Source organism: Nocardia sp. N2S4-5 (assembly GCF_044628355.1).
GTDB lineage: Bacteria > Actinomycetota > Actinomycetes > Mycobacteriales > Mycobacteriaceae > Nocardia > Nocardia wallacei_B.
The window spans coordinates 1,489,471-1,547,141 of the sequence record NZ_JBIUPM010000001.1 but is presented as its reverse complement, the minus strand read 5'-3'; the positions used below and the strand labels follow the sequence as shown (position 1 = coordinate 1,547,141).

The following is a 57,671-nucleotide window of genomic DNA, read 5'->3' as shown; positions in this document are numbered from 1 at the left end:
AAGCTGTGGAGCGGAGTACGGAGCCGAATGGTCGGTTCATACGCGAAAGGAATACGCATGATCGCTGTCATCGCCGAGTTGACCGTGCAGGACGGGAAGGGCGCCGAACTGGAATCCGTCGTGGCCGATCTCGTCGTCCAGATCGAGCGGAACGAGCCGGGTAACCGGGCGTACCGGCTGGTGCGGTCCAAGCAGGACCCGAACTCGTATCGGATCTTCGAGCTGTACGACGACGAGGCCGCCCTCGAACAGCACGGCAAGTCCGAGCACTTCCGCGCCGCCGGGCAGCGGCTCGCACCGCTGCTCGCCGGCGCGCCGAAGATCGAGTACTTCGACGCGGTGTGACGGGTTTCCGGGGTAAAGGTCAGTTGGGCAGGTAGCAGCGGTCGGCGGGCAGGGCTTCGGCGGTTCCGGCCGGGACGGAGATCTTGGCGCAGGCCAGGGTGGGGTAGGAACTGGGCGTGTCGGAGCCGGCGGGGAAATCGGCGCAATAGGTGAGGGCGAGGTGGTCGCCCTCGGTCACCTCGCGGTCCAGGGTGAAGTCGGCGGGGGCGGCTTCGCGCGTGGACAGCGAATTCTGTTGCTGGTCACCGTCGACCAGCAGCGTGCACTGCACGGTGCCGCCGGGCAGATCGGTGCTGATCCGGCTCAGGGTCGCGGTGACCGTGGTGCCGGACACGGTCAGCGACGCGCTGCTGGGCGCGACGATGGTCGCCCCGGCCAGACCCGCGACGGCTAGGACGGCGGCGGACGATGATGCGACGACAAACCCTCGAATCGTTCTGCGTGCGATCATGCGCAGAATCTAGCCTGCCGCGGACCCGAACCTTCCCAGCTCTGAACGCTATTCGGCGTGTCGGCTGCGCCACGTCGAGTGGTTGATCTTTCTCCACTCCCCGGGAGACCGGGCACGGGCGTCGCGCCGGACCGGCGCGGGTTGCGGGCCGATGCGGTATACCTCCAAGGGACGGATTTTTCGGATGTCAACGTACTAGGAGGCTTTGCCGTGCCCGACGGTCAGATCGACCTGCGCACCGGCGTGCCGCACTCGGCCCGGATGTACGACTACTTCCTCGGCGGCAAGGACAACTACGAGGCCGATCGGGACGCGGCGGAGCAGGCCTTACAACAGTTTCCGGCGGTCCGGGTGACCGCGCGCACCAATCGCGAGTTCATGCGGCATGTCACGCGCTATCTGACCGGGCAGGGCATCCGCCAGTTCCTCGACATCGGCACCGGTATCCCGACCGCGCCGAACCTCCATCAGGTCGCACAGGAGGTGGCGCCGGAATCCCGCGTCGTCTACGTCGACAACGACCCGATCGTGCTCGCCCACGCGCGGGCGCTGCTGGTGAGTACGCGCGAGGGCCGCACGGCCTACGTGCAGGCCGACGCCGCCGACCCGGCGGCCATTCTCGCCGCGCCGGAACTGGATGCGACACTGGATCTTTCGCGACCGGTGGCGGTGTCGCTGATGGCGCTGCTGCACTTCGTGCCCGGCGATGTGTACGAGATCGTGCGGACGCTGATGGAGCCGCTGGCGCCCGGCTCCTACCTGGCGATGTCGCATGTGACGACCGAATTCGACGACGGCCCCGACGATCCCGACGGCATGGCGCGCCTGTTGCAGGTCTACGTGGACCGCGGGATTCCGGTGCAGCCGCGCACGCGGGCCGAGGTGGCGCGGTTCTTCGACGGGCTGGAACTGGTCGAACCCGGTGTCGAGGTGATCCACCGCTGGCGCAGCGAGGGGATCGAGCATCCACCGAGCCACGACAAGCAGGTGTCGCTCTACGGCGCGGTCGCGCTGAAGCGCTGAGCATGGCACCTCGTCGCCGCTGGACGGTGCTGATCGTCGCCGCGATCGCCGGGATGGTGGTCGTGCTGGGTATCGGTGTGGCCGTGGGCATCCGGATCGGCGGTGATAGCGGGTCCGGCGGCGTGGCGCCGAGTCCGGTCGCCGCGCCCCGCACCTATTCGATGAACAGGGTTACCAACGCATGCGATTCCGTCGATGCCTCGCCGTTGACCAAGTGGTCCGCCGTGCCGAAGGGTGAGCCCGAGCACGCGGAGACCCGGCCGTCGGTGTACGGCGCGGGCGGTCTGCGTTGCATTATCGGCTACACGAGTTCCACCGAGTCGCTGAACAAAGCCGGGATGCGGGTCGAGGCCGAGTTCACCAGCGGCGCCGCGCCGCCCTTCTACGATCACTGGCAGCACAGCGACGTCGTCACCACCGGAGCGAGATCGGCGTCGGGTGAGGTCACCGGGATCGGCGCTCGAGGCTACTGGCACTCCGAAATCGAAGGCGACCTCGTCACCAGAACGACCTACGTCGTCTGTGTGCGGGACGCCAACGTCTCGGTGCGGGTAGCGCTGAATCTGAATCGCGAACAAGGGGCGCTGCCGATGGTCAGCGACGCCGAACTGGATGCGATCGCCCGCGCCCAGGTCCGCCGGACGCTGGACGCGCTGGCGGAATAGCGATCAGGTCCGCTGACCGTCGATCGATTCCGCTCGGCCTGACCGCAACGCTGTTGCCGGACAGGGGGTCCTGCGATCCTGACAGCGGCCGGTGGCGCCCGCGATGAGGGAGGGCGCCACTCCGGCGGGCGCTATTCGCGCGGGTCTCGGGCGGCCGCGACGATATCGGCCAGTTCGCGGTCGGTCGCGCCGAGTTCGCCGTCCGGTTCGTCCGCGCGGCGGCCGCGGAGATACAGCCACTGCAGCAGGCCCGTGCCGATCACTCCCGCGGCCAAGGCCGCGGCGCCGATCTTCCAGCCGGGTGGGCGCCAGGTGAGATTCAGCTCGGCGTCCCGGGTACCGGCGGGGATATCCACGGCGACAAAGGATTTCGCCACCGTGGTGAACGGCAGTGACTTACCGTCGAGAGTGACGCGGTAACCGGGCCAGCCCAGGCGCGCGAAGACCACCCGGCCGCCGGTGTCGGAGGTGACGCGCACGCGACTGGTCGTGTCCGACTCGGAAATCGAAGCGGCGGTGACGTTCCGGGCGTCGGCGACGCGGCCGTTCACCGCGGACACCGGCCCGCCGGACCTTTCCAGCACATCGATGTAGCGTTCGTGGCCCGGATAGTCGACCCACTTCCAGCCCTCGGGTGCGGGCTGGTTCCGGGCGTCGGGAAACAGGGCCCGCTGCAACACGATCCGGTCGACGAGCATCAGATCGACCAGGGGTCGCCCGGTGCTCGGTTCGGGGGCGAACATGCGGCGGTAGGCGTCGGGGCAGACGCTGGAATCCCAGCGCATACACAGCATGTCGCCGAAGTAGTAGTGCCCGGTCGGGGTGTACCCGTTGACGTATTTCAGCTCCATGTCCTCGGCGTAGTTGCCGAAAACCAGTGCGCCGTAGGCGCCTTCGAGATTCTTCTCGCCCGGTTGCAGCAAGCCCCGCTCGCCCAGCTGCAACGTGGTGCCGGTGAAGTCGGGGAACACCGCCCGTGCTTCGGCCCGATTGGCGGGCAGATTCCACGGCATCGGCGTCGGCTGGGCGGCCTGGACCTGGTAGTAGGCGATCGGGAACATCGCGACGATGGTCAGCGCCACGGCCGCGGCGGTGCCCCGGCGCACTCCGAGCCACACCACGGCCGCGCCCACGGCGGCGATCGCCACCGCGGCGGTGATGTGCCGGACCACATTCTGCGGATCCGCGGAGAACGACCGCACCCACAGCGCGAGGATCAGCACCGCGGCGGCGACACCGCGCGAGCGCCGATCCCGGACGGTGCCGAAGCGGCCGAGCAGCACCCCGGCCAGCACCAGCAGTCCGATCGCCAGCATCGGCAGTACCCGCACCGGCCAGCGCAGCGGACCGATGGTGCCCGGCCCCGCCGTCCACATCAGCATGATGACCGAGAACAGCGTGACCGCGGACAGTTCCCGCCACGCCGTACGCGCCCGGCGCCAGTCGATGAAGGCCAGGGCCGGGATCAGGAACCAGGCGATGTAGGTGACCGGCATCGGCTGGATGTAGCCCCACCAGGACGTGAAGGCGGGCAGGGTGCTGGGCAGACTGGCGTTGAGCGACTCCGACCAGGGGATGGTGAGGAACTGGTCGTTGAGTATCTCGGAGGTGCCGCGCCAGGTCACCTTCGCCGCCAGCATGCTCGGCAGGAAGGTGAGCAGCCCGGCGAGTCCGGCACAAGCCGAGACGAGCGCGAGACGCAGCACCGGTTTCCACGCGCGGCGGTACACGATCTCCCCGATGGCGACGGCGACCAGCATCAGCGCCGCTTCGACGGCCGGGAAGATGTACTGCGTGGAGATGGTCAGGTACAGGAACACGAAGACCGGGATCGGGCCCGCGCGGCCGCGGGTGTAGCGCACCGCCGCCGCCCAGGCGTGCACCAGCCATGCCGTGCCGGTGAGCGCGGTCATCCAGCTGGCCTCGTCGAAGAACAGGAAGAAGCCCGAGAGCGGGAACGCGATGCCCGCCGCCGCCGACCACGCCGGCCGGCCGCCGTAGGCCAGGCAGATCCGGTAGACGCCGAGGGCGGCGATGATCGAGAAGACGAGTTTGACGATCGTCGCGTACAGCGCCAGATTGTCCATCGAGGGCGCGAGCAGATCGATCAGCAGCTGTGGCGGATTGAACAGGCCCGCATCGTCGATGGTGTTGTTGCCCGACATCCACCGGTCCGGCCACAGCACCGGGAACTGCCCGTTGCGCATGGCCCGCCCGAGGGCGACCCACAGTCCGGTGTATTGGGATTCGGTGTCGTCGGTGTAGAAGTGGCGGACGTTGGCCAGCAGCACCGCGACGTACCCCGCGACGACACCGACGACCGTGACCGCCGCCCACTGGTAGACCGCCCGCCGCGCGGAACCCCGTGTGGCCCCCGGGGGTTCGGCCGGCGTCACCTCCGACACCGTACTGTCCGTCACGAGTTCCTCACCCTACCGCCGGCGCCGGCGATCGGCAGGACATGCCCGGACGCGGTCATGCCGCGAGGACGAACAGCTTCTCGCGCCCGCCCGCGATCAGCGACCGGCGCAGAATCCGGGACTCGTAGCGGCCGAACAGTTCCTCCAGCGTCTGTTCGGTGAAACGGTGGTCGCGCGCGCCCGCGCCGGCGTCGGTGTAGCGGCGCGCGGCCGCCGCCACGACGCGATTGTTGCTCGACGCCAGATTGCGGATCGGCTCGGACACGATCACCCGCTCGCGCGCGGCGGCCAGCATCCGCTCCAGCACGGGCGCCGGCTCGGGCAGGAACTGGTAGAGACTCGCCTGCATCACCACATGATCCGCGGCCGGAAGCGGGACATCGGCATCGACATCCCACACCGTGCCGCGCCCGCCCGCGTCCTCGAGCCGGGCGATGAACCGGCTGTTGAGATCCAGTCCGGTGTAGCTGCCCGTGCGCCCGCGCAGATAGCGGGTATAGAGCGTGGCCGGACCGCAGCACACGTCCATCACCTCGGCGCCGTCCGGGATCAGGTCCGCTATCGCGCGATAGCGGGACCGGTAGTGCCGTCCGTACAAGCCGCGCATGAGCAGCTCGTAGACGGTGGCGTTGCGGTAGACCGGGCTCGTTCCCACGCATGTCCCCTGCGGCTGTCGGTAATCAGCTACCGCGCCGGATACTACGGCCCGCGCCGGGACCTGTCGACGCAAATGTCCGTTTTCGGCGCGGGAGCGGGGTCGCGTCGCGCTCGGGCCGAGTGTGCTGGTCCGGGCCGCGCGGCGGCATTTTTTGCGTATTCACCGATACGGTCCGTCGAATTACTCATGCCGAACGGTTGCTTCGATATGGAACCGACCCCCCGTTTTTAGGGGCCTAGGTTTTCGGGCTATTGCCAGTGTCCGGATCGATGCCTAATGTCGGAGCGGTTGGAATACGCACGCGGGTGGGGAGGCCCAGCATGACCAATCCTTTCGACGACGACGAAGCCGTCTTCTCGGTTCTGGTGAATGACCAAGGGCAGCACTCGCTCTGGCCGGAATTCGCCGATATCCCCGCGGGATGGACCGCGGTGTTCGGTGTCGCAGCACGTCAGGACTGTATCGACTACATCGAGCGGCACTGGACCGACATGCGTCCGGCGAGCCTGGCCGCCGCGATGGATGCCGACCGGATGCCGGAACTGCTCGACTGACGCATATCGCGGCCGCGGGTCGCGTTCTATTCATTTTGTTGGTCGGACGACCGACACTTTTGTGAGTTCGACAATTCTGGGTCGAACTCTGCGTGCATATCGGCGATAACGCCGGCCTGGCAAGGAGTTCGAGAATGACTGTGGAATTGAGCCGGTTCGATCTTTCCCCGGATCTGATCCCGTTGTCGACCGCGCAATACGGCGTCTGGTTCGCGGACAAGGTGTCCGATGGAATGCCGATAAACATCGCGCAGTACGTGGATATTCGGGGCGAGGTGGACGCCGCGGCCTTCGCCGAGGCGGTGCAGGCCGCGGGCCTGGAGCTGGGCTCGGGCTACCTGCGCATCGTCGAGGTGGACGGCACGCCCTACCAGCGCGTCGACCCCGATCAGGAGTACGACGGACGCGTGGTCGACTTCGGCGACCACGCCGATCCCGAGGCCGCGGCGCTGGAGTGGATGCACGCGGACTGCGCCGCGCCGGTGGACCTGCAGCGTGACACCCTCGCCGAGACCAGGCTGCTGCGGCTGGGCGAGCGCCACTACTACTGGTATTCGCGCATCCACCACGTCGCGATCGACGGCTACGGCGGGCTCACGCTCAGTTCACGCATCGCCGAGCGATACAACGCCCTGCTCGCGGGCCGGGAGCCGGCGCCGCTGCGGGCCGCGACGCTGCGGCAGATCCACGCCGACGAACAGGCCTACCGGTCCTCCGAGCGGTTCGGCAAGGACCGCGACTACTGGGCCGAACGCACGGCCGGACTGCCGGACCCGGTGAGCCTGGCGGGCCGCACCGCCGACCCCGCACCCCACGACCTGGTGTCCACGACCCAGCTGTCGGGCGCGATCGCCGAGCTGCTGCGCGCGGCCGCCGTCGAGTACGGCGCGAGCGCGGCGCAGCTGGTGGTCGCGGCGCTGGGAAGTTACCTGGCGCGCATGACCGATTCCGGTGACATCGCGCTGAGCCTGCCGGTCGCGGCGCGCACCACGGCCAAGCTGAAGAATTCCGCCGGAATGCTGGCCAACCTGCTGCCGATCCGGCTGCGCGTCGACGCGCGGACCTCGGTGGCCGAGGTGGTCGCGGCCGCGAACCGCGAGCTGACGGGGGCGCTGCGGCACCAGCGCTACCGCTACGAGGACATCCGGCGCGACGAGACGCTGAGCGGGAGCGCCGCGCTCGGCCGCGGGTCCACGTTCGGCCCGATCGTCAATATCGTGTTCTTCGACGCCGACATCGAATTGGGCGAGGCCACCGGCACCTATCACATCCTGCGTTCGGGACTGCTGGAGGATTTGCAGGTCAATCTTGTGCAGAGCGGCGCCGACGCGCCGCTGTCGATCGAGTTCCACGGCAATCCGAATCTCTACACGCAGGGCGAACTCGACGCCCACCATCGCCGATTCGTCTCCTACCTCGAACGTTTCGTCGGCGCGGACCCCGCACTGCGACTGCGCGATCTCGATCTGCTGTCGGACGACGAGCGGCGGATCGTGTTCGACGCGCGTCCCGGCCTGGACACCGTCTCGACGCTCGCGGAGGTGTTCGACCGGTGCGTGGCGCGGTCGCCGGAGTCGACCGCGGTCGTCCTGGGCGAGACCGCGCTCACCTATCGCGACCTCGACGCGCGCGCGAATCGACTTGCCCGCCTGCTGATTTCGCGCGGGGTGGGACCGGAGTCGCTGGTGGCGGTGGCGTTGCCCCGTTCGATGGAGTCGGTGGTCGCGGTGTGGGCGGTGGCGCGTACCGGTGCGGCGTTCGTGCCGATGGACCCGGCGCACCCGCGCGAGCGGATCGCCTACATGACCGCGGCGTCGGGCGCGCGGTACGGCCTGACCGTCACCGAACACGCCGCGCGCCTGCCGGATTCGGTGGATTGGCTGTTGCTGGACGAGCCGGTGACCGAGGTCGCCCGGCCGAGTGCCGAGCCGATCACCGATGCCGAGCGGATCGCGCCGGTGCGGGCCGAGCACCCGGCCTATGTCATCTTCACCTCCGGATCGACGGGCCGCCCGAAGGCCGTCGTGCTGAGTCACGCCGGGCTGGCGAACCTGATCGATGAGCAGCGCCGCCGGTTCGGTGTCACCGCGGCCTCGCGCGTATTGCACACGGCGTCAACGAGTTTCGACGCGTCGGTGTTCGAGCTGCTGATGGCGTTCGGGTCCGGCGCGACGCTCGTCGTCGCGCCGGAGGACAGCTACGGCGGCGACGCGCTGGCCGGGCTGCTGCGCGCGCAGCGGGTCACGCACATCGTCGTCACGCCGACGGTCCTGGCGACCATGACGCCCGGCGATCTCGAGGACCTGCGGGTGGTCGCGGTCGCGGGGGAGGCGTGCCCCGAACGGATCGTGCGGATCTGGAGCCCGGGGCGGGAGATGTTCAATCTCTACGGACCCACGGAGGCGACGATCTGGACCACGGCGTCCGCGCCGATGCGGGCGTCGGACCCGATTACGATGGGGCGCGCCATCCCGGGCGTCGGCGTCGTCGTGCTCGACGGCTGGCTGCGCCCGGTGCCGGTGGGCGTCGCGGGTGAACTGTACGTGTCCGGCCCGTCGCTGGCGCGGGGGTACCTGGGCCGTCCGGACCTGACCGCGCAGCGTTTCGTCGCCGACCCGTACGGCGCACCCGGCGCCCGCCTGTACCGGACCGGTGACCTGGTCCGGCGGACGGCCACCGGCGAACTGGAATACCTGGGGCGCACCGACTTCCAGGTGAAGGTGCGCGGCCTGCGCATCGAACTGGGCGAGATCGACGCGACCCTGGAAGCGCAGGGCGGCGTCGCCGCCGCGGTCACGGTCAACCGGCTCACCGCGGCGGGCGCGGAGGCCCTGGTGTCCTATGTGGTCGCCGAACCGGAGCGCGACCTCGACACCATCGTGCTGACCGCTGCCCTGGCGCAGCGGCTGCCGGAGTACATGGTGCCCGCCGCCATCGTCACCGTGGACCGGATGCCGCTCTCGCCCACGGGCAAGCTGGACCGGGCCGCGCTGCCCGATCACACCTTCGGCGGTGACAGTGAGTGGCGTGCACCGGTTTCCGGCGTCGAGGCGACGCTGGCCGAGGTGTTCGCCGAGGTGCTCGGGGTGGCGCAGGTCGGTGTGGACGACAGCTTCTTCGCGCTCGGCGGCGACAGCATCATGTCGATCCAGCTGGTGGCGCGCGCGAAGGCGCGGGGCGTGGTCTTCACCCCGCGCGAGGTCTTCCAGCGGCGTACCGTCGCCGCGCTGGCGGCGATCGCGCGCCGGTCCGGTGACGAGGAGATCGCCGCGCTCGACGAGTTGCCCGGCGGCGGTGTCGGGACGATGCCACCGACGCCGATCGTGCGCTGGATGCTCGCTCGCGGCGGCGGTTTCGACCGGTTCCACCAGTCCCTGGCGCTGCGGCTGCCGGTCGGCATCGACCGGGACGGGCTCGTGAAAACCGTTGCGGCCGTGGTGGACCACCACGACATGTTGCGTTCGCGGCTGATCGACACCGCCGACGGGCCACGGATCCTGGTCGGCGAGCCGGGTTCGGTCGATGTCGCCGCGCTGCTGCATCGGGTGCCCGTGGACGGACCGGACGGGGCTCGCGCGGCGGCCGAACGGGAGCGTGCCGCGGCGGCCGCACGCCTGGACCCGGCGACGGGGCAGGTGCTGCGACTGGTGTGGCTCGACGATGGCCCCGACGCGGCCGGCTGGTTGATCGTGGTGGTACACCACTTGGCCGTCGACGGTGTCTCGTGGCGAATCCTGGTGCCCGACTTGATGTCCGCGTGGGCGCAGGTGTCGGCGGGACAGCGGCCCGTGCTGGCGCCGGTGGGCACCTCGATGCGGCGCTGGGCGCACGCGCTGGCCGAGATCACCCCGGGGCCGGACGAATCCGACTACTGGGCCGGCGTGCTGAGCGGGCCGGATCCGCTGCTGGGCGCGCGCGCCCTCGATCCGGCGGTCGATGTCGCCGCGACGGTCGACCACATCGACCTCACCGTCGGTCCGGAGGTGACCGCGGCGCTGACCACCACCGTGCCCGGGGCGTTCCACGGCGGCGTGCACGACGGCCTGCTGGCGGCGCTCGCGGTGGCGGTCACGGCGTGGCGGGCGCGGCGCGGAGTGCGCGCCGAGGACACGCTCGTCCAGCTGGAGGGCCACGGCCGCGAAGAGACCGCGGTGCCGGGCGCCGATGTGTCCCGCACGGTCGGCTGGTTCACCACCGCCTATCCGGTTCGGTTGCGGCTCGGCGCGATCGATGCCGAGCAGGCGCTGACCGGTGGCGCGGCCGCGGGGGCCGCGATCAAGGCGGTCAAGGAACAGCTGCTCGCCGTGCCCGGCAACGGACTCGGCTACGGACTGCTCCGCTCGGCCGCCGTGGACGTCGGCTCGACCGGTGCGCCGCAGCTCTCGTTCAACTACCTCGGCCGCACGGTACTCGGCGAGAGAGCCGACGCGGCAAACGAACTCGGGTGGCTGCCGACCACGGACCTCGGCACCGCGACGGCCGGGGACAACGACGACGCCCCGGCGACCGGCGTCGTCGACATCACCGCGATCGTCACCGACGGCGACGCGGGCGAGACCCTGCGGGCGTCGTTCGGCTATCCCACCGGCATTCTGTCGGCCGACGACGTGCGGGACCTCGCGCGGCTGTGGGAGCAGGCCTTGTCGGCGCTGGCCGCACACGCGGGCGCGCCGGGCGCGGGCGGGCACACGCCTTCGGACTTCGATCTGATCAGCGTGCGGCAGCACGAGATCGACGAATGGGAGTCGCGGTATCGGCCCGCGGACGTGTGGCCGCTGTCGCCGTTGCAGACCGGTCTGCTGTTCCACGCCATGCTGTCCGGCCGGACGGCCGACGCCTACACCGCGCAACTGTCCCTGACACTGGAAGGCGCGGTCGATCCCGATCGGCTGCGCGCCGCCGCGCAGGCGCTGCTGGACCGGCATCCGAATCTGCGGGTCGCGTTCGCCACCTCGGGGGAGGCGGCGGTGCAGCTCGTCTGTGACCCGGTCGCGGTGCCGTTCACCGTGATCGACGTGCGCGGCGAGACCGCAGAAGCCGACCTCGACCGGCTCGCCGCCGTGCAGCGCGCGACGCCGTTCGACACCGCGGTGCCGCCGCTGCTGCGGTTCACGCTGGTGCGGGTCGCCGACGACCGGTGGCGGCTGCTGCTGACCAACCATCACATCCTGCTGGACGGCTGGTCGATGCCGCTGCTCGTGCGCGACCTGCTGCTGCTCTACGCGGGACGGGTGGACGGCCCGGCCCCGTCGTTCCGCGACTTCCTGGAATGGCTTGCCCGCCAAGACCGTTCCGCCTCCGTGCGAGCCTGGCGGCAGGCGCTGTCGGGCGTGTCCGAACCGACACTGCTGGCGCCGCGCGACAGCGGCGCCGACCCGTCCACCCGGCCGCGCAACCACCTGTTCGAGCGCGACGAGCAGCGCACCGCCCACCTGGTGGAGCTGGCGGCCCGGCACGGTGTGACGCTGAACACGATCCTGCAGGCGGCGTGGGGCATTGTGCTGTCCCGTTCCACCGCGCGCCGCGATGTGGTGTTCGGCGCGACCGTCTCCGGCCGTCCGCCGCAACTGGCGGGCGTCGAGGAAATGGTCGGCCTGCTCATCAACACCGTTCCGGTGCGGGTGCGGACCACTCCGGGGGAGCCGGTGGCCGCGCTGCTGCGCCGCGTACAGGACGAGCAGGCGGCGCTGCTCGAGCACCATCACGCCGGTCTGGCCGAGATCCAGGCGGCGACCGGATTGCCCGCGCTGTTCGACACCCTGCTGGTGTTCGAGTCCTACCCGATGGACACCGCGGCGATCGCTCGCCTCGCGACCGACATCGACGGCATGTCGGTGACCGCGGCCGCGGTGGACGACGCCGCCCACTACCCGCTGACCATTGTGGCGCAACTGGATTCGCGGCTGCGTTTCCGCGTCGGCTATCAGCCGGAGGCATTCGACGCCGACACCGTCGCCGCTCTCGCCGAGCGGTTCGACCGGGTGCTGGACGGGCTCGCCACCGCGGCGAGCCTGGCCGAGGTCGATATCCTGACCGGCCCGGAACGCGCCGATCTGCTGACCCGGCACGGCGGACCCGCCCAACCGGCGCGGCCGCTGGCGGAACTGCTGGACGCGGCGGTCGCGGCGAACCCGGACGGCGTGGCCGTGGTGTGCGAGGGCCGGGAACTCACCTATCGGCAGCTGTCGGAGCGGTCGAACCGCCTGGCGCGCTTGCTGATCCGGCGTGGTCTGGGCCCGGAGGAGCTGGTGGCGGTCGGGCTGCGCCGGTCGATCGACTTGCTGGTCGCGGTGTGGGCGATCGCGCGGTCGGGTGCGGCCTTCGTACCGGTGGATCCGGCCTATCCGCCCGACCGGATCGCGTACCTGCTGGACGACTGCGGCGCGCGCCTCGGGCTGACCGTCACCGGTTCCGCATTGCCCGCCACCGTGGAGTGGCTGGTACTGGACGACCCGGCGGTGGAGTCGGACCTGGACGCACTGCCGTCCGGCCCGATCGACCCGGCCGAACGGGTACGACCGCTGTTTCCGTCGCATCCGGCTTACGTGATCTACACCTCCGGCTCCACCGGCCGCCCGAAGGGTGTCGTCGTCGAGCACGGCGGGCTCGCGAACTTCCTCACCGAGCAGCGGGAACGCTATGCGGTGCGGCCGAATTCGCGGGTGCTGCACTGCGCCTCGCCCAGCTTCGACGCCTCGATACTGGAACTGCTGCTGGCGATCGGCGCGTCCGCTACCCTGGTGATCTCGCCCCCGGCCGTGTACGGCGGCGAAGAATTGCGGCGGCTGCTGCTCGACCAGAGGGTCACCCATGCCTTCCTCACCCCGTCCGTGCTGGCGTCCCTCGATCCGGCCGGGCTGGACGATTTCGGCACGGTGATCGTCGGCGGCGAGGCGTGCTCGTCGGCGCTGGTCGAACGGTGGGCGCCGGGCCGCGGGCTGTACAACGCGTACGGTCCCACCGAAACCACGATCGCGACGAATATCAGTGTGCCGCTGGCTCCGTCGGGCCCGATCACCATCGGCGCGCCGATCCGCGGCACGACGTCGCTGGTGCTCGACGATGCCCTGCGCCCGGTGCCCGAGGGCGTCGGGGGCGAGCTGTATCTGGCGGGCGTGTCGCTGGCCCGCGGCTACCACCGGCGGGCGGGGCTGAGCGCTGCCCGCTTCGTGGCGAATCCGTACGGGCCGCCCGGCAGCCGGATGTACCGCACCGGCGATATCGTCCGCTGGACCGCGGGCCGTGCCCTGGAATACCTGGGCCGCGGCGATTCCCAGGTGAAGGTGCGCGGGCTGCGCATCGAACCGGGTGAGATCGACGCCGTCCTGACCGGCTTCCCGGGCGTCGACACGGCGGTCACCGTGGGCCGCACCGCACCGTCGGGTAACGCGCTGCTCGTCTCCTATGTCGTTGCCGCCGAAGGTACTTCGATAGATACGGCCGCGCTGCGCCGGGACGCGGCCGGGTTGCTGCCGGACTACATGGTGCCCGCGGCGATCGTGGTCGTGCCCGAACTGCCCGTGACCGCCGCAGGCAAACTCGACCGCGACGCGCTGCCACAACCGGCCCTCGAGAGCGGATCGACCCGCGACGCCGTGACCGAGGCGGAACGCACGCTGGCCGAGGTGTTCGCCCAGGTGCTCGGCGTCGATCGGGTGGGGGCCGACGACAGCTTCTTCGCCCTCGGCGGCGACAGCATCATGTCCCTGCAACTGGTCGCTCGCGCCAAGGAACGCGGGCTGGCGTTCTCGACCCGGGATGTGTTCGAGCAGAAGACGGTGGCGGGATTGGCCTCGGTCGCACGCGATGCCGCCGCGGGTGACGCCGCCGCCCTGCCCGAATTTCCCGGCGGCGGAGTGGGATTCGCGCCGCTGCTCCCGATTCACCGGTGGCTGGTCGAGCGCGGCGGCGGATTCGACCGGTTCGAGCAGTCGCTGGTGCTCGCGCTGCCCGCCGGGATCGACCGCGCCGGGCTGGTGGCCACCGTCGGTGCCGTGGTGGACCGGCACGACGCGTTGCGCGGCCGTCTGGTGCACACCACCGAGGGGTGGTCGCTCGATATCGCCACGCCGGGCACCGTCGACGTGGACGCGCTGGTGCACCGGGTCGAGGTCACCGACGACACCGAATCCGAAGTCGCCGCAGCGGAATTCGACGCCGCTGTGGGCCGCCTGGACCCGGCCGCGGGCGTCGTCCTGCAACTGGTCTGGCTCGACCTCGGCCCGAGTCGGCCGGGCCGGTTGATCGTGGTCGCGCACCATCTGGTGATCGACGGCGTGTCGTGGCGCATCGTGATCCCGGACCTCATGGCGGCCTGGGCGCGGGTGCGCGACGGGCAGCAGCCGTCCCCGGCGCCGGTCGGCACCTCGTTGCGGCGCTGGGCGCACGCCCTCGCCGAGGAGGCGGTCGCGCCGGGCCGCGTCGCCGAATTGCCCTATTGGACATCGGTTCTCGACGGGCCGGATCCGCTGCTCGGTGACCGGGAGCTCGACCCTGCTATCGATCTGGCTGCCCGCGTCCGCCGCCACGAGGTGGAACTGCCGACCGACCTGACCGAGGCCGTCCTCGGCACCGCGGCCGCCGCGTTCCACGCGGGCGCGGCCGACGCGCTGATCGCCGCCCTCGCCGTCGCGGTGACGGCCTGGCGTGCGCGTCGCGGCACCGCCGAGCCGTCGCTGCTGCTGCGGCTGGAGGGCCACGGCCGCGAGGAGTCCGTGGCGCCCGGCGCCGACCTGTCGCGGACGGTCGGCTGGTTCACCTCGGCCTATCCGGTGCGCCTGTCCCTCGACGGGCTCGACGTGAGCGCCGCGCTGTCGGGCGGCGTTGCCCTGGACGCCGCGGTGCGGGCGGTCAAGGAGCAGTTGCGGACCGTGCCGGACAACGGCATCGGCTACGGGCTGCTGCGATACCTCAACGCCGACACCGCCGCCCGGCTGCCCGCGGGACTGCCCGGCCAGATCAGCTTCAACTACCTCGGCCGGATGTCGGAGGCCGACATCCCGGCCGCGCTGAGCGGTGCCGGCTGGACCCCTGTCGGCGACCTCGCCGCCCTGCCCCGCCGCGCCGACCAGGACATGCCCGCCGCGGCCGTCCTCGACATCAACGCCGTCGTGGTCGACGGCCGCCTCACCGCGAGCCTGGGCTACCCGGACACGCTGCTCGACGCCGGTACGGTCGCCGAGATCGCGGACCTGTGGGTGCGGGCCCTGACGGCGCTGGCCGACCACGTGCGCGCGGGCGGCGGCGGGCACACGCCGTCGGACTTCCCGCTGGTCACCCTGGCGCAGGCCGATATCGACCGTTGGCAGCGGCGCTACCCGCGCCTCACCGACGTCTGGCCGGCGGCACCGCTGCAGACGGGCCTGCTCTTCCATGCGTTCCTCGCCCAGGCCGCGGTGGACATCTACACGGTGCAACTGGTGCTGGCGCTGTCCGGACGCGTGGACGCGGAGCGGATGCGCCGCGCCGCGCAGGCGGTGCTCGACCGGCATCCCAACCTGCGCGTCGCCTTCGCCACCGGACCCGACGGCGCTGTGGTCCAAGTGGTCGCCGACGGCATCGAAGTCCCTTGGCGCACCGTCGATCTCGGCGGCGGCGTCGATATCGAGGCCGAACTGTCGGCGACGCTGGCCGCCGATCGCGCGGCGGGTCTGGACCCGGCCCAGGCCCCGCTGCTGCGATTCACCCTGATCACGCTGGGCGACAACAACTTCCGTCTGGTGCTCGCGTACCACCACGTGCTGCTCGACGGCTGGTCGCTGCCGCTGCTGCTGCGGGAACTGCTGACCACCTACGCCACCGGCGATCCGGCGGCGCTCGGCCCGGTCCCGCCCTACCGCCGCTACCTCGAGTGGCTCGGCGGCCGCGACACCGCGCGGTCGCTCGCCGTGTGGACCGACGCCCTCGCCGGAGCCGAGCCGACCCTGCTCGCGTCACCGGCGTCCGCCGCGGACGCCGCGCCGCGTATCGACGAGGTCGAGGTCGCGCTCACCGCCGGGCTGACGCGGCGGCTGGTCGAACTGGCCGCCGAACTGGGTGTCACGGTCAATACCCTCGTGCAGGCCGCGTGGGGAATCATGTTGTCCCGCTCGACCGGTCGCGACGATGTGCTGTTCGGTGCGACGGTGTCCGGCCGCCCGCCCCAGGTGCCCGGCGTCGAATCGATGATCGGGCTGTTCATCAACACCGTGCCCGTCCGGGTGCGATTCCGGGCGGGGGAGCCGGTGCGCGCCGTGCTCACGCGGCTGCAGGCCGAGCAGGCGCGGCTGCTGGAGCACCATCACGTGGCGCTGAGCGATATCGCCCGCGGCGTCGGGGCGCAGACGCTGTTCGACACGATGACGGTGTTCGAGTCGTATCCGATCGATCGCGCCGGGCTGTCCGAGCAGGCGCGCGCGCTCGACGGACTGTCCATCGACGACGTCACCTCCAACGACGCCCCGCACTATCCGCTGTCGGTGGTGGTGCTCACCGGTGAGCGGCTGCGCGCGCACTTCCAGTACCAGCCCGCGGTGTTCGAGGAGACCTGGGTGCGCGGATTCGCGGACCGGCTGGTGCGGCTGCTCACCGCGATCGCCGACGATCCCGCGACGCCGATCGGCCGCATCGATGTCCTGGACCCCGTGGAGAAGGCGGCGCTGCTGCGCCGGGCACACGGGACCCCGCGTCCGCGGCCCGCCGGGCAGACCCTGGTGTCGATGGTCCACGAACGGCTGGCGGCGGCGCCGGACACCGTCGCGGTGTGCGGTGCGGGCGGCACACTGACCGCGGCCGAACTGTCCGAGCGATCGAATCGATTGGCGCGCAAGCTGATCGAGGCGGGGATCGGCCCCGAGCAACGAGTGGCTGTGGCGCTGCCGCGCTCGCCGGAACTCGTCGTCGCCGTCCTCGCGGTCCTCACCGCGGGCGCGGCGTACGTGCCGGTCGACCCCGGCTACCCGGCCGAGCGGATCGCGCACCTGCTGAGCGACGCGACGCCCGCCTGTGTGCTTCTCGACCCCGCCGCGCCAGTGCTCGTGCCCGGCGATCTGCCCGTGCTCCACGTGGACGGGACGGAAACCGGTGCGGGCGAACCGATCACCGACGCCGAGCGGACTCGTCCGGTGCGCCCGGCCAACCCGGCGTACGTCGTCTACACCTCCGGCTCCACCGGACGCCCGAAGGGCGTGACGGTCAGCCACGCCGCGGTCGTCAATCAGGTGCACTGGGTGACGGAATGGCTCGGTCTCGGCGACACCGACGTGGTGCTACTGAAGACACCGCTGTCGTTCGACGTCTCGGTCTGGGAACTGTTCGGCGCCTTGACCACCGGCGCCCGCGTCGTCGTCGCCGAACCGGACGGCCACCGGGATCCGGCGTACCTGCGGGCGGTGATCGAGGACCACGGAGTGACCCTGGTGTCATTCGTGCCGTCGATGCTGGAGGCCTTCGCCGACAGTCTGCCGCCCGGAGCCTGCGCCTCGCTGCGGGCAGTGCTGGCCGCAGGCGAGGCATTGCCCCCGCACACCCTCACCCGAACCCAGGCACACCTACCCACCGCACAGATCCACAACCTCTACGGGCCAACCGAATTCACGGTCCACGCGACCGCCGCCATAGTCGCCCCACCCGCCGCCATAGTCGCCCCGCCCGGCGCGATGGTTGCCCCGCCCGGCGCGATGGTTGCCCCGCCCGGCGCGATGGTTGCCCCGCCCGGCGCGATGGTTGCCCCGCCCGGCGCGATGGTTGCCCCGCCCGGCGCGATGGTTGCCCCGCCCGGCGCGATGGTTGCCCCGCCCGCCGCGACGGTCGCCCCGCCCGCCGCCACGGTTACCGCGCCCGACGCGACGGTCATCCCGCCTGCCGCTACGGCAACTCCGTCCGCGGCCACTGTCACCTCGGCCGACGCGACGGTTGTGCCGATCGGCATGCCGGTGGTTAACGGGGCGGCGTATGTGCTTGATGGGCACCTGCATCCTGTGCCCGACGGTACCGTGGGGGAGCTGTATCTGGCGGGGGTGCAAGTGGCGCGCGGTTACCACGGGCGTCCGGGGCAGACTGCGGAGCGGTTTGTCGCGCACCCGTTTGCCACCGACGGGCGACGGCTGTATCGCACCGGGGATCTGGTGCGTCGCCTGGGCGGCGGGGCATTGGAGTATGTGAGCCGCACCGACTTCCAGGTCAAGGTGCGGGGTGTCCGGATCGAACTGGGCGAGATCGACACGGCGCTCACCGCGCTCGACGGCGTGGAGTTCGCGGTCACGGTCGGGCACACCGGCGCCTCCGGCGGTACGTCGCTGGTCTCGTACGTGCTGCCCGCGCCCGGCCGCGTGCTCGACCCCGCTGCCTTGCGGGAGGCCGTGGCGGGCGTGCTGCCCCCGGTCATGGTTCCCGCGTCGGTCACGGTGCTCGACGCGCTGCCGCTCACGCCGGTGGGCAAGCTGGACCGCGCCGCGCTGCCGGAACCGGTGTTCGCCACGCGGGAATTCCGTGCGGCCCAGACGGATCGGGAGCAGCGGCTCGCCGAGGTGTTCGCCGCGGTGCTCGGCGTCGACCGGGTCGGCGTGGACGACAACTTCTTCGCGCTCGGCGGCGACAGCATCATGTCCATCCAGCTGTCGGCCCGCGCGGGGGAACGCGGGATAACGATCACGCCCCGGGATGTGTTCGAGCACAAGACCGTTGCCGCGCTCGCACGGGTGGCCGCGACCGCCGCCGACGAGCCCGCGGCGCTGCCCGAGCTGCCGGGCGGCGGTGTGGGCGAGCTGCCGCTGCTGCCGATCCACCATTGGCTGATCGAGCGCGGCGGCGGGTACGACCGCTTCGCACAGTGGCTGGTACTGCGCCTGCCGCTCGGCATCGATCGGGTCGGGGTGGTCGAAACCCTTGCGGCAGTGGTCGATCGGCATGACGCATTGCGTACGCGGCTGCTGGACTCCGGGCCGGGCGAGGCGGTGCGCCCCGCGATGCTCACCGTGGCCGCGCCCGGTGCGATCGATGTGGACAGCCTCCTGCATCATGTCGAATTGCCTGCCGAATCCGGCGAGAACATCGACGAAACCCTCACTCGCGAACTGGATTCTGCGCTCGGACGGCTGGCGCCCCGCCGCGGCGGCATGCTGCGCTTGGTGTGGCTCGATCTCGGCGCGGACCGTGCCGGACGGCTACTGGTCGTCGTGCACCATCTGGCGATGGACGGGGTGTCCTGGCGCATTCTGGTGCCGGATCTGATCACGGCGTGGGCCGCGATCGCCGACGGGCGGCAACCGGCGCTGCCGCCGATCGGCACCTCGCTGCGCCGCTGGGCGCACGCCCTCGCCGACGACGCGACGCGACCCGGGCGAATGCGTGAATTGCCGTACTGGCGTACGGTTCTCGATGGCCCCGACCCGGAGATCGGTGCGCGTCCGCTGGACCCGGCCGTCGATGTGGCCGCCACCCTCGAACAGGTAGAGGTGGACGTGCCGCCGGAGGTCACGGAGGCAGTGCTCACCACCGTGCCGCAGGCGTTCCACGGCGGCGTGAACGACGCGCTGCTGGCGGCGCTGGCCGTCGCGGTCCGGGTGTGGCGTGCCCGGCGCGGCGGCGGCGACTCCGCGGTGCTGGTTCGGCTCGAGGGCCACGGACGGGAGGAGACCGTCGTGCCCGGCGCCGCCCTCTCACGTACGGTGGGCTGGCTGACCAGCGCGTACCCGGTCCGGCTGGAACTCGGGGACCTCGACGTCGAGGCCGCGCTCGCCGGGCGGGACGCGATCGGGCAGGCCGTCAAGGCGGTGAAGGAACATCTGCGCGCGGTGCCGGACAACGGCCTCGGATACGGCGTGCTGCGCTATCTCAACGACGAGACCGGCCCCGTCCTGGCCGCCCACGACCGCGCGGGCGGGATCGGGTTCAACTACCTCGGCCGCACGAACACCGGTGAGCTGCCGCAGGATTCGGCCTGGCTGCCGATCGGCGCACCCGGCGCACTGCGCGCCGCGCCTAATGCCGATATGGCCGTGGACCGCGCTGTCGACATCAATGTCATGGCCGTCGATGTCGACGGCGCGACACACCTACGCGGCACCCTCGCCTACCCGGCGGGCGTGCTGTCCGCACCGGAGGTCACCGAGCTGGCTCGGCTGTGGGTACAGGCGTTGTCCGCCTTGGCCGCTCACGCGGCCGAGCCGTCGGCGGGCGGTCACACGCCGTCCGATTTCGCCGTCGCGGTGGCCCAATCCGACCTCGACGCCTGGGCGGCCGACTATCCCGGCCTGGACGTGTGGGCGCTGACGCCCTTGCAGACCGGTCTGCTGTTCCATGCCCTGCTGGCCGGGTCGGCGATGGACGCCTACACGGCGCAGGCCCGCGTCGAACTGACCGGCGACGTAGACCCGCAACGGCTGCGCGCGGCGACCGCCGCACTACTGGACCGGCACGCGAACCTGCGGGCGGCGTTCGTCACCGGCTCGGCGGGCACCCCGGTGCAGGTGATCCCGGACGCGGTGGAACTGCCGTGGACCGAGATCGACGCCACCGGGCCCGGCGGCGACGAACGCGCGGTGGCCGCACGCGCCCACGATCGGCGGCAGCCGTTCGACATGGCCGCGCCGCCCCTGTTGCGGGCCACCCTGATCCGGCTCGACGGGCAGCGCTGGCAGTTGCTGCTGACCAACCACCACATCCTGCTCGACGGCTGGTCGATGCCGCTGCTCGTGCGCGACCTGCTGGTGCTGTACGCCACCGGCGGTGACACCGCGGCGCTGCCGCCGGTGCGGCCGTACCGCGCCTTCGTCGACTGGGTCGGCCGTCAGGATCGCGCGGCCGCCACCGAGGCCTGGCGCGCGGCGCTGGCCGGTGTCGAGGAGCCGACGATACTGGTGCCCGCGGCCGTCGACGCCCGGCCTGTCGCGGTGCCCCGCAAATACCGTCGGGCAGTGGACGAATCGCGCACGGCTCGCCTGAGCGAACTCGCCGCGCGGCACGGTGTCACCGTCAACACCGTCCTGCAGGCGGCCTGGGCGATCGTGCTGTCGCGCCTGACCGACCGCGCGGAAGTCGTGTTCGGCGCCACGGTGTCCGGTCGCCCGCCCGCACTGCCCGGCGTGGAATCCATGGTCGGACTGTTCATCAACACCGTCCCGGTCCGGGTGCGGGTGGACGAACAGGAGAGCGTCGCGGCGCTGCTGCGGCGCGTCCAGGCCGAACAGGCCGCGCTGCTCGAGCATCAGCATCTGGGGCTGGCCGACATCCACAGCGCGGCCGGCGTCGGTGAGCTGTTCGACACGTTGCTGGTCTTCGAGTCCTATCCCGTCGACACCGCCGCGCTGGCCGGGCTCGCCGACGGCCTGGACGGCGCGAAGGCCACCGCGACCGACGCCGACGATTCCACGCATTACCCGCTGAGCATTGTCGCGCAACAGGATTCGCGCCTGCACCTGGTTGCCGGGTATCAGCCCGAACTGCTCGACGAGGGCGCGGTGGCGGCGATCGTGTCGCGCCTGGAACGGGTGCTGGACGCCGTCCTGGCCGACGCGGCGCGGGCGGTTCGCGATATTGATGTGCTCGATCCCGCCGAACGCGGCGCGGTGCTGCACGGCTGGCACGAACCCGCGCACCCGGTCGACGCCGGTGCCACCTTGACGTCGCTGTTCGAGACGCAGGCCGCCGCGAGGCCGGACGCGGTCGCCGTGCGGTGCGGTGACACCACGCTCACCTACGGCGATCTCGCCGCGCGGGTCAACGGGCTGGCGCGCACCCTGGTGCGGGCGGGTGTGGGACCCGAGGCGCTGGTGGCCGTGCTGCTGCCGCGATCGGAGGATCTGGTGATCGCGATCCTGGCGGTGCTCGCCGCCGGTGGCGCGTACGCGCCGGTGGACCCGGCGTATCCGGCCGAGCGCATCGCCTACACGCTGGCCGACGCCGCGCCCGTCTGCGTCCTCACCACCTCCGACATCGCGCCCGAGGTGACGTCGGACTTCCGCCGCCTCGACCTCGACACGCTCGAAATACCTTCGGCCGCAGCGCTTCTCACGGACGACGAGCGGCGGGCTCCGCTGCGCGCGACGCATCCCGCGTACGTCATCTACACCTCCGGCTCGACCGGGCGTCCCAAGGGGGTGGTCGTCACCCACCGCAATGTCGTGGAACTGCTGGGTAATGCGCAGCCGCACTTCGGGTTCGACCACACCGACGTCTGGACGCTGTTCCACAGCGCCGCGTTCGACTTCTCGGTGTGGGAGCTGTGGGGGCCGCTGGCTTACGGCGGCACTCTCGTGGTGGTCGACTATTACACGTCCCGCACCCCGGACCGGTTCCGTGAACTCGTGCGGCGCGAACGGGTCACCGTGCTCAATCAGACGCCGTCGGCGTTCTATCAGTTCATCGAGGCCGATCGGGCGGCGGCCGAGTCCGGCGCCGGGGACCTGGCGCTGCGGCACGTCGTCTTCGGCGGCGAGGCACTGCAATTCACGCAGCTGGCGCGCTGGTACGACCACCACGGCGACACCGCGCCGCGGCTGGTGAACATGTACGGCATCACCGAGACCACGGTGCACGTGTCCTTCCAGGCGCTCGACGCCGCGCTGGTCCGCGGCCACGCCACCGGTGTGATCGGCCGCGGCCTGCCGGGTCTGGCGGTGCGGGTGCTGGACCGGCGCCTGCGTCCGGCGCCCATCGGCGCCGCCGGGGATCTGTATGTGGCCGGCGCGCAGCTGGCCCGCGGTTATCTGGGCCGTCCCGGACTGACCGCGCAGCGGTTCGTCGCCGACCCGTACGGCGCGCCGGGCGACCGGCTGTACCGCACCGGCGATGTGGCCCGCTGGACTCCCGCCGGTCAGCTGGAATACCTGGGGCGCAGTGACTTCCAGGTCAAGGTGCGCGGTTTCCGCATCGAACTGGGTGAGATCGAGGCGGCGTTGCTCGCCGTGCCGGGCGTCGCCCGGGCGGCGGTGGCGGTCCGCGGCAATACGCTCGGAGACCAGCTGGTGGGCTACGCCGTCGCGGCCGAGGACGCCGCCCTGGACGGTGCGACCCTCCGCGCGGCGCTCGCCGAGCGGCTGCCCGCCCACCTGGTGCCCGCGACGATCATGGTGCTCGCCGCACTGCCGCTGACACCGTCGGGCAAGCTGGACCGGAAAGCCTTGCCGGAGCCGGTATTCGACGCCGGTGACATCACCAGGAGTTCGCGCACCCCCGCCGAGCACACCCTGGCCGAGGTGTTCGCCGAGGTGCTCGGGCGCGACCGGGTCGGGGTAGACGACGGCTTCTTCGCTCTCGGCGGCGACAGCATCATGTCCATCCAGCTGGTGGCGCGGGCCAAGGCGCGCGGCCTGGTCTTCTCCCCGCGAGATGTGTTCGAGCACAAGACCGTAGCCGCGCTCGCGGCCGTCGCCACCGACGGCGCGACGGCCCCCGACCGGCTGGCCGAACTGCCCGGCGGTGGAGTCGGCGAACTGCCACTCCTGCCCATCCACCGCTGGATGGTCGGGCGCGGCGGCGAATTCCGCCGCTTCCACCAATCCCTGGCCCTCGACCTCCCGGCGGGCATCGACCGCACCGCACTAGCGACCACCCTCGCAGCGGTAATCAACCAGCACGACATGCTACGCGCCCGCCTTCTCCCCGCCACCGAAGACCGTCCCGCCGCCACGACCGCCTCGCAGTCGGTCGATACCGCCGCGGGGACAGCGGGTGTCGTGAAAGCCCGGCCCGCTGATGTGGCGGTACGGGACTCGGTCGATTCCACCGCGGAATCCGTCGATGCTGCCGCGGCGGTAGCGGGTGTCACGGAAGATCGGCACGCCTATGTGGTGGCGGAGTCGGGCGATGCGGAGACGCTGACAGTGCGTGGCGTCGAGGATCCGCAAGGCGAGGTGGTCGCACGAGAGTCGGCTGACGCTGCGGCGGAGCTTGTTACGGGAGACTGGCGGCTCGAGGTGGTGGCACCGGGAGCCGTCGATGTGGAGGCGCTGATCGAACGGGTCGCGGTGGATGATTTCGGTGATGCGGCGGTGATGGCCGCGGCGGACGCGGCGGTGGGTTGGCTGGATCCAGGTGCGGGCCGGGTGGTTCGGTTCGTGTGGGTCGATCGTGGTGTGGCGCGGGCGGGGCGGTTGCTGGTGGTGGCGCACCATCTCGTTGTGGACGGCGTGTCGTGGCGAATTCTGGTGCCCGACTTGATGTCCGCGTGGGCACGGGTGTCGGCGGGGCAGCCGCCCGTGCTCCCCGCGGTGGGTACCTCGATGCGGCGCTGGGCGCATGCGCTGCGGGACGAGGCGCATCGGCCCGGCCGGACGGCCGAAGCGGCGTGGTGGGAGCGGGTGCTGGACGGCCCGGATCCTCTGCTGGGTGCGCGGCCCCTCGACCCGGCCGTCGACGTGGCGGCAACGGTCGAGCAGGTCCGGGTGACCGTGCCCGCCGAGGTAACCGACGCCCTGCTCACCGAGATTCCGGGCGCCTTCCACGGCGGCGTCAACGACGGCCTGCTGGCGGCGCTGGCGCTGGCGGTCACCGTCTGGCGCACCCGCCGCGGCGTGACCGAAACCGACACCCTGGTGCAACTGGAAGGCCACGGCCGCGAGGAGTCGATCGCCGACGGCGCCGACCTGTCCCGCACCGTCGGCTGGTTCACCAGCGCCTACCCGGTTCGGTTGCGGCTCAACGGAATCGACGCCGACGCGGCGGTGGCCGGTGGCGCGGAACTCACCGCGGCGATCAAGGCGGTCAAGGAGCAACTGCTGGCCGTGCCGGACAAGGGCATCGGCTTCGGACTGCTGCGCTACCTCAACGAAGCGACCGCACCGGCGCTGGCCGATCTCGACCGCGCCCAGATCAGCTTCAACTACCTCGGCCGCACCGGCGGCGAGATCGCGCCGGGCACCGCGGACGGCTGGCTGCCGTCCGCCGAGACCGACCTCTCCGCGGTCGCCGTCGACGCCGACACGCCGGCCAACCGGGTGCTCGACATCAACGCGCTCGTCGCCGACGGCCCGGACGGCGCCGTCCTGCGGGGCAGCTTCGCCTTCCCCGCCGGTCTCCTGTCCCGCGACGACGTGGCCGAACTCGCCGACCTGTGGACGACGGCGCTGTCGGCGTTGGCCGCGCACGTACGGGCGGGCGCGGGCGGCCACACCCCGTCGGACTTCGCGCTGGTGCGGGCCGAACAGCGCGACGTGGACCGGTGGGAGCGCCGCTATCCGGCGATCGCCGACGCCTGGCCGCTCGCGCCGCTGCAGCAGGGACTGCTGTATCACGCTCTGCTGGCCCAGGATTCGGTCGACGTGTACGCGGTGCAGCTGGTGCTGACCCTGTCCGGCCGGGTCGACGCCGACCGGCTGCGGCGGTGCGCCCAGGCGGTCCTCGACCGCTACCCGAACCTGCGGGTGGCGTTCGTCTCCACCGCGGGCGGCGACGCTGTACAGGTCGTGGTCGACGACGTCACGGTGCCGTGGCGGGAGGTCGATCTGCGCGGCGCGGCCCGCGACGAGGCCCTGACCGACTGGCTCGCACAGGATCAGGCCGAGACCTTCGATCTCGCCGCGCCACCGCTGCTGCGGTTCACCCTCGTCACCGTCGCCGACGGCGAATTCGCGCTCGTGGTGTCGTATCACCATGTGCTGCTGGACGGTTGGTCGATGCCGCTGGTGCTGCGCGACCTGCTGATCGCCTATGCCGGCGGCGGTGACGCGGCGCTGCTCGGCCCCGTCGCCTCCTACCGCACCTACCTGGCGTGGCTGGGACGCCAGGACCCTGACACGTCCCGGCGGGCCTGGGCCGCGGCGCTGGACGGCGCCGAGCCGACCCTGCTGGCGCCTCGCGAGAACCACCGCGAACTGGCGGCCCGCGTCGCCGAGCTCGAGGTCGATCTCACCGCCGAAGCCACCGCCGGGCTCTCGGAACTCGCGGCGCGGCTGGGCATTACGGTCAACACCGTGATCCAGGTGGCGTGGGCGCTGCTGCTGTCGCGGCTCACGGGCCGCCATGACGTGGTGTTCGGCGCGACGGTGTCGGGCCGGCCACCGCAGGTGCGCGATATCGAGACGATGGTCGGGTTGTTCATCAACACCGTCCCGGTCCGGGTCCGCCTGGAGCCGGGGGAGACCGCCGCCGACCTCCTCGACCGCGTGCAGGCCGAACAGGCGGCGCTGCTCGAACATCATCAGCTGGGGCTCACCGACATCGCGCGGGCTGCGGGAACGGCGACCCTGTTCGACACCCTCACCGTGTTCGAGTCCTACCCCGTCGACCAGGACGGCCTGGCCGCGCACGCGGCGGCGATCGACGGACTACGCCTGGACGGCGTGCGGTCCAACGACTCGCCGCACTACCCGCTGTCGCTGATCGTGCACACCGGAGCGCGGCTGCGGGCCCGATTCCAGTACCTCCCAGCGGCTTTCACCGCGGACCGGGTGGAAGAACTGGCCCGGCGACTGCTGCTGGTGCTGGAAGAACTGGTCGCCGATCCAGGCGTCCGGACCGGCGACATCACCGCGATCGACGCCGACGAGCGGGCCGTCGTGCTGGAACGGTTCAACGACACCGCGGCGCCGGTGGATCCCGACGCCACCCTGGTGTCGCTGTTCGAGGCCCAGGCGTCGCGCACACCGGCGGCCGTCGCGCTCACCGACGGTAGCGAGACACTGACCTACGCCGAACTGGCACGGCGGGTGAATCGCCTGGCGCGCATGCTGATCCGGCGCGGCGCCGGACCGGAAACCCTCGTCGCCGTCGCCGTACCGCGCTCGGTGGACCTCGTGGTATCGGTGCTCGCGGTGCTGACCTCGGGGGCCGGGTACGTCCCGATCGACCCGGACCATCCCGCCGAGCGCATTGCCCGCGTCCTGTCGGCGGCCGTCCCCGTGTGTGTGCTCGGCCGCCGCGATCTGCCCGTCCCGGCCGATCGCGCCGTGTTCGATCCGGCCGACGCCACCGGGTCCGGCGCCGAGGTGACCGACGCCGACCGGAGCGCCCCGCTGCGCCCGGGCAATACCGCCGACGTCGTCTATACCTCCGGCTCGACCGGAGAACCCAAGGGCGTCACCGTCACCCACGCGTCGATGGTCAACCAGGTGCTGTGGCTCGCCGATCGGTTCGGGCTGTCGGCCGCCGACACCGTGCTGCTGAAGACGCCGCTGACCTTCGACGTGTCGGTGTGGGAACTGGTGTGCCCGTTGATCAGTGGCGCCCGCCTGGTCGTGGCCGCGCCGGACGGCCATCGCGACCCCGGCTACCTGATCCGGACGATCGACGCGCACGCGGTGACGATGGTGTCGTTCGTCCCCTCGATGCTGACGGTGTTCACCGAGCACCTCGACGCGGGCCGGTGCGGGTCGCTGCGGGCGATCCTGGCCGCCGGGGAGCAGTTGCCGCCGCGCACCCTCGATCGGGTGCGGGCCGCACTGCCGAACGCGCAGGTGCACAACCTGTACGGGCCGACCGAGTACACCGTGCACGCCACCGCGTCGGCGCTGACCGGCGGGACAGGGCACGTCGTGCCGATCGGGTCGCCGGTGTGGAACACCGCGGCCTATGTGCTGGACGCGCGCCTGCGCCCGGTGCCGATCGGTGTCGACGGAGAGCTGTATCTGGCTGGGGCGCAGACCGCCCGCGGCTATCACGGGCGTCCCGATCTCACCGCGCAGCGCTTCGTCGCCGACCCGTTCACCCCGGGCCGCCGCATGTATCGCACCGGCGACATCGTCCGTTGGCACGCGCACGGCGAGCTGGAATACCTGGGGCGCAGCGACTTCCAGGTCAAGGTCCGCGGGTTCCGCGTCGAGACCGGCGAGATCGATGCCGCGCTGACCGCCCACGAAGAGGTCGAATTCGCCGTCACCACAAAGCATGTCACCCCCGGTGGCGACGAATCCGTGGTGTCCTACGTGCTGCCCGCGGCGGGCCGCACGATCGACGCGGGCGCGCTGCGGCGCGCGGTGGCCGAGCAACTGCCCGCGTTCATGGTGCCCGCCGCGGTGACCGTCCTCGACGAGGTACCGGTCACTCCGGTCGGCAAACTCGACCGCGCCGCGCTGCCCGCGCCGGTCTTCGACACCGGGCACCGGCGCGCTCCGGAAACCCCGCTGGAACAGGCGCTGGCGCGGATCTTTGCCGACATCCTGGACGTGCCGGAGGTCGGCGCGGACACCAGCTTCTTCGACCTGGGCGGGCACTCGCTGCTGGCGACCAAGCTGCTCAGCCGGATCCGCACCGAACTGGGTGTGGAGGTCGAGATCCGGCAGGTCTTCGCCCACCCGACCGTGGCCGGGCTGGCGCCGATCGTGGCGCGCGCCGACGCGGTGCGGGTGCCGCTGACCGCCCAGCCGCGGCCGGAGCGAATCCCGTTGTCCTACGCGCAGTCCCGGTTGTGGTTCATCCACCGTTTCGAGGGACCGTCCGCGACCTACAACATGCCGGTCGCGGTCCGCATCACCGGCGCGCTCGACACCGCCGCGATCGCGGCCGCCTGCGCCGACGTGGTGGGGCGGCACGAGAGCCTGCGGACGATCTTCGGCACCGACAACGGTGTGGCGTATCAGCGGATCCTGCCAATGGACGGACTCGCGCTGGAGGTGCCGGTGGTGGACGTCGCCCCGGCCGAGGTGGCAGGCGCGGTGGCCGCGGCCGCCGGATACCGGTTCGACCTCGCCCGCGAGATTCCCGTGCGGGCCGGACTGTTCCGCTGCGCGCCGGACGAGCACGTCCTGGTGCTGGTGGTCCATCACATCGCCGGTGACGGCTGGTCGTCGGCGCCGCTGGTGCGCGACATCACGACCGCCTACGCCGCGCGGAGTGCGGGCCTGGCCCCGCGGTGGACGCCGCTGCCCGTGCAGTACGCCGACTACACCCTGTGGCAGCATCGGGCACTCGGCGCGGAGACCGACCCCGACAGCCTGCTGTCCACCCAGTTCGCCTACTGGCGGCACCGGCTGGCTGGACTGCCGGAATGCGTTGCGCTGCCGACGGATCGGCCGCGGCCCGCGGTCGCGAGCCACCGCGGCGACCGGGTGCCCGTGACGATCGGGCCCGACACCTACGCGGCGGTGGCCGCCCTCGCGCGCCGCCGGCACGCGACGGTGTCGATGGTGTTGCAGGCCACGCTCGCGGTGCTGCTGCGCGGCCTCGGCGCCGGGGACGACGTCGCGATCGGCAACCCGATCGCCGGCCGCACCGACGAGGCGCTCACCGACCTGGTCGGCTTCTTCGTCAACACCTGGGTGCTGCGCGTGGACCTCTCGGCCGCACCGGCATTCGACGAGGTGCTGGACCGGACTCGCGACCACGCGCTGGCCGCCTACGAGAACCAGGACGCGCCGTTCGAGCGCCTCGTGGAACTGCTGAACCCGAACCGCTCCACCGCCTACCACCCGATCTTCCAGGTGTGCTTCGCCTGGCAGAACAACACCGTTCCCGAGGTCGAGTTCCCGGATCTGCGGCTGACCCCGCTGCCCGCGCCGACCGGGACCGCCAAGTTCGACCTGTTCTTCGAACTCGGCGAGCAATCCGGCGACGACGCCCCCGCGATCGCCGGGGCCATCGAGTACGCGACCGATCTGTACGACCGCGCCACCGTCGAGACGATCGCGCGGCGGTTCGCGCGGCTGCTCGACCTGGTCACCGCCGACCCCGCGCGGCCGATCGACCGCTACGAGCTGCTGGAGCCCGGCGAACGGGATCGGGTGCTGCACGCGTGGAACGACACCACGCTGCCGCTGCCGGAAGCCTCGGTGCCGCACCAGTTCTCGCGGCAGGCCGCGGCGACGCCGGACGCGGTCGCGGTGACCGCCGCCGACGCCCGGCTCACCTACCGGCAGCTCGACGCGCGCGCCAACCGGCTGGCCCGGGTCCTGTCGCGCGCCGGTGTGGGACCGGAGTCGCGGGTCGTGGTGGCGCTGCCGCGCTCGGCGCGGCTGATCGTCGCCGAACTGGCGGTGCTGAAGGCCGGTGGGGCGTACGTGCCCATCGACCCGAGCTATCCGAGCGAGCGCACCGGATATCTACTCGCCGACGCCGGGCCGCGGGTGATCGTGACCGACACCGCGACCGCGGACGTGGTGGGCGACAGCGACATCGACCGCATCCTGCTCGACACCGTGGATCTCGACAGCGGCCCGGACGCCGATCCGGGCGGCACGATCCACCCCGACGGGCTGGCGTACCTGATGTACACGTCCGGGTCGACGGGCCGCCCGAAGGGCGTCATGACCACCCATCGCGACATCACCGCGCTCGCCGCGGACCGGCGCTGGCGCGGCGGCGCGCACCGGCGGGTGCTGCTGCACTCGGCGACCGCGTTCGACGCCACCACCTACGAAACCTGGGTGCCGTTGCTGTCCGGCGGCGAGATCGTGGTGGCGCCACCGGGACAGCTCGACCCCGGCACCCTCGCCGAGACCCTCACCACGACCGGTGTGACCGCGCTGTTCCTGACCACCGCGCTGTTCAACCTGCTGGCCGACACGGCGCCCGAGGCGCTCGCCGGCACCCGCGAGGTGTGGACCGGCGGCGAGGAGGTGCGCGCCGGCGCGTTCACCGCGGTCCGCGCGGCCTGCCCGGACACCACCCTCGTGCACGTCTACGGACCCACGGAGACAACGACGTTCGCGACCGGCCACCCGTATCGCGAGGGCGACAACCCGGTCCCGATCGGCACGCCGCTGGACAATGTGCGGCTGCGGGTCCTCGACGCGCGGCTGCGGCCCGTGCCGATCGGCGTGGTGGGTGAGCTGTACATCGCGGGAGAACACCTGGCGCGCGGCTACTTCCGGCACCCGGCGCGCACCGCGGAACGCTTCACCGCCGACCCGTACGGCGAGCCGGGGGAGCGCATGTACCGATCGGGCGATCTGGTGCGCTGGAACCGTTCCGGCGCACTGGAATACGTCGGGCGCGCCGACCAGCAGGTCAAGGTCCGCGGCTTCCGGATCGAGCCGGGCGAGGTGGAGGCCGCGCTCACCGCGCACCCGAGCGTCGCGCACGCCGCGGTCCTGGCCCGCGAAACCGACGGCGGGGCAAAGCAACTCGTCGGTTACGTCGTCGTCGACCCCGAGGTGTCGATGCGGCGCGACCACGCCCGCGAGGACGAACTGGTCGGCCAGTGGCGGCAGATCTACGACGACCTGACCTCCGGCGAACAGCTCTACACCCGCGAACAGGTCACCGCCGAACTCGGCGCCGACTTCTCCGGCTGGAATTCCAGCTACACCGGCGAGCCGATCGACCTCGACGACATGCGCGCGTGGCAGGCCGCCACCGTGGCGCGGCTGCGCGCCCTGCGCCCGGCACGGGTGCTCGAGATAGGCGCCGGGTCCGGTCTGCTGCTCTCGCAGCTGGCGCCGGAGTGCGAAGAGTATTGGGCCACCGACTTCTCCGCGACCTCCATCGACGTGCTCGCCGCGCGGCTGCGGGCCGACGGCCGGGACTGGGTGCGCCGGGTGCAGTTGCGCGTGCAGCCCGCCGACGTGGTGGACGGGCTGCCGGAGCACACCTTCGACACGATCGTGCTGAATTCGGTGGTGCAGTACTTCCCGAACGCCGGCTACCTGCTCGACGTCATCGAGAAGGCCGTCGGGCTGCTGGCGCCGGGCGGGGCGCTGTTCGTCGGCGACGTGCGCAACCACACGCTGCTCGACGCCTTCGCCACCGGTGTGGAACTGGCGAAGGTTCCCGGCACGTCGAGCGTCGCCGTCGTGCGCGACCGGATCCGCCGCGAGATCGCCGCCGACCAGGAACTGCTGCTGGCGCCGGAATTCTTCGCCGGTGTCGCGGCCCGCGTCGGGGCCATCGGCGGCGTCGACATCCAACTCAAGCGGGGCCGGTTCGACAACGAACTGAGCCGGTATCGCTACGAGGTCGTCCTGTACAAGGCGCCCGCCGCGCCGCGCTCGCTGGCCGACGTGCCGACCGTGCCGTGGAGTGACCTGCTCACCGTGCGGGAATCGCTGCTCACGCCCGGCCGCGACGGGCTGCGCGTGGCCGAGGTGCCGCACGCGGGCATGGCCGCGGATATCGCCGCGGCGCAAGCGCTCCGGGCGGCCGACGACCGGAAGCCCCTGGACGCGGTGCTGGACGCGCTGCCCCGCGCGGGCGGCGTCTGGCCGGAGGATCTGCACCTGCTCGGCGAGCGACTGGGCTACCGCGCCGCGGTGACGCTGTCGCCGACGCCCGGCCTGATGGATGTCGTATTCACCGCCGCGGAGCCGGGCGCGCTCACCGGCGTGTACCGGCCCGCCGGACCGGTGGGCGCGCTGTCCGGCTACGCCAACGACCCCGGCGCCAGCGGGCGGGCCGCGGAGGTGCGTTCCTTTGCGGCACAGCATCTTCCGGAGTACATGGTCCCGGCCGCGATCGTGGTCCTGGATCGGCTGCCGCTGACCGCGAACGGCAAACTGGACCGCCGGGCGCTACCGGCCCCGGAGTTCGTCGGCGGCACCTACCGCGCACCGCGCACGAAGACCGAGCAGGCGCTCGCCGACCTGTACGCCGAGGTCCTGGGCACCGGATCGGTCGGGATCGACGACAACTTCTTCGACCTGGGTGGGCACTCGCTGCTGGCGACGCGGCTGGTGAGCAGGATCCGCGCCGACCTGGGCGCGGAGGTGCCGATCCGCACCCTCTTCGAGTCACCGACCATCGCCGAACTCGCGCCGCGGCTGTCGGAGGAGGTCTCCGACGGGGACCCGTTCGCGCCGATGCTGCTGCTGCGCAACGGTTCCGGGGCCCCGCTGTGGTGCGTCCATCCCGGCGGCGGACTCGGCTGGCCGTATCAGGCGCTGGCGGCGTACGTCGGCGACCGCCCGGTGTACGCGCTGCAGGCGCGCGGTCTCGACGGCGTGACACCGGTGGCGGAGTCCATGAGCGAACTCGTCACCGATTACGCCGACCGGATCGTGCGGGCGCAGCCGGACGGCCCCTATCAGTTGGCGGGGTGGTCGTTCGGCGGTACCGCGGCCCACGCGATCGCCGCCGAATTGCGCGGGCGCGGACACGAAGTCGCGCTGCTCGCCCTCATCGACAGCCTCCCCGCCACCGCGGACGGCACCGGCGGTCCGGCCGAGCCCGCGGAGGAGGAGTTGAGTGCCGCGATGCGCGCCTGGGCGAGCGCCCGCTACGGCGACATGGTGGATTCGGACGAGTATCGGCGGATCGCCACGGCGGTCCTCACGGTCATGCGCAACAACCGGAAGATGTTGCGGGAGTACCGCTCACCGGACTTCCACGGTGATGTGCTCGTGTTCCGCGCCGGTCTCACCCCCGACGGGGCGCCGGTCACCGAGTCGCTGGCGGAACGCTGGTCCGAGGTCGTGCACGGCGAGATCATCGAGCACGTCGTGGACAGCGCCCACGATGATCTCGACCTGCCCGCCCCGAGCGCGGCCGTCGGCGCGGTCCTGGCGGAGCGCCTGGCGGCCCGAGAGGACGGGTGAGCTCGGGCCATCCATCGTCAGTCCCCGGTCGTGGTGGGGCCGAGCGCTTTTCGACCGGCGTCGTAGCTGCGGAGGGCCGCGCCCACGGCCGCGGCGACGGTGACCTCGAAGATCTGTTCCTCGGTGTGGCCCGCGGCTGTGAGCCGGGCGATATCGGCGTCGGTGAGGCGGTAGGAGGCGTCGCGGACGGTGGCCGCGTAGGACTGCCACGGCTCGGGCAGCGGGGTACCGGCCGCGGCGGCGGCGCGCAGGGCGGGGTTGGTCCGCGCCGGTGCGTCGAGCACGGTGTGACGCAGGTCGGCGACGGCGTCCCCGTGGTCGGTGACTGTGCCGTCGGCGAGCAGGAAGGACGGGAAGCGGTAGCCGAACCGGTGCAGCGCACGAGTTCCGCTGTGCAACTGGCCCTCTCGGAGGACGAAGCCGAACGCGTTGGCGAGGCGGTTGACGATATTCCACACGAGGTTGACCCGCAGCGCTTCCTGTATCGCGTGCTCGGGCAGATCGGGGAGCGCGGCGGCGATGTCCGGTGTCGCGCTGATCAGGTCGAGGAATTCCCGGATGGCACGCACCTGCGGCCGGGCCGAGGCGGGATCGTCCGGGTCGATCTCGCCGTGACCGGCGATGCGGGTCAGTTCGGTGTGGGAGTCGATGCAGAACGGGCAGCGGTGCAGCCGCGCGGTGCTCGCCGCGAGGTATTCGCGTTCCGCGGCGGTCCAGTAGGAGGGCCCGCGCATGGCGTCGGCGGCGAGGTCGAGCAGCGGCCGGGTGAGAAAGCCGGGCCGGTACAGCAGCATCTTCACCATATCGGGGCTGTCCACCCGCGAGACCGCGGAGGTGAACCCCATGAAGAGCTTGGCGCGGCGGCGGTGGCCGTGGTCGAGGAGGGACAGTCTCATCGGGACTCCGTGCTGTCGAGTTCGTGGATCCGGCCGGACAGGAAGCGCCGGTCGGCGGGGGTAGCGGCGAGTTCGAGCGCACGCCGGTACGCCGCGACCGCGTCGGCGGTGCGGCCGAGGCGTCGCAGCAGGTCGGCGCGGGTGGCGTGAAACAGGTGGTAGCGGTCGAGTCCGTCGATCCGGTCGACCAGTGTCAGCCCGTCCGCAGGGGTGGTGGTCATCGCCACGGCGACGGCGTGATTGAGCGCCACCACCGGCGAGGGGGCCACCGCGAGCAACTGCTCGTAGAGCGCGGCGATGCCCGGCCAGTCGGTCTCGTCGGCGGAGACCGCCTGGGCGTGCAGGGCGGCGATCGCCGCTTGCAACTGGTACGGGCCCGGCCTGCCCAGCCGCAGCGCCCGGTCCAGCAGCCCGACGGCCTGGGCGATCTCGGCGCGATCCCAGCGGGACCGGTCCTGGTCGGCCAGCAGCACCACGTCGCCGGACGAGTCGTGGCGGGCGGCGCGGCGCGAATCATGCAGCAGCAGTAGCGCGGTCAGGCCGAGTGCTTCCGGTTCGTCGGGCATGAGGGCGGCGACGAGTTCGGCGAGTCGGATGGCCTCCTTCGGCAGTGTCCGGTGTTCGGGGCGGTCGGGGTCGGCGGTGTAGCCCTGGGTGAAGATCAGGTAGATCACCGCGAGCACCCCCGAGAGCCGCTCGGGGAGTGCGGCGTCCGCGGGGACCGTGAGACCGATACCGGCGTCGCGGATCTTCCGTTTCGCCCGCACCAGGCGTTGCGCCAGAGCCGATTCGCCGATGAAGAACATCCGGGCGATCTGCTGCGCGGTCAGCCCGGCCACGGCCTGCAGGGTGAGCGCGATCCGCGCCTCCTCGGCGAGGGCGGGATGACAGCAGGTGAAGATCAGGCTCAGCCGCTCGTCTCCCACCCGGAGCAGGCCGTCCTCGCCGACGTTTGTCATGGTCACCGCCTCGGGCGCGCCGAGCCGCGCCAGTTTCTCCCGGCCGACCCGCGCCCGCCGCAGCCGGTCGGTCGCGCTGTTGCGGGCCGTGGTCAGCAGCCACGCCACGGGGTCGTCCGGACCCGATGCGTCCCAGCTGCGCAGCGCGTGCGCGCACGCGTCCTGCAGCGCGTCCTCGGCGAGTTCGAAGTCGCCGAGGACGCGGATCAGCGCGGCGAGCAGCAGGGTCCGGTGCTCGCGGTAGACCCGCTGCAGGACGGGTGCGCTCATTCGGCCGTGGCCGGTCGGTGGTCCAACCCCGGCACGGTGACGATCGGCCGGACCTCGATGCCGCCCGGTTCGGCCAGCGGGCACAATGCGGCCAGTTCGAGGGCCTCGTCGAGGTCGCGGCAGTCGAGCACGTAGACGCCGCCGAGATGCTCGTGGGTTTCGGCGTACGGGCCGTCGGTGATCAGTGTCCGCCCGTCGCGCACGCTGACGGTGGTGGCGGTGCGCTCGTCGCGCAGCGGGTGCCCGGAGACGAACACCCCGCGCCGGCGGCACTCGTCGGCGAACGCGTTCACCCTGGCCAGGGCCTCGGCGAAACCCGGATCGTCCGGCTCGGGCCGCACGCAATCGTAGATCAGCAGCAGGTACTGCATCGGTTCCTCCACTCACCGGAACAGGGGTCGGTAGAACAGTCGGTCGCAGAGAATGACGAACAGGTCGACCGTATCTCGACACCCGCGCCCGATTTCTTTGTTCGCTCCGATCGCACGCATTCGCTCCGGACGGTCGCCGGAGCCGCCGCGCTCGGTGTGCTCGCGGTCGGTCAGGCGAGGGGACCGGCCGTGCAGGAGACGGTGGCGAAGGCCGCCCAGAGTAGCGGCGAGTGCTCGATGGCGCCGGTCTCCCGCCAGGCCGTCAGGCGTTCGCGCTGCCAGGCGGACAGGGCGGCGATCGGGTCGGGTCGTTCGTGGGCGGCGTCGACCGCGCACACGACATCCTGGAGCGGGGTCGCGGCGGCGGCGCCGGCGAGGCGCTGGAAGGCCAGGTCCGTGGGGAGCGCCCAGCGGGTCGCCGTGACCAGTTCCGCGCCGCCGTTGATCATCGCGGCGACCAGGCCCAGGGCCTCGGTGAAGCGCAGGTCGCCGCCGCTCTCACAGGCGATGAGCGCGACTCGGCTGGGGATGGGCCACAGATCCTGTCCCGCAACGGGTTCGGCCGCCAGCGTGTGGGTGCCCAGCAGCAGATCCTTCGCCGACAGCGGCCGGTGGCCGCGCAGCGGACGGGCGAAGCCGGTGGTGTCGGCGGTGCAGGCGAGATGGAGTTCGGCGTTCTCGCTGCGGCCGGATTCCGGCGCTTCGGCGGTGACATGACCGACGTAGAGCAGCCGGGCGGCGCCGTCGCGCAGCAGCGCGCTGAGCCGGTCACGATCGAGGTCGGTGCGGCGGAAGGCTTCCGGCGCTGTCTCGGCCGCGGGCCGTAGCCGTTGGCGCGCAAGGTATTCGGCCACACGCCCGGCCAATGGCGTGGCGGGATCGGGCCGCCCGAGTACCGAGCCCAGTTCCGAATCGGCCCGGAAGCCCGGCATGCGCGGGTCGAGCACCGCCACCACGGGCAGGTCACGATCGGCGGCCCAGGAACGGGCGATGCGGTCCGGGGCGTGCACGATGCTCGCGGGGGCGAGCATGCTGACGTCGGCGATGTCGACCAGCCGCAGGCTGGGATCGGGCGCGATCAGCTCCCACGGCACCTGCGCCACCCGCGGTGACGGCTGCCACCGGATGTGCGGGCGGATGCCGCGCATCAGGAAGCTCGTGCAACTGAATCGCCAGCCCCTGCGGGAGCAGCGCGCGGCTGAGTGCCTGTGCCAGAGCGTATTCCGTTTCCCGGTCGGCGAAATCGCCCGTGGTGAGGGCGTGTTCGAGACCGCCCGGGCGCGCGGGGTCCGGCAGTGCCGCCGCGAGCCGGTGCACGGCCGCGTCGACGTCGGCGCCGGGCAGCATGCTCGCGCCCGGGCTCGAGGTACCGCCGAGCCAGCGCCAGGACATGTACAGGTCGTCGGCGTCGGCCATCCGCACGAGCACCGTCGGCTGCGCGCCGGTCATGCCGGTATCACCCGGTCGTCCCGCACCGCCCGGCCATAGCGCTGTTCGGCGGCGGTGATGTAGGCGTCCAGCGCGATGTGGCCGTCCGGGGCGACCGCGAGTCGCGGCGGCGGGCCGACCGGCAGCCCGGCGGCGGCCGCTACCTGCGCCAGCGCCGAGCCCAGCCGCAGTGAGCCCGCGCCGGGGTCGGCGGGAGGTTCGGGCGGCGGTGGGGGCGGATCGAACGGCAACCGCGCCGGTGCGGTGTCCGTGATCGCTGCCCGGTCCAGAGCGGTTCCGGCACATTGGGTTTCGATCAGATCGGCGATGAGTTGCCCGTCACCGCACCGGTAGGCGAAGCGGAACGCCAGCCGCAGCGCGGGGGCGGCCATCTCGCGGTTCCACTGCTCGCGCTGGCCGCCGTCGCGGAAGCTGTAGCGCACGGCGTCGATGGCGAGGGCGGAGGTGACGGCCAGATCGCGGGCCAGCGCGAGCGCCTCGGGCGGCGGCGGGGTGACCAGGTCCGGGATGATCATGTCCCAGAGCGACGCGTGCCAGAAATCGACTCGCGCACACTGCAAGCCGAGACCGCGCGCCGCGTACGCGGCGTAGGCCGCCGCGAGCAGCGCCTGACCGTCTCCGACTCGCCCATGCGCGAAATCGAGTGTGGCCAGGCGGATCCGGACTCCGGAAGCCTCGAGCACCGCGCCGGAGCCCTCGAAGTAGGCGAGGGCGCGCCGATAAACCTGCTCGACGTGCTCGAGGTCGCCGTGCCGCTCGGCCAGGAACGCCGACAGTTGTAGCCCGAGCCCGGCGCGATAGCCGAGACCGGCCGCCTCGAAATGGCGCTGAGCGGTCCGCAGATGCGGTTCGGCCTCGTCGTGGCGGCCCAGCCGGGCGTACATCATCGCGAGCGTCTGCCGCATCTCGGCGGTTCCGTTCACATCGTCTGCGACCTCGAACGCGGCCAGTGCCTGATGCGCGAAGTCGAGGCCGAGTTCGCCGCGCCCGGACTCGAAGTGGGCCGCCGCGAGATTCCCCAGCGGGTGGCCGCGCAACTGGGGCGCCGAGCGCGTGGTGACTTCCAGCGAGTCGGTGGCCAGTGTGATCGCCTGCGCCCATCGACTGCGGTGCATCGCGACGGCGGTGAGCGAGATCAGGCAGGAGACGCGCAATGTGGCGAGGTCGCTGTGCCCCTCGAGCAGGTCACGCGCCTGCTCCAGCGCGGCCTCGGCGGCGTCCAGGTCGCCGACGTGCTGCAGGGCCTGCGAATAGTTGATCAGGGTGGAGGCGCGCTTCTCGGTCGCGTCGTCCGGGATCTCGGCGAGTGCGGCCCGGAAACCGGTGATCGCGCCGGTGTGATCGCCGAGCTCGTCCCGCATGCTTGCCGCGTTGATCAGGGCGCTGACCCGCACGCCGCCGGTGGTGGTGCGGGCGGCGTCCGCGAAGATGCGCAGGGCCTCGGCGACCTCGCCACGAGCGTGGGCCGCGGCGCCCTCGTGGAGCAGTTCGACGCCGGGAGGCACGCTGTCCTCGGTGTCCATCAGAAGTCCTGATCCGTTGTGGCGGCGTCGATTTCGGCCAGCAGTGGCGCGTCTCCCGACTCCGGTGGGTGCAGGGCGGCGCGGAGCCGATTCGCGGCGAAGTCCCGGATGCGGCGGCGGGCGGCCGGTCCGTGCGGGTCGTCCGCCGCTGGGGGGTTCCGTATCGGCGACGGACCGACGCCCGGGACGTAAATATCCACGCCGACAACATCTTCCGCCTCGGTGACGGCTGTGCCCGTCCAGGTGTCACCGTCCGGGTGCAGGGTGAGGTCCAGTGTGGCGGTGGGGGTGGTCGCGACGCGGGCGCGGGGCCACAGATGAGCGGGTACGCCGGGATCGAATCGCGGGGCGGCGACCGCCGCGACGCCGAGGGTTGTCACACCGGAATCCCTGGTGAGACGCCAGGATACGGCGGATTCCGACGCATCCAGGATGCCGGGCGGGCAGCGTAGCCAGTCCCATCCGGTGGTGCCCGTGGCGAGAATCAGTCCGGCGGGTCCCGCTGCTGTCGAGGGTCCCGCTGCCAGGGCGTAGTCCCGCCGCGCGGCGGCTACGGGCGAAACATTCTGGGCGAGTAGGGCATCCGCACCCTCCACGATCATCTCGCAGGCCTCGCTGAGTTGCGCGAGGTCCTGATCGAGCACGCGCGCGTCGAGGACCGGGATGCCGTCGATGGTCGACGCGGGCCACCAGTGGGCCGCCCAGAGCGCGTAACCGAGACGCCGTGCGCTGTCGGCCAGCTCGGGAAGGGCTGGGGCCGAGGGTATTTCGCCCACGTGCCCGTCGGCGACGGCCACCGCGACCGGTTCGCCGTAGACGGCCCACAGCCAGTCCTGGGCGGCCGCGGGATCGTGCAGCACGGCCGCCGGAGTGCGCTGACCGGAGAGCAGGCCCCACGACAGATGGCCGCCCACGACCTCCAGCACGAGTGTGTCCAGGCTCGGTTCCGGGTCGCGGACGGTCGGTGCGTCGGCGGGGGAGAGGGTGACGACACCGTCGTCGTGGCGGAGGAATACGGGTCCGGGCATCAGCTCGCCCTCGATTCCGCCGAATCGGGCGCCGTGTCAGCGTGATTCGCGCTCAAAGCCTTCTTGACTCGCGCCCGGTGATCGAGGATGACCGACCGGGCCACCCCGTCGAGCAGATCCCACAGCTCGCCGGCCTCGAGCACCGGCGCCTCCCGGACATCGCGTCCGTGCAGGCGGACCCACAAACGCCGCAGATACGGCCGCCACGGCCGCCGGAGTTCGGCCGCGATCACGGCGAGCGGGTCCGCGGCGGTACCGGTCTCGTGCACGGCGAGGCGACGCGCCTGCAACACGTACGCCTCCCGCCGCCAGCGCCCGTTGACCGCGCGATGCGCCGCGGTGCCCCGTGACGACGAATTCGGTTGCGGCTGTTCATATGCCGTCACGGAGGCGACGCCGACCGCCGCCACCGGACCGGGCTCGAGTGCGGCACGTGCCGCGAGCGGGGCGAGGCCCAGCGCCAGTTCCACTCCCGCGGCGGCGGCGACCCGCAGCGACTCGTCCAGCAACGCCCACGGCGCACAGCTGCGGGCGATCTCCGCGGTGACCAGCTCCGGAATCGCGGGCAGGTCGGCGCGCTCGGTGGAGGCCTGCAACACCGTGAAGACACGTTCGCAGACCGTGCGATCGAACGGCCGTCCCATGGTCGCGGTCGAGGCCGTCGCGCCCAGTGCGGGCGCGGCGGGCAGCGGGTGCGCGGTCAGGCCGAGTTCCTGCGCCGAATGGCCGGAGTCGTTGTACCACAGGGTGATTCCGGACCGGGCGCCCGCGTGCGCGGCCACCAGGTCGTCCCATTCGCGTTCCCCGGACCCGCTCGGCGAATCCTGCTCCGCACAGGCGTCGAGCAGCGCGGCCAGCGCGGCGGCGTGGCCGGACGACGCGGCGGCGGGCCGCGGACGCCGTCGCCACGCCGTCTCGATCAGGGCCGAAAGTTCGGCGCGACGAGACGGGTCGGCGAGATGCTCCCGCAGCGCCTGCGTGGTCCGGCCCGCCGCGACATGGTGGATCTCGCGCAGCGCGGCCGCGGCGGCGGGCTCGTCACGCACCGGATCCGGATGCCCAGAGACCGTGGCGAGTTCGAAACACCGCTGGAAATACAGGTCCTGGGGATGGCCCTCGGTGATGCGCGCGGCGCGGCGGACCCGCTTGAGCAGAACGAACCAGGCCGCGGTGGCGCGCAAGACGTCGGCCGCGGCGTGGACGCGGGCCGCGAGCAGGGTCGCGCCGTCCGCCGTCAGCATCGGCCCGGCGCAGGCGGGATGCTGGACGGGCCGGATCACCAGCGGGTCGAGGATCAGCTTGACGGTGCGGCGCAATGGCCCGCCCTGGGGGCCGCTGAGCGCCTCGACGCCTCGCATCTCGCGCCACACCTCGTCGAGCACCATGGCGCGCGGTCGTCGCATTCGGCCAGGTTAACCCACTACCGCCGGTTCGGTGCAGCCCGAAACCTGGGATCGGTAGGCGGCCAATCCTTCCTACCTTTCTGGCACGGCCCGATCGCAGGGCCGGACCGACAACGAAGGAACGACAAACCATGAACGCCAAGCAGATCCGGATCACCGCCGCCGCCCTCGCCGCCGCCGGGCTCACCCTGTTCGTCAGCGCCTGCGGCGACGATTCCGCCGACTCCGCCCAGCCGACCTCGGCGCGGACCTCCGCCGCGGCTCCCGCGAGCCCCGCTCCGGGCGGCAAGTCGGCCGCCCTGGTCGGCGGCAAGGCCCTCGACGGGAAATTCGAGACCACCTGTGTCTCGCAGGGCGGTGTGCTCGCCCTCGCGCTGACCGACACCGACAACCCCACCTACGGGCAGCTCAGCGTCAGCGCCACCGTCACCGGCGACGGCACCGTGCAGGCCGTCGGCATCGCGGGCAGCAAGGGCGGCTCGTCGGGCATGCCCTACGCCGTCGGCTACGGCAACGGGCAGCCCGGCGGCTCGGCCAAGTCCGTCAAGGACGGCAACACCTACAAGGTCACCGGCGAGGGCGTCGCGGCCCCCGACATGACCAACCCGATGGCCGGCCCGGCCACCGCCACCTTCGACATCACCTTCGCCTGCGCGTCCATCGTCAACGGCTGACCCGGTAAGGAATCCATCATGCGTACGACAGTGCGGGCCGTTGCTCTCGGCTTCGCCGTTCTCGCGACCGGCGTCTACCTGTGGCACGGCCTGACCTACGAGACCGGCAGTCCGTGGGAGCCCGGCTTCGTCGCTTGGCTGAACGGCCTGCTGGCGCTGCCGATCATCGCCGGCACGGGCGTGGTGCTGGCCTTCGCGTTCACCGGCGACGGCGTGCTGTCGGCGCTCACCGGCCGCAACAGCGCCGAGTTCCGCGACGGGCTGGTCGGCATCGGCACCGTCAAGTCCTTCCGCCAGACCGGGCTCACCGTCAACGACCAGCCCCAGATCCGCATCGAGTTCGGCGTCGAGGGCGCCGGCGGCGAGGTCTTCGACTCGGTCGCGAAGGCGATCGTGCCGGTGACCGAGCTGGCGTTGCTGCGGCCCGGCGTCGTGCTCCCGGTGCGCTATCGGCCCGGCCGCACCGACAAGGTGGAACTGGACCTGTCCGGGGACGCCGTGCAGGCGCAGCGGGCGATGAACGAGGCCATGCTGCGCAAGGGCTTCACCACGAAGGCCAAGCTCGACATCGCCGCCCGCGGCGTCGCCGCCCAAGCCGTGGTGCAGTCGCTGTCGGTGCCCGGCGAGATCCGCGACGGCCACTCGAAGGTCGAACTCGGGCTCGCCGTCACCCGGCCCGACGGCAGCACCTTCACCACCCGCGCCGAGAAGTTCCTGCCGCCGACGAGTGTGACCAACGTTCAGGTCGGCCGGATCGTGCAGGTGCACTATCTCCCGGAGAACGAGCAGGAGGTGGTGCTCGCCATCCCGCTCAACGCCTGACCAGTAGCCGAATATCCCGGAGTCCTTGCGACACCGGGATATTCGCGTGCCGGTGACCGGTCAGCGGCGGCGGGACGGACGGGTGGGGGCCGGGTGGGCCAAGCGGCCGTCGTCGGCTTGCGCGCCGGCCTGTTTCAGCCGCCGCAGTACCGGCGACAGTTCGAAACTGTGCACGCCGTCGAGGGCCGCCATGCGGGTGGTGACGTAGCGGTACAGGTCGTCGGCGTTGCGGCAGGAGAGCACGGCGCACAGGTTGAAGGGGCCGGTGATGGCGGCGGCGTAACCGGTCTCGGGCTGGGCCGCGACGGCCTCCCCGACGCTGTCCAGACGCGCGGGCGTGACACCGAGCCACAGGAAGGCGATCAGCGCGGCGCCCGGCGCGGCGGGGGCGATGTCCAGGTCGAAATACAGGATGCCGGCCGCCTCCAGCGCCGCGATGCGCCGGGTGACGCGGCCGATCGACATACCGGTCGCGCGGGCCAGCGTCGAATAGCCGGCGCGGCCGTCGCGCGCCAGCAGGTCCAGCAGGACGAAGTCCGCCTCGCGCAGGCGGGGATCGTCGTCGGAGCCGTCCGCCGCCGCGGGCGCCGGTGCGGCCGTCGCGTGGCGTCGCCCCCGCCAGTCCTTGACGTCGCGGCCGACGAACCGGTGCAGGATCATCGAGGCGGCGATGTCGTGCACCGGGGCGCTGCGCTGCAAACGCTGCACCAGCAGATCGTCCCGATCCCGGCCGCTGCGCGGATGCAGCGAGAAGATCACCTCCGCGCCCGCGGCGGCAATGCTGACCCAGGCGGCGTCGTGGCGTTTCGCCAGCGCCTCGGCGACCTGCTGGGCACCGTCCGGGCGGCATCGCACCCGCACGATCCAGTCGTTCTCGCCGAGCGCGGGCGAGTCCACCGCGCCGATCACGCGCACCACCCCGTCGCGGCGCAACCGCCGGTACCGGCGCGCCACCGTCTGCTCGGCGACACCGAGATCGGCCGCGACCCCGCTGAACGGGCGACGCGGATCCAGTTGCAACGCGTGCACGATTTGCCTGTCCAGCGCGTCCAGGGTGGACAAGTTGTGCATCGGATCGTCCCGCATGGGAGGAAATGTACGCCGAATGGCCGCGAAAGCGAGGGAAACAGGTCCGGCTCCGGATACTCGACGTCCCATCGAAGACATCGAAATATCCGGAAGGACAACGGCTTTGCGAAAATGGCTACCACTCACGACGGTGTGCCTGGGCACCTTCGTGCTCCTCATCGACGTCACCATCGTGAACGTCGCGCTCCCCGACATGCAGCGCGACCTGGGCGCGTCGTTCGCCGCACTGCAGTGGGTCGTGGACGGCTACGCGCTGGCCATGGCCGCGCTGATGCTCGGCGCCGGAACCGTCGCCGACCTGATCGGGCACCGCCGCACCTACCTCGCCGGACTGGCCCTGTTCTCGGCCGCCTCGCTGGTGTGCGGGATCGCGGCGAATCCGGCGCTGCTCATCGCCGCCCGAGTGGTACAGGGCATCGGGGCGGCCGCCATGTCCTGCACCACTTTCGCGCTGCTCAACGGTTCCTACTCGGGCCGCGACCGGGCCGCCGCGTACGGGTTGTGGGGCGCGGTCGCGGGCGCGTCGTCGGCGGTGGGACCGATCGTGGGCGGCGTCCTCACCGACCTCGCGTCGTGGCGGTGGATCTTCTTCGTGAATCTGCCGGTCGGCGCGGTCGCGATCGCGTTGTGCGCGTGGGTGTTCGACAACGATCGGGCACCGCGGCGCGGGCGGATCGATGCGGCGGGCATCGCGACCTTCACCGGCGCGGTCGCCGCACTCACCTACGCACTCGTCCGCGCCGGTGAGCACGGGTGGTCGGACGCGGGCACGCGCGGGATGCTGGTGGCCGCGGTGGTCGGCCTGGCCGCCTTCGTCGCCGTCGAACGGCGTGCGCCCCACGCGATGTTCGACCTCGGGCTGCTGCGCGATCGCTCGTTCACCGGCGTGCTGCTCGCCGGGGGCGCGCTGTTCTTCGCCGCATTCGGCGCCCTGATGTACACCCAGATCTGGATGCAGTCGGTACTCGGGATGAGCGCGATCCAGGCCGGGCTGGTCGGACTTCCCTTGTCCGCCATGGCATTCGTGGTCTCCGGCGCGATCGGCCGGTTCCTGCACGGCCCGAACGCCGGGCGCGTCATCGGCGGCGGATTGCTCGTCATCGGCGTCGGGGGACTGGCCGGGGCGCTGCTGATGCACGACGATTCCGGTTGGCCCGCACTGGTTCCCGGCTTCCTGGCGATCGGTCTGGGTGTGGGGCTGGCGACCGCGACGCTGGGATCGGCCGCGACCGCGGCGGTGTCGTGGGAGCGTGCCGGAATGGCAACGGGCGCCTTGAATACCGCGCAGCAGCTCGGCTTCACCATCGCCGTCGCCACGCTCGGCAGCGCCTTCACCGGACGAGCCGCGGCGGTGCTGGCCGAACACCGGGTCCCGGACCCGGACGCCACGGCACGGGCCGTCGCGGGCGGGCAGGCGCCCGTCCTGCTGGCGCACGCGCCGGGGCTGCAGGAGGCCGTGCGAGCCGGTGCGGCGGCAGGGGTACAGGGCGTGCTCGCGGTCGGCGGGCTGGTCGGTGTGCTCGGTGCGGCTGCGGCGTTCGTACTGATGCGGTCGCGGGGCGGCGAACGGTCAGAACCGGACGCGCTCGCGCCAGGCGGTGAGTACCGCGAGGTCGCCGAAGGTGTCCAGACTCGCAGTGTCGGCGGGGATTCGGCGCAGGAGTAGGAGGAAGAGGTCCGTGGCGGTGCCCCGGAGGGTGAGTGTGGCCGGGGCACCGCTGTCGGTGAATGTGATGCGGTCCCCGGATCGGTGGATCGTCCAGGTGTCGTCGGTATCGCGAGTGTCCAGCCGCAGACTCGTGCCCTCGTCGAGGGCGGTCCCGAGATGCGGGACCCACGCGACGACGCCGAGAAATTCGGAGAGACCGTCGGCGGCCAGCGCCGGGGCGAGGACGAATTCGCGGCCGAGGGCGAGCGTGGCGTCCGCGCGGTGCACGGTCGCCTCGTGCAGGAGTCGGCGCACCCACCACACCGCCGGGCGCACGGTGCCGGTCGTGGTCCAGACCGGGGTGTCGTCCCCCGCGGTCGCGAGGTTGTCGAGCATCGCGCGAGGGCCGCCGCGCAGCCAGCGGGCGGCCTCGTCCGGGTCGTGCGGGCGGCGGATGCCGGGCACCTCGCGGATGTCGATCGGCGCGGTGGTCCGGGCGGCGATGATCGCCGCGGCCCACCGGGTAGCGCGGCCCACGTGGGCGACGAGGTTCGCCAGGGTCCAGTCCGGGCAGGTCGGAACGGGCGTCGCCGGGTCGGCGGACAGGTACAGGTCGGCGAGGAGATCGGTCTCGCTCAGCAGCGCGTCGCGACGAGCCGCCGTATCCAGGACAGTCACGGATTCGACGCTAGCTCAACATGTTTCGTGCGTGGCGGTAATTCACTGTCCGGTGGTGCGCAGGAATTCGAGTAGTTCATCGAGGGCGCGGCGGGCTTCCGGGATGTCCTTCATGATCCAGTTGTGGAACATGCCGGGGTATTCGCGCAGGTCGACCGGGACGCCCGCCGCCTGGCCGAGGTCCGCGACGCGTCGCGCGTCGGGGAGCAGGATGTCGCGGTGTCCGATGAAGACCATGATCGGGGCGAGGCCGCTGAGGTCGGCGAACGCGGGGCTGATGTGCGGATCGTCCAGCGCCAGCCCGGCCGCGTACCAGCGGCCCGCCTGCTGCAGCCCCGTGACCCCGAGTTCGGGATCGCGGTCGTCCAGCGCCAGCAAGAGCGGATCGTCCGTGGCGAGATCGATCCACGGTGAGAACAATGCCAGGGCGCGCGGTTGCGGCTGCCCGCGTTCGCGGAGATGGCGGGCCAGCGTGAGCGCGAGAGTGCCACCGGCCGAATCGCCGAAGACGATCCGGTCGCCGGGCGCGACCTCGCCGACGGCCCGGGCGTAGGCCTGCTCGACCATGGGCACGATCGCGCGATGGTCGTGTTCGGGCGCCAGAGGATACATCGGCAAGGTGTAGGTGCAGCCGAGCCGGTCGACCATCCTGGCCGCGAAACGCCAGTGATGTGCCTCGGGCGCCTCGACGAATCCGCCGCCGTGCATGTGGAAGATGTGCCACGGCGACCGCGGCCCGCCGCGCGGCGTGATCGTGAACACGTCACGGCCGTCGACCACGGTACGGCTCACCTCGTGGCTGTCGGCCAGCCGCCGCGGCGGCCGGGACCGCTCCGGCGCCTGATGGTGCGCCAGGTTCGCGCGCATGACGGCGGGGTCGGCGTAGAACCGCTTGTTCCGCTGCCACCGCATCCGCGCGATGGTCGCCCGCGCCCGCCATGACGTCATAGCCCCGCCTCTCCGACCGCGACACCCCGGTGAACAGGGGCAAGGTTAGTCGAGTTCGTAACGATCACCGCCGTTCCGGCCCCGCCGCGACGAGTTTCGGCCGCCGCGCCGGTCTTACCTGTCGAAGGCGTTCTCTGCGAGCGCACCGGTCCGATCGAGGAGTCACCGCGGATGAACCCGACTACCGTTCTCGTCCCGCCGTCGCTGGAGCGGGACCTGGCCGCCCTGCGGCAACCGCTGTTCGCCTACTGCTACCGGATGCTCGGGTCCGTGCTCGAGGCGGAGGACGCCGTACAGGACACGATGATGCGGGCGTGGCGATCCGCGGGCGGCCTGGCCGACCCGGCCGGACTGCGGCCCTGGGTGTATCGCATCGCGACCAACGTGTGCATCGACGCGGCCGGGGAACGGCGACGGCGCGCGCTGCCGATGGATCTGGTCGCGGCAGCGGACCCGCATGGCGGCCTGGGCCCGGCGCTGCCGGAATCGACCTGGCTGCAACCGTTTCCGACCGCCCCGGCCGACGATCCCTCGGAGCGGGCGATCTCGCGGGAGTCGGTGCGGCTGGCCTTCGTCGCCGCCCTCCAGCATCTGCTGCCGCGCCAGCGCGCCGTGCTCATCCTGCGTGACGTGCTGTGCTGGCGGGCGGCCGAGGTCGCCGATCTACTCGACACCAGCGTGGACGCGGTCAACAGCATGTTGCGCCGCGCCCGCTCGGCCCTCGCGGCGGCGCCGGCGGACCCCGGTGCGACCGAACCGGTCGACACCGGGCTGCTCGAACGCTACGTCACGGCCTTCGAGCGCTTCGACATCGACGGCATCGTCTCGCTGCTGCGGCACGACGCCGTGATCGACATGCCGCCGGTGGCGTTCTGGCTGTCCGGCCGGGAAGCGTTCCGGCGCTGGCTGATCGAATCCGACCTCGGTTGCCGGGGCAAGCGGCTGGTGCCGATCGAGGCCAACGGCTGCCCGGCGGTGGCCGTGTACCGGGACCACGGCGGCCGCTTCGAGGCCGTGGGCATCCAGGTGCTGGAATGCGCGGGCGGCGAGATCGTGGCGCTGCACGCCTTCCTGCAGCCGGAGCTGTTCCCGGTGTTCGGACTGCCCGCCACGCTCGGCTGACGACGACCGCGACGAGTTTCCGGCACGCGGCCGGTTGTGGAAGGTATGGTCGACGAAATTCTCCTACCGCCTCCGGTCTCCGAGCGGCGGACGCTACACCCCGGGGCGATTCTCGCGCTGATGTGCGGCGCCCAGTTCATCATCACCCTCGACATCGCCATCGTGAACGTGGCCCTGCCCGCCATCCAGATCGATCTCGGGCTGGCGCCCGGCGACCTGCAATGGGTGGTGATCACCTACGTCCTGCTGCTGGGCGGTCTGCTGTTGCTCGGCGGGCGCGCGGGTGATCTGCTCGGCCGCCGCCGGATGCTGCTGGCGGGCTTGTCGCTGTTCGCGGTCGCCTCGCTCACCGCCGGCATCTCGGCGTCGTTCGCGCAGCTGGTGGCGTCGCGGGCGATGCAGGGCGTCGGCGCGGCACTGGCCGCTCCGGCCGCGCTCGCGGTGCTCGTCGCGACGTTCTCGGAGGGCACCGCGCGCACCAAGGCGCTCGGCGTGTTCGGCGCGGCGGGCGGCAGCGCGGCCTCCGTCGGCGTCGTGGTCAGTGGCGCGCTGACCGCCGGGCCCGGCTGGCAGTGGGTCTTCTTCATCAACGTGCCCATCGTCGCGGCGATGGTGGCGCTGATCGCGAAATATGTTCCCACCGACCGCGGTATCCATCGCGGGCCGTTCGACGCCGCCGGTGCGGTGACGGTGACCGCCGGGCTCGCCGCGGTGGTCTACGCCATCAACAAGAGCGTCGAGCACGGGTGGACGTCGGCGGTGACGCTCGGCTTCCTCGCGGCCGGCGTCGTTCTCCTGGCGGCGTTCGTCGTCGTGGAGCACCGGACGGCGGAGCCGCTGGTGCCGCTGTCGATGTTCCGGCGGCCGACCCTGAACGCCGCGAATCTCGTTGCCGCGCTGGTGTATGCGGCGTTCTTCGCGACGATCTTCCAGGCCTCGCTGCTCATGCAGCAGGTGCTCGGCTACTCGGCGCTGCGCACCGGCGTGGCATATCTCGCGATCGCGGCGACCGCGGTGGTGGTGGCGGCCGGGATCGCGCCGATCATCCTGTCGCGGCTCGGCGCCGGTTGGTCATTGGTTGTCGCGCAAGCGAGTTCGGCGGCCGGGCTGCTGTGGCTCGCCCGCGTGCCGGTGCACGCCGCCTACTGGCCGGACCTGTTCCCCGGATTCCTCGCCGTCGGCGCGGGCGTGGGCCTGTCACTGGTGTCGATCCAGGTCGCCGCGTTCGTCGGCATACCCGAAGAGGTCAGCGGATTGGCCGGCGGCATGGTGGAGACCGCCCGGGAGATCGGCGGCGCGCTGGGAACGGCCGTCGTCGCGGCGGTGGCGATCGCCGTGGCGCGCGGCGTGTCCGGCGGCGGGGCGGTGGCCCTGACCGAGGGCTTCCGGCGCGGCTCCCTGGTCGCCGCGGGCTTCAGCCTGGCGGCGGTCCTCGCCGCGGTCACCGTGGTCCGGCGGGCGGAACGTTCGACCCGCCGCGCGGCCGCCCTCGCCGCGGAGGTACGGGCATGAGCGGCCTGCGCGACGCGGTGTCGCCGACCGGATCGCCGCGGTGCGCGCCGCGGCGACGGGCGTGGGCGTCGACCTCGTGATCAACGCACGTATCGACGCCTACCTGCACAACGGCCCGGGCGCCACACCGGAGGTGATACGCCGAGCCCGGCAGTATCTGTCCGCCGGAGCGGATTGCGTGTACCCCCTCCGCCTGACCGCCCCCGAGACGATCCGAGAACTGGCCACCACCCTCGCCGCCCCCGTCAACGCCAACCTGGCCCCACCCTTCGACGGCACCGCGGCGGCCGCCGCGGCCGGAGCCGCCCGGATCTCCCTGGGCCCCAACGGTTTCCACCGCGCCATGGCCACCTTCACCGACCTGGCCACCACTCTCTTGGGCGCACCTTGACCGGGCCGCCTGACGGGGGATTTATCGGTCGGAGGTTTGCAGGCGGACGAGGGCGTCGGTGACGGTGACTCGGAAGGGGCGGAGGAGGTCGGGGGCGGCGGCGGGGAAGGCGTTGGGATGCGAGCCGTAAAGGGTGATCACGCCGACTACTTCCGATTCGGCGGTGACCGGCTGGCAGAACAGGGAGCGGGCGCCCAGGATCTGGACCTCGCGGCGGAAATCGTTGTCCCACTGGGTTTCCAGGGCCATGTCCGCGACCAGGATCGGCCGTCCGCCCGCGGCCGCGTCCCGGACCGGGCCGCCGAGATGAATGAGCTGAGTGTCCTCCAGCAGGTTCGCGCGGGAATTCGAGGCCGCGCCACCGGATTCCAGCTTGCCGGCCCCGACCGCCGCGATGCCGACCGCCGGGCGGCCCGGCAGGGCGGCGGAGATGGCCGCGGCGATCCGTCGGCAATCGGGTTCGCCGGTCGTCGCGATCGGGCGGGGAGCCCCGGATGCGGGCAGGAACATGGCAGGAGCGCTCCGTTCGTCTGGTGTGTCCGTGCTGGCCCGGCCCCGCGTCGATCGCGCCCCGCCCCATGACGACGCCGCGAAACCGGCTCTGATGAAGCATTGCCGTGCGCCTGTGAAACGAAACAACAGACCGTCCAACATGTTGCGGGACGACCCGCTGGACGCTATACCCGCCGCGTAGCCGACGTGGCGGCGTCCCGTGGCCGCGTGGGGAGACGGTCGAGCACGGTCGTCCGTGCGCTCCCGGCCGCGTCGGTCCGTTCGAGATGCTCCGCCAAGAGCGGGCCGATGACCGCGACGACCTCGGAATTGGTCAGCTGGGCATGCGTGGCGGCCACGGGATGTTCGACCAGTTCCCCGGTGACGTAGGGCCGCCAGACATACGCGCCCAGCAGCTCCGTGATGCCCCGGGTCGCCGAAAAGTACAGCAGGTCACCGTCGTATACGCCGGGCCGGTAGCCGTGCGAGAGCGCGACTCCGGCAGCGTATCCGCGATGGAGTCGCTCGAGCTGGTCCGCGGACAGTCCCGTGCCGAAGGAGGCGCCCGCGCGGGCCAGTTCGGCGGCCGCCTCCGCCGCGGTGACGTCCGGGGCGGCGTCGGCGTTCTCGGGCTCGTCGCCGAGCAGGTGGGTCAGCAGATCGCGCATGCGCGGCACCGGCGGCGGTTCCGCGGTCGCGGGCACGACCACGCTGTCCAGCATCGCCAGCACGGCGACCGTCGCGCCGCGGGCCCGCAGCCGCACCGCGACGGCGTGCGCGATCTGCCCGCCGAGGGACCAGCCGAGCAGGTGGTAGGGGCCCTCGGGCTGCACGCGGAGCATGGCGTCGATGTAGCTGTCGGCGAGGTCATCGATCCCGGCGGGGAAGCTCGGACGCGGCCGTCAGCACGGGCGCCTGCAGTCCGTAGACCGGTCGGTCGGTCACGTAACGTGCCAGCCCGGCGTAACACCAGGCGAGCGGCACGGCGGAATGCACGCAGAACAGCGGTGGCCGAGTGCCGTTGCGGCGCAACGGGAGCAGGACACCGAGCGCGTCGTCACCGGCGGTGTCGTGGCCGGCCAGCCGTGCGGCGAGCAGTTCGACGGTCGGCGCGGTGTAGAGCCAGTGCAGGGCCATGGGCAGGCCCGTCGCCGCGGCCAGCTCGGCCGAAACCGTCACGCCCAGTACGGAATTCCCGCCGAGTTCGAAGAAGTCGTCGTCCCGGCCGACCTCGGACCGGTCCAGGGCGGCGGCGAAGCGGTCGGCGACCAGCTGTTCGAGCCGGGTCCGCGGCGGCCGAGAGGCGCGGGTGCGGGGGACGGGAGCGGGGAGTGCCGCGCGATCGACCTTCCCGTTGCCCGCCATGGGCAGTGCGTCGAGCGCGACCAGTGCCGAGGGAACCAAAGCGAAGGGCAGTTCGGCCCGCAGCCTTCGCAGCGTCGCCGCCGTGTCGATCCGCGCGCCGTCGGCGGGGACGACGTATCCCACCAGGCGCGCCCCGGGCCGCCCCGCGTCGATGAGCGTCACCACCGCGTACGCGATCTCGGGCGCGGCGAGCAGCGCGGCCTCGATCTCGGCCGGTTCGACACGGCGACCGTGCAATTGGATCTGGCCGTCCATGCGGCCGAAGATCTCGAAGTCGCCGTCGGGTCCGGCGCACACCACGTCGCCGGTGCGGTAGAGCCGCCGACCGGCAGTAAATGGATCGGCGACGAATCGGGCGGCGGTTCCGGCTGGATTGCCGAGATAGCCGTGGGCGACGGCGGGGCCGCCCAGATACAGTTCGCCCCGGCCGCCCTCGGGGACGAGCCGCAGCCGGGAGTCGAGCACCACGGCGAAGGCACCGGGCAGCGGCCGCCCGATGGATACCGGCGCGTCGGCGGTCATGGCGGCGGTCTCGGTCGCCATGATGGTCGCCTCGGTCGGCCCGTAGCCGTTGTGCAGCCGCACACGAGAGGCCCACTGCCGCACCAGTTTCGCCGGACAGGCCTCCCCGCCGATCGCGACGACCGCGAGCCCCGGAACCTGCTCGGGCGACAGCGTGGCGAGCACGGCGGGCGCGGTCTGCAGAACCGTGCAGCCGCTGTCGCGGATCAGCTGGGCCAGCGCGTCTCCCGCGACCACCTCCGGGGGAGCGACGACCAGCCGTGCACCCGCGGCGAACGCGGCCAGCAATTCGAGCAGATGCGCGTCGAACGTAGCGGTATGCGAGTGCAGCAGTACCGAATCCGGCCCCAGCCCGTAGTGCTCGACGAGATAATCCGTCAGCGGCCCGAGACCACGATGGGCAACCACCACCCCTTTCGGACTCCCGGTCGTACCGGAGGTATAGATCACGTACGCCGGATGCCCCACCCGCACCGCCCCCGGCAGTTCCGCTGCGGCAATCGGATTCGAGGCATACCGCCCGACAGCCGTCACAGTCACGGGATCATCGAGCACGAGCCAGTCGACGTCGCCCAGCCCGGCATCTCGGCCAGCGTGAGCGGGGTCCCTGTTGGTGGGGGAAGCGTCCGGCGTGGCAACCGCGCTGGTGTCGGGCTGGAGCGTGGGCCGCGCCGAGGCGACCGTAATGCCCAGGCGGGCACCGCAATCGGCGAGTACCGCCGCGATTCGGGGCTGCGGGTCGGCCGGGTCGAGGGGGACGTAGCAGGCGCCGGTCTTGGCGACCGCCCACAGGGCGAGCACCGATTCGAGTGAGCGCGGGACGGCGACGGCGACGTACCGGTCGGGTCCCGCGCCGCGGGCGAGCAGGGCGCGCGCCAAGCGTGTGGACGCCTCGTCGATCTCCCGGTAGGTCATGGCGCGGTCGCCGTCGCGCACCGCCACCGCGTCCGGCGCCAGGTCCGCGCGCAGCAACTCGCGCAGCAGGCGTTCCGGGCCAGGCGGGGATACCCGCGGCGGCACGGTCGGCGGGCCGGTTTCCGTTGCCGGGCACTCGGTTCCGGCGGCGAGGAAACGACGGAAGAAGTCCAGGAACAGGCGGTGGTGCCGGACCACGTCCGCGCGGCGGTAGCGTGCCGCATTCGCCTGGAAGTCGATGCTCACCGACCGTTCGTCCGGCCCGGCCTGGTAACCGTTGATCTGCAGGTCGGGTACCGGGCCCAGCGCCAGCAGCCGCGCCTGTCCGGCGACCGGGCCCAGCCGCAGCGGTTCCACGAAGCCGAGGACGTTGAGAACGGGCCCGAACCCGCCGAGCACCGCCTCGTGCCCGTCCTGCATGTCCTCGTGCCGGTACCGCTGATGCCGCAGCGCCCCGATCACCTTCGCCCGCACCTGCGCGATCACCTCGCCGACGGTGGCCACCTCGAGACCGGTCAACCGCAGCGGGACCACATTCGACATGGTGCCCGCCGACCGCCGCAACGCCACCGTCGCCCGCGCGGGCACGGGCATCGTGAGCGTGACCTCGGATCGCCCCGTCATGCGCGCGAGATGCCCGGCGAAGGCCGCGATGACCAGTTCCGGAAAGGTCGCCCCATGCCGCGCCTGGGCGTCGGCGAGCAATCCGGCCGCCGCCTCGTCGAGCGTTCCGGCCACATGGTGCGGCGTCCCCGACGGCGGGGCCGGACGCCCGGCCAGACAGGTGGGTCCGTCGAATCCGGCCAGCTGAGCCCGCCAGTATTCGCCGTCGGCTCGCGCCCGCGGTGAATCCCGGTATGCCCGTTCGTCTTCCAGGATCTCCGCCACCGACAGCGCCCCGGCCTCCGGCGTCTCGGCGCCGGATTCGACCTGCGCGCGGTAGAGCTGCGCGGTCCGGCGCAGCACGGCGGCCGCGCCGACACCGTCGAGCACGATGTGATGGCTGCGCAGATACAGCAGATGCCGCGTCGGCGTCACCGCGAAGACGATCGCCACGGTCAGGATGTCGGTGAGCGGGTCGAGGGGCGTGCCGTGGTCGCGTGCCATGCGGTCCAGCGCCGCGGTGAGGGGATCCTCCTCGTCGGTGAGATCGACCGTCTCCAGCGGCAGCGGCGTGGCGGCATCGACGTACTGGCGCGGATAACCGTCGACCAGGCAGAACCGCAGATGCGGCGACTCGAGTTCGCGCGCGGCCCGGCGCGCGCACCCGGCCAGCGACCCGAGCTCCAGCGGACCCTCGAGATCCAGATACAGCGCCACGGTGACCGGCACGTCCGGATACAGCTGCTGTGCCAGCCACCACGACCACTGCGCCCGCGACAGCGGATACGCCGATTCGGCGCCGGGCTCCGGCCGTACCGTCAACACGCCTCCCTCGGGACCAGATCACCGTTGGCGAACGTTCCCGAGCAAACTTACGGCATACGCTGTGAACCTTCGGTGATCTGCGACCCCGCGGGGGCATCGGGTCGGGCCGGGTGACCGCCATGGTCACCCGGCCCGCGGGTCTCAGCCCGCCAGTCGCGCCTCGATGGCCGCGATGATCTGCGGCCGCAGCTCGGCCGCCGGAATGACCGCGTCCACCGAACCGACGTCGACGGCGCGCTGGATGTTGTGCACGCGGTCGAACTCGGCCGCGACATCGCCCAGCTTCTCCGCGCGCACCGAGGAGCGGACCTCGTCCAGTTCCGCGGCGAGGGCCGCCCGCTCGGTGCCGGTGGCGTTGGCCGCCCGCGTCTGCAAATCCTGCACCCGCGCGTCGGCCGCCGTGCGCGTGTTGACCTCACCGGAGAACACCGCCGCCGCGGCCGGAGCGCCGCCGAGCACCGACGCGAACGAGCCTTCCAGCGCGAGAACGGTCATATTCGGGTTCAGCGCCTTCGAGAACACCACGAATGCGCCACCGTGGTACCGCGAGATCACGCAGAACACGATGGGGCCCTCGAAATTCACGATGGCGCGGCCGATCTCGGCGCCGTACTCCAGCTGCAGCTTGCGCATCGACTCCGGCGACCCGTCGAAGCCCGACAGGTTCGCCAGCACCACCAGCGGCCGGTTGCCGCTGGCCGCGTTGATCGCCCGCGCCGCCTTCTTCGACGACCGCGGGAACAGGGTGCCCGCGGTGTAGGTGTCCGGGCCGTCGGTGGACGGGAAGCCGCGCCGCGGGATGCTCTGCGACTCGATGCCCAGCAAGCACACCGGGATACCGCCCAGATGCGCGTCCTGCACCACCGCGGTCTCCGCGTCGGCCATGCCCGCCCAGCGCTCCAGCACCGGGTGGTCCTGGTCGGACAGCGCCCGCATCACCGTGCGAATGTCGAAGGGCTTCTTGCGATCCGGGTTGGCCGCGGAGAAGATCTCGCCGACGGTGGCGAAATCGCTGCCGGCCAGCACGTGCGGGAAATCGGAGACGTCGCGGTCGACCGGGTCGGCCGTCCGCGAACGCCGCGGCGCCTGCTCGCCGGGGGCGATGTAGGTGTGGTCGTAGTGCGACATCAGGATGTCCCGCGCCGCGGTCAGGTTCGGCGCCCAGTACTGCGCCTGCCCGTTCGGGCCCATCACGCGGTCGTAGCCGCCGATACCGAAGTTGTCCTCGGCCGAGACACCACCGGAGAAGTCCAGCGCCTGCTTGCCGGTGAGCACCATGGCCGAGTCGGGCGTCATGACCAGGATGCCCTTGGTGTGCATGAGCATGGTGGCCTCGGCGTTCCAGTACGGCTGCGCCCCGACGTTGATGCCCGCGACGACGATGTTGATCTCGCCGCCGTCCTGGGTGAACTCGACGATCCGCTTGAGCGCGGCGGCCACCCAGTCCATGTTCTCGGTGCCGGACTTCATCGAGATCCGGGCGCCGGAGGACAGCGCGTACCACTCCAGCGGAACCTGTTCGCGCTCGGCCAGATCCAGCGCGGCGATCACCCGGCGGCACTCGGGTTCGGACAGTGCGCCCAGCGACTTGGTCGGGTCGCCGAGCAGCACCACGCGGGTGACGCCCTCGGGATACTGTGCGGTCGCCGTGGTCACCATGCCCGCGACGATCGCCGCGGTGTTGTGGCCCTTGGGCCGGTCCACCGGCACCAGGGCGTGGTCGGCGTCGAGGTCGTACTCGGTGAACTCGCCGAGCAGGCCGGTCAGCTCGTAGGGGTACACGGTGTTGCGGCTGCCCGCGCGCAGCACCTTCTGCCGGTACTCGTCGAGCGGCTCGACCGGCTCGTCGGTGCGCTTGCCGATGGTCACCGAGGTGCCGCCGGTGGCGTCGAAGGCGATGCGCACGGCGACCTTCACCAGCTCACCCGTCTTCGGGTCGCGCTGCCGGGCGATGAGCAGGATCTCCTCCAGCCCGGCGCCCGCCGTCGTCGGCACCACGCGGTCCACGATCGTCTCGAACTCGGCGGGGATGAGGTCGATCGGCGGCCAGATGTACATCACGATGCGGTTGGTCTGGAACCGCTTGGCCGACGGCCGCAGCGACTGCGCCCGGCGGATCGAGTCGATGCAGGCGGCGACGGTGCTCTCCGCGGTCGGCAGCGCGAGCAGCCGGCCGTCGTGCTCGCGCAGCGCGGTCAGGTCCCGCACCTGGGCGAACGCGACGAGCCGCTCGTCGGCCGGATTCTCCTTGGCGATGCACCGGAACAGGTACACCTCCTCGTCCGAGGACGGCAGCCGGGTGACGTCGAACTTGCGCAGCCGCTCCATCTGCATCCGTTGCGCGATGTACGGGTGCAGGCCGCGGATCAGCCGCTCCTCGGCCATGCCGGTGGCGGACGGGCGGAAGGTGAAGTGGTGGTGCATCACCGCGCCGCCGCTGCCCGCGACGGTGGCGGTGATCCGGTGCACCTGGTTCGGCAGCGTCTGCGTGCCGAGGACCTCGTGCAGCTCCGACGCCATGGCGTCGAAGTCCTCCGGCTGCTTCTCCCAGGCCAGGTAGATGTCGGCCTCGATGGAGGCGGCGCCGCCGGCCAGCTCGGCCAGCCCGCGCAGCGCGGTGCCGAGCGCGTCGAAGCGCACGGCCGCCGAGACCAGGCTCACGCCACGGCG

At 71.8% G+C, this 57,671-nt stretch carries 27 protein-coding genes and 1 pseudogene (1 of these 28 running past the window's edge); 11 read left to right on the top strand and 17 right to left on the bottom strand.

Annotated features, from left to right (window positions below; all coding sequences use genetic code 11):
• Positions 1–57 precede the first annotated feature (57 nt).
• Entirely contained in the window at positions 58–345 is a 288-nt protein-coding gene (locus ACFMRZ_RS06775; RefSeq protein WP_400178356.1) for a putative quinol monooxygenase, read from the top strand.
• 19 nt (positions 346–364) lie between these two features.
• Here the strand turns inward: ACFMRZ_RS06775 and ACFMRZ_RS06770 are convergent, their stop codons facing one another.
• On the bottom strand, positions 365–796 hold the full coding sequence (locus ACFMRZ_RS06770; protein WP_400178355.1) for a hypothetical protein: 432 nt from the start codon (positions 794–796) through the stop codon (positions 365–367).
• Positions 797–1,006: 210 nt separating this feature from the next.
• Here ACFMRZ_RS06770 and ACFMRZ_RS06765 point away from each other — a divergent pair, with 210 nt between their 5' ends.
• Both ACFMRZ_RS06765 and ACFMRZ_RS06760 read left to right on the top strand, forming a co-directional pair.
• On the top strand, positions 1,007–1,819 hold the full coding sequence (locus ACFMRZ_RS06765) for an SAM-dependent methyltransferase (RefSeq protein WP_400178354.1): 813 nt from the start codon (positions 1,007–1,009) through the stop codon (positions 1,817–1,819).
• A 2-nt stretch (positions 1,820–1,821) separates the two neighbouring features.
• Positions 1,822–2,484 carry a hypothetical protein gene (locus tag ACFMRZ_RS06760; RefSeq protein WP_400178353.1) on the top strand — a complete coding sequence of 221 codons (663 nt, stop codon included), beginning with the start codon at positions 1,822–1,824 and terminating at the stop codon, positions 2,482–2,484.
• 131 nt (positions 2,485–2,615) lie between these two features.
• On the opposite strand, the gene ACFMRZ_RS06755 is transcribed toward ACFMRZ_RS06760, so the two are convergent.
• On the bottom strand, positions 2,616–4,904 hold the full coding sequence (locus ACFMRZ_RS06755) for a hypothetical protein (RefSeq protein ID WP_400178352.1): 2,289 nt from the start codon (positions 4,902–4,904) through the stop codon (positions 2,616–2,618).
• Positions 4,905–4,959: 55 nt separating this feature from the next.
• A complete protein-coding gene (locus ACFMRZ_RS06750; RefSeq protein ID WP_400178351.1) occupies positions 4,960–5,559 on the bottom strand; it encodes a class I SAM-dependent methyltransferase in 600 nt (199 codons plus the stop codon).
• 323 nt (positions 5,560–5,882) lie between these two features.
• Between ACFMRZ_RS06750 and ACFMRZ_RS06745 the strand changes: the two genes are divergently transcribed.
• Together ACFMRZ_RS06745 and ACFMRZ_RS06740 are read left to right on the top strand one after the other, a co-directional pair.
• A complete protein-coding gene (locus tag ACFMRZ_RS06745; protein WP_280273279.1) occupies positions 5,883–6,116 on the top strand; it encodes an MbtH family protein in 234 nt (77 codons plus the stop codon).
• 134 nt (positions 6,117–6,250) lie between these two features.
• Positions 6,251–33,496: a non-ribosomal peptide synthase/polyketide synthase gene (locus ACFMRZ_RS06740; RefSeq protein ID WP_400178350.1), complete on the top strand. Its 27,246-nt coding sequence runs from the start codon at positions 6,251–6,253 to the stop codon at positions 33,494–33,496.
• 17 nt (positions 33,497–33,513) lie between these two features.
• Here the strand turns inward: ACFMRZ_RS06740 and ACFMRZ_RS06735 are convergent, their stop codons facing one another.
• The 7 genes and pseudogenes from ACFMRZ_RS06735 to ACFMRZ_RS06705 form a co-directional block, all read right to left on the bottom strand.
• Positions 33,514–34,392 (bottom strand): hypothetical protein, encoded by an 879-nt coding sequence (locus tag ACFMRZ_RS06735; RefSeq protein ID WP_400178349.1) that lies wholly within the window; start codon positions 34,390–34,392, stop codon positions 33,514–33,516.
• The gene (locus tag ACFMRZ_RS06730; RefSeq protein ID WP_400178348.1) at positions 34,389–35,621 is read right to left on the bottom strand and encodes an RNA polymerase sigma factor; all 1,233 of its coding nucleotides are present in this window, start codon (positions 35,619–35,621) and stop codon (positions 34,389–34,391) included. The genes ACFMRZ_RS06735 and ACFMRZ_RS06730 overlap by 4 nt, the downstream gene beginning before the upstream one ends.
• A complete protein-coding gene (locus tag ACFMRZ_RS06725) occupies positions 35,618–35,992 on the bottom strand; it encodes a YciI family protein (protein ID WP_280362867.1) in 375 nt (124 codons plus the stop codon). Before ACFMRZ_RS06725 ends, ACFMRZ_RS06730 begins: the two co-directional genes overlap by 4 nt.
• A gap of 170 nt (positions 35,993–36,162) precedes the next feature.
• Positions 36,163–37,441: pseudogene (locus ACFMRZ_RS06720) on the bottom strand (hypothetical protein).
• Positions 37,438–38,964, bottom strand: a complete 1,527-nt coding sequence (locus ACFMRZ_RS06715) for a tetratricopeptide repeat protein (RefSeq protein WP_400178347.1) — start codon at positions 38,962–38,964, stop codon at positions 37,438–37,440. The pseudogene ACFMRZ_RS06720 and the gene ACFMRZ_RS06715 overlap by 4 nt, the downstream one beginning before the upstream one ends.
• Entirely contained in the window at positions 38,964–39,992 is a 1,029-nt protein-coding gene (locus ACFMRZ_RS06710) for a hypothetical protein (protein WP_400178346.1), read from the bottom strand. The genes ACFMRZ_RS06715 and ACFMRZ_RS06710 overlap by 1 nt, the downstream gene beginning before the upstream one ends.
• Positions 39,992–41,377: a hypothetical protein gene (locus ACFMRZ_RS06705; protein WP_400182790.1), complete on the bottom strand. Its 1,386-nt coding sequence runs from the start codon at positions 41,375–41,377 to the stop codon at positions 39,992–39,994. The genes ACFMRZ_RS06710 and ACFMRZ_RS06705 overlap by 1 nt, the downstream gene beginning before the upstream one ends.
• Before the next feature lie 149 nt (positions 41,378–41,526).
• On the opposite strand from ACFMRZ_RS06705, the gene ACFMRZ_RS06700 reads away from it, so the two are divergent.
• Both ACFMRZ_RS06700 and ACFMRZ_RS06695 read left to right on the top strand, forming a co-directional pair.
• Complete coding sequence (locus ACFMRZ_RS06700; RefSeq protein ID WP_280271763.1) at positions 41,527–42,069, top strand: lipoprotein LpqH; 543 nt, start codon at positions 41,527–41,529, stop codon at positions 42,067–42,069.
• Between the two features lie 18 nt (positions 42,070–42,087).
• On the top strand, positions 42,088–42,891 hold the full coding sequence (locus ACFMRZ_RS06695; RefSeq protein WP_400178345.1) for a hypothetical protein: 804 nt from the start codon (positions 42,088–42,090) through the stop codon (positions 42,889–42,891).
• A 60-nt stretch (positions 42,892–42,951) separates the two neighbouring features.
• Here the strand turns inward: ACFMRZ_RS06695 and ACFMRZ_RS06690 are convergent, their stop codons facing one another.
• Positions 42,952–43,977 (bottom strand): Lrp/AsnC family transcriptional regulator, encoded by a 1,026-nt coding sequence (locus ACFMRZ_RS06690; RefSeq protein ID WP_400178344.1) that lies wholly within the window; start codon positions 43,975–43,977, stop codon positions 42,952–42,954.
• A 106-nt stretch (positions 43,978–44,083) separates the two neighbouring features.
• Between ACFMRZ_RS06690 and ACFMRZ_RS06685 the strand changes: the two genes are divergently transcribed.
• A complete protein-coding gene (locus ACFMRZ_RS06685) occupies positions 44,084–45,646 on the top strand; it encodes an MFS transporter (protein ID WP_400178343.1) in 1,563 nt (520 codons plus the stop codon).
• Here the strand turns inward: ACFMRZ_RS06685 and ACFMRZ_RS06680 are convergent.
• Complete coding sequence (locus ACFMRZ_RS06680) at positions 45,551–46,306, bottom strand: maleylpyruvate isomerase family mycothiol-dependent enzyme (RefSeq protein ID WP_400178342.1); 756 nt, start codon at positions 46,304–46,306, stop codon at positions 45,551–45,553. The genes ACFMRZ_RS06685 and ACFMRZ_RS06680 overlap by 96 nt on opposite strands.
• Positions 46,307–46,348: 42 nt before the next feature.
• Positions 46,349–47,254, bottom strand: coding sequence for an alpha/beta hydrolase (locus ACFMRZ_RS06675; protein ID WP_400178341.1), 906 nt, complete (start codon positions 47,252–47,254; stop codon positions 46,349–46,351).
• A gap of 171 nt (positions 47,255–47,425) precedes the next feature.
• Between ACFMRZ_RS06675 and ACFMRZ_RS06670 the strand changes: the two genes are divergently transcribed.
• The 3 genes from ACFMRZ_RS06670 to ACFMRZ_RS06660 are packed head-to-tail and all read left to right on the top strand — an operon-like array spanning position 47,426 to position 50,279.
• Positions 47,426–48,376 carry an RNA polymerase subunit sigma-70 gene (locus ACFMRZ_RS06670; protein ID WP_400178340.1) on the top strand — a complete coding sequence of 317 codons (951 nt, stop codon included), beginning with the start codon at positions 47,426–47,428 and terminating at the stop codon, positions 48,374–48,376.
• Positions 48,377–48,421: 45 nt separating this feature from the next.
• Complete coding sequence (locus tag ACFMRZ_RS06665; protein WP_400178339.1) at positions 48,422–49,888, top strand: MFS transporter; 1,467 nt, start codon at positions 48,422–48,424, stop codon at positions 49,886–49,888.
• Positions 49,889–49,919: 31 nt separating this feature from the next.
• Entirely contained in the window at positions 49,920–50,279 is a 360-nt protein-coding gene (locus tag ACFMRZ_RS06660; protein WP_400182789.1) for an isocitrate lyase/phosphoenolpyruvate mutase family protein, read from the top strand.
• 21 nt (positions 50,280–50,300) lie between these two features.
• Here the strand turns inward: ACFMRZ_RS06660 and ACFMRZ_RS06655 are convergent, their stop codons facing one another.
• From ACFMRZ_RS06655 to ACFMRZ_RS06640, 4 genes are all read right to left on the bottom strand, one after another.
• Positions 50,301–50,789, bottom strand: a complete 489-nt coding sequence (locus ACFMRZ_RS06655) for a GAF domain-containing protein (RefSeq protein ID WP_400178338.1) — start codon at positions 50,787–50,789, stop codon at positions 50,301–50,303.
• A gap of 167 nt (positions 50,790–50,956) precedes the next feature.
• Entirely contained in the window at positions 50,957–51,613 is a 657-nt protein-coding gene (locus ACFMRZ_RS06650; RefSeq protein WP_400178337.1) for a thioesterase domain-containing protein, read from the bottom strand.
• Positions 51,614–51,638: 25 nt separating this feature from the next.
• Complete coding sequence (locus ACFMRZ_RS06645) at positions 51,639–54,998, bottom strand: amino acid adenylation domain-containing protein (protein WP_400178336.1); 3,360 nt, start codon at positions 54,996–54,998, stop codon at positions 51,639–51,641.
• 144 nt (positions 54,999–55,142) lie between these two features.
• Positions 55,143–57,671 carry the 3' portion of a carboxyl transferase domain-containing protein gene (locus ACFMRZ_RS06640; protein ID WP_400178335.1) on the bottom strand. 2,931 nt of this gene lie beyond the right edge of the window, so only the last 2,529 of its 5,460 coding nucleotides appear in the window; its start codon lies off the right edge, out of view — the gene reads right to left on this strand; its stop codon occupies positions 55,143–55,145.

What these genes read in the sequence shown, in the direction of transcription:
- ACFMRZ_RS06775 (WP_400178356.1), top strand. Translation starts at nt 58, where the DNA reads ATGATCGCTGTCATCGCCGAGTTGACCGTGCAGGACGGGAAGGGCGCC.
- ACFMRZ_RS06770 (WP_400178355.1), bottom strand. Translation starts at nt 796, where the DNA reads ATGATCGCACGCAGAACGATTCGAGGGTTTGTCGTCGCATCATCGTCC.
- ACFMRZ_RS06760 (WP_400178353.1), top strand. Translation starts at nt 1,822, where the DNA reads ATGGCACCTCGTCGCCGCTGGACGGTGCTGATCGTCGCCGCGATCGCC.
- ACFMRZ_RS06745 (WP_280273279.1), top strand. Translation starts at nt 5,883, where the DNA reads ATGACCAATCCTTTCGACGACGACGAAGCCGTCTTCTCGGTTCTGGTG.
- ACFMRZ_RS06740 (WP_400178350.1), top strand. Translation starts at nt 6,251, where the DNA reads ATGACTGTGGAATTGAGCCGGTTCGATCTTTCCCCGGATCTGATCCCG.
- ACFMRZ_RS06735 (WP_400178349.1), bottom strand. Translation starts at nt 34,392, where the DNA reads ATGAGACTGTCCCTCCTCGACCACGGCCACCGCCGCCGCGCCAAGCTC.
- ACFMRZ_RS06730 (WP_400178348.1), bottom strand. Translation starts at nt 35,621, where the DNA reads ATGAGCGCACCCGTCCTGCAGCGGGTCTACCGCGAGCACCGGACCCTG.
- ACFMRZ_RS06725 (WP_280362867.1), bottom strand. Translation starts at nt 35,992, where the DNA reads ATGCAGTACCTGCTGCTGATCTACGATTGCGTGCGGCCCGAGCCGGAC.
- ACFMRZ_RS06715 (WP_400178347.1), bottom strand. Translation starts at nt 38,964, where the DNA reads ATGGACACCGAGGACAGCGTGCCTCCCGGCGTCGAACTGCTCCACGAG.
- ACFMRZ_RS06710 (WP_400178346.1), bottom strand. Translation starts at nt 39,992, where the DNA reads ATGCCCGGACCCGTATTCCTCCGCCACGACGACGGTGTCGTCACCCTC.
- ACFMRZ_RS06705 (WP_400182790.1), bottom strand. Translation starts at nt 41,377, where the DNA reads ATGGTGCTCGACGAGGTGTGGCGCGAGATGCGAGGCGTCGAGGCGCTC.
- ACFMRZ_RS06700 (WP_280271763.1), top strand. Translation starts at nt 41,527, where the DNA reads ATGAACGCCAAGCAGATCCGGATCACCGCCGCCGCCCTCGCCGCCGCC.
- ACFMRZ_RS06695 (WP_400178345.1), top strand. Translation starts at nt 42,088, where the DNA reads ATGCGTACGACAGTGCGGGCCGTTGCTCTCGGCTTCGCCGTTCTCGCG.
- ACFMRZ_RS06690 (WP_400178344.1), bottom strand. Translation starts at nt 43,977, where the DNA reads ATGCGGGACGATCCGATGCACAACTTGTCCACCCTGGACGCGCTGGAC.
- ACFMRZ_RS06675 (WP_400178341.1), bottom strand. Translation starts at nt 47,254, where the DNA reads ATGACGTCATGGCGGGCGCGGGCGACCATCGCGCGGATGCGGTGGCAG.
- ACFMRZ_RS06670 (WP_400178340.1), top strand. Translation starts at nt 47,426, where the DNA reads ATGAACCCGACTACCGTTCTCGTCCCGCCGTCGCTGGAGCGGGACCTG.
- ACFMRZ_RS06665 (WP_400178339.1), top strand. Translation starts at nt 48,422, where the DNA reads ATGGTCGACGAAATTCTCCTACCGCCTCCGGTCTCCGAGCGGCGGACG.
- ACFMRZ_RS06655 (WP_400178338.1), bottom strand. Translation starts at nt 50,789, where the DNA reads ATGTTCCTGCCCGCATCCGGGGCTCCCCGCCCGATCGCGACGACCGGC.
- ACFMRZ_RS06650 (WP_400178337.1), bottom strand. Translation starts at nt 51,613, where the DNA reads ATGCTCCGCGTGCAGCCCGAGGGCCCCTACCACCTGCTCGGCTGGTCC.